Consider the following 55,194-nt stretch of genomic DNA (forward strand, 5'->3'; position numbering starts at 1 on the left):
TTACCGCTAATTAAAATGCCTTTTCCGCTAATTAAAATGCCTCTACCGCTAATTGGAGATGGCTTTACGTTAATAGAATTGCCTTGTGCTAATAAAGAGTTGATCTGCGCTAATTAAGTTGCCATCTCCGCTAATTGGAGGTAGGTTCCTGCTAATAGAAAACCCTGCCACTAATATAAAGGCATTCTATGAGGACAAACCAAGGCAGTATTAGGGAAAAATGTCCAATAGACATTACCCAACTAATCCCTTGTTTACCTAATAAATTTACGCGCTGCTCCAATCTATCATGATATAATTCTAGTAGGATTATTTCATAGAGATTGGGGGATTTAGCATGCGTAAATGGTTTATTACTTTCGTAGTCACCAGCTTGTTCTTATTATCCATGACGACTTCACAAGCATCCACTGATGGAAGAAAGCTTGAGGATTTTCCTATACAATCCCAGTTCTATCAATCTCTTAAAAATAAATCTTCCCAATTAAAGGACATTATCGTTTTACCGAAACAAACATTTGATCAGCAGGAAGCAGCTAAGATGATCAATCGAATCGGTGTATTACCGACTTCGCTTTTAAACAAAATTGATCATCAAGGAATTACTCTGAAGCTTTTTACCGGAAAACTGACCGATAATCCAACCGCACAGCAGCTAGCGGGAAAAATTCCAAGAGGCTATAAATCGAAAATCACCTGGGACGACGTACCTGGCATCGGCGGCGGCAAGGTTGTACTTGTGAAAATCGGCTATAGTGACAAAGGAAAAGGCCACGGTTCAGTCAATTTAGAATTACACGAACTGGCCCATTCCATTGACAAACACGTCTATAATAACATTAGTCAAACAGAGGAATTTAAACAGATAATGGAACAGGAACATGACAAATTGTTTCCAGAAAACAGCTATTTTCTTTATCCAGAAGAATTTTTTGCTGAATCGTTTGCCATGTTTTATTTAAATAAGGATACGAATCAACAATTAAGAGAAAAGGCGCCCAAAACATTTGAAATTATCAAGGGGCTCAAATAAAATTAAAAGATATGGAATTAGAGGAGTGTAAAACTTGAAACAATATTTAGATCTATGTAAGCATGTCCTGGAGACAGGAACGGTGAAGGGTGATCGAACAGGTACCGGAACAATCAGCACCTTTGGGTACCAAATGCGATTTAACCTCGAGGAAGGCTTCCCGCTGTTAACAACGAAAAAACTTCATTTGAAATCAATTATTTATGAGCTGTTATGGTTTTTACAAGGGGATACGAATGTCCGCTATTTACAGGAGCATGGAGTCCGCATTTGGAACGAATGGGCAGACGAAAACGGTGAGCTCGGCCCAGTGTATGGTCACCAATGGCGTTCTTGGACCGGGGCGGACGGTAAAACGGTGGATCAAATCAGCGAATTAATTGAGCAAATTATAACCAACCCAAATTCCCGTAGATTGCTGGTGAATGCTTGGAATGTCGCAGACATTGATCAAATGGCCCTGCCTCCTTGCCACTGTATGTTCCAATTCTATGTAGCTGATGGCAAGCTGTCCTGTCAGCTATACCAGCGTTCTGCTGATGTGTTCCTTGGAGTGCCGTTTAATATAGCATCCTATGCGCTGTTAACGATGATGATTGCTCATGTCACGGGCCTAAAGCCAGGTGAATTTATTCATACCTTTGGAGATACCCATATTTATCAAAATCATTTGGAGCAGGTTAAGCTGCAGCTAACAAGAGAGCCGCGCCCGCTGCCAACTCTTAAAATAAATCCCGACGTTAAAGATATTTTTTCATTCCAATACGAGGATTTTGTGCTAGAAAATTATGATCCACATCCACATATTAAAGGAGTGGTCAGTGTATGATTTCCTTTATAGTTGCTATGGATGAAAACCGGGTGATTGGGAGAAATAATCAATTGCCGTGGCACCTGCCCGAGGACTTGAAGTTTTTTAAAAGGACGACAATGGGGCGCCCAATCGCGATGGGACGGAAAACACATGAATCAATCGGCCGGCCGCTTCCAGGGCGGGAAAACTTGATTATAACCCGTCAAAAGGGGTATCAGGCTGAAGGCTGCAGAGTGTTTGACACAATGGATGATTTTATTTCGTACTGCCGCGAGCAGGATGAGGAGATTTTTGTGATTGGCGGGGCTGAAATTTTTAAAGAAACCTTCGCTTATGTGGACAGGCTGTACATTACTTTGATTCATCATCAATTCGAGGGCGATACATTTTTTCCAGAATTTGATTATCATGAATGGAAGCTCGTCTCATCCGAACCAGGAATTAAAGATGAAAAAAATCCTTATGTTTATGAATTTCAAACTTACGAACGGAAAGTAAGGGAATGATCTAAAACAAAAATAAGCATCAGCCAAGGCTGGTGCTTTTTCTTTACAGTAATTGGATGTTTAGAATTGTAATCCATTAATTTCGTATTCGGCCAATTTAGCCAGCATACCGCGGAATTCGTGTGGATGGCAAAATTCCTCCTCGCGGAAATGTGCTTTCACCCAGGCAATCAGTTCTTTTGGGCTATTAAAATATTCGCCGGTTCGGTCGCTTTTTCGAATGGTGTATCTTCCATTATCGTCATCGATCGTTACTTCCACTGGCAGAGCTCCATCAAAACTGCATAGTGAAAATTCCATCCAACTCACTTCCTATCTAAAATGAATTTTTATTAGTAAATATTACTAATATTTCAATTATATGCGAAATGATGTTCATTGTCAAAATATTTTAAAAATTATGTTAAAAAATTCTGCGTTGACTTTAAAATAGGTTATTGTTAAATTGACTATAGAGCTTTATAGGGGAGAATCCCAATTATCACAATTACGTTTTTATTGATTTTGTGAAATTACTATGAATTATTTTGAAAAATTAACCCAAACTAAATTTTCAATATTATAATCGTAGTAGTAATACTAACAACTAATGAGGAGGTATTTCCATGTTTTCAAATATCGGAGTACCGGGATTAATTTTGATTTTAGTGCTTGCTCTCATCATTTTTGGACCAAAAAAACTGCCTGAAATTGGCCGGGCATTCGGGCAAACATTAAAGGAATTTAAAAAATCAACACGAGAGCTTACTGAAGATGTAATGGAAGACATTAAAGACGAAAAAGAAAAATTGACTAAATAAGGTGTGAGATAATGCGTCTTGCACCTTTTTCTTCTCGAATATAAACTATATTTTGTGTGATAAAGTGATGTAGAGAAATCTGCAGGTCGCATTCACGCTAATTTTCAACCTTCGAAATTGGCAGGGGAAGTAAATGGAAGATAAAGAACTACAGCTTGTTGATCATTTAGAGGAATTACGTAAACGAATTATCATTGTGGCGCTCGCCTTTATAGTTTTCTTTATTCTAGGATTTATCTATGTGGATGACATCTATAAATGGTTTGTTCGAGACCTGGACGTGAAATTAATGGTCCTTGGGCCGAGTGATATAATTTGGATTTATTTTATGCTGGCAACAGTCGTAGCGATCGCCGGAACCATTCCTGTATTAGCGCTGCAAATCTGGCTGTTTGTAAAGCCTGCATTAAAACCGGATGAACAAAGGCTAACCCTGTCCTATATTCCAGCATTGTTTTTATTATTTATTATGGGACTGGCTTTCGGCTATTTTGTTATTTTCCCAATGGTGCTGAAATTCTTAGTAAACATTGGCGCAGGCATGTTTGTCACAAACTTTACCGCTGACAGATATTTTAGCTTTATTATGAATATGACGCTTCCATTCGGTGTATTGTTCGAACTGCCGGTTGTCGTCATGTTCTTGACTTCACTAGGCATTATTAATCCTTTCGTATTAGCAAAGATCCGTAAATATGCTTACTTTGTACTTATCATTATCGCTGTCGTCATCACACCGCCAGACTTCATGTCTGACTTCGTTGTGACATTGCCATTATTGCTGCTGTATGAAGTCAGCATCAACCTATCAAAATTTGTTTACCGGAAAAAATTAAAGAAACAGCAGGAAGAAGAAATCATTGAAGCAACTTAGCTTTAGTAAACAGCCCTCATTCTTTTGGGAGAATGGGGGCTGTTTTTTTGAGTTGTTGTTAATAATAAAGAACATTAATTTCTTAATAAAGAATGAAAAAGTAAGGATACGAAAGAAAACAGGAGAAAACATTACAAAAATGTTCTTTATTAAGAAAATATGCCTATTTTTGAGGTTTTTCATGTGTATTAGGATGTTTTATAATCGGATTGTAGGTTCTTAAAAAAGAACAAAACCCAAAAACCATGCAAATGAACTAGGGCTTTAGAATGATGATGATATATCCATTTGGATGGATTTTTAGGGAGGGATCACTATCAGATTTACTAGGGTTCGAAGATTTAGGAAAAGAAATAAACATCTTTGGATTGTATGGAATATTGGCTTAGTTTGGTATTTATTTATGTTTTCATCAATAAATCTACCTTTTACATCTACCAATGCGGTATTTGTCAGCCAAGCAAAAAATAAATCCACCTTCCAAGCCAGAACTTGGTATGATAACAGCCTTTTGGAATTTACCAATAATGTGGGCGGGGATTGTAAAGAAATCTTTGCTGATATAAAGAACGTGGGCTCAGGAGATATGGGTATCACCTCAACCTATTCTGTTTACTATAGCGAAACAGGGAACCCTGTAGGTCCAAAAGGTGAAACTGGTGAACTTGTATTTTCGAAAGGCGAAATTCCAAAAATAAAAGCTAAGGGTTCAATAAAACTTACATACACTCCTAAAAAACAGGGATTCTACATGTTTGTCACCTTCCAGCATCCTGATAAACCTATTGGAAGTGGAGATATAGTAATTGAAAAAAAAGCAGCAGCTGTAAGCAATAAGATCAATGTGAATAACTGCTCGAAGCAGTAAAAATGGATAAACATTTAAAACAGGGTGGGGAAAGAATGAATTCATTAAAAAAATGGGCTAGTAGAATTACTTCACTACTAATATATGGCTTTTTACTTTGTATGATTGTACTGGTAGTTTCAGCCAAAATATCTGGGGGAACTCCCAAGGTCTTTGGGTATGAATTAATGTCTGTTCTTTCAGGATCAATGGAACCAAGTATTAAAACAGGATCCATTATTGCAGTAAAACCAATTTCAAACGTTTCACAGTTAAAGAAGGGTGATGTCATCACTTTTAAGGCTGCGGATAGTCCTGATACATTGATTACTCATAGAATTATTGAAGTTCAAAAGGTAAAAGACTCTCTCCAATTTGTAACAAAGGGGGATAACAACGATTCAAAAGACTCAAGTGCTGTTACCTCCGACCGAGTTGTAGCAAAGTATTCCGGCTTCACCATTCCATTTCTTGGCCAATTATTTGAATTTATGCAATCAAAAACAGGAGCTATCTGGCTAATGATTGTTCCTGGAGTATTGCTGATTTTATATTCTATTGTAAATATATGGATAACTATTTCTCGATTTGAGAAGGAAAAGGAAAACCAAAAAGTAGCATCTTAATTATCCAGTTTGATTCTCCTAATCATAGGAGTTCAAAATAAATAAACTACCCTTACATAAAATTGGGGAAAATCAAGGAGGAGAAAAGAATGAGTATTAAAAAGAAAATTGGGGGAGCACTTCTAGGAACAGCACTTGGTGCAGCATTAGTCGGTGGGGGAACATTTGCTTTATTCACAAGTTCTGCTACAAATGAAGGAAACACAGCAACGACAGGTACTATGACAATTTCTGATATTACTGGTGGGGATGGAAAAGCAGCATTTACTGTTACAAATATGGCCCCTGGGGATAGTGGGAAAGGAACAGTAACAATTAAAAATAACGGTACATTAGATGCGTGGGTAGCAATTGAATCAGCTACAGATACGGGGGATTTAGCTCCAGCACTTAATGTTACAGCTAATTCAGCTCCTGTTTTAATTCCAGCAAAAGGAACAACAACCTTTGATGTAAACTATGATTTACCAAAGTCAACAGGTAATGCATTTCAGGGAAAATCTGCACAACTTGATGTAGTCTTTAAGGCAGTTCAAGCTAAAAACAATTTAAATGATCCAAATGGTGACGGTGATACATCAGATGCAAACGGTCCAATTTCATGGAATGAGAATGCATCAGTTACACCATAAGATGAATGAGGTGGTGGTAATTCTTACCATCACCTTTTTTGATAGAAGGGAGGTATCACCTTGTTGAACAAAAATAAATTAATGATGTACACATTAACAGGGGTTCTAGGCATCGGGTTATCAATTGGTGGGGCAACGTTCGCTCTTTTCACAAGTAGTGCAACAAATGAAGGTAATTCAGTTACTACCGGAACTATAATTTTAAAAGCCAAAAGAGATCATGGCGATTATGTGCCAGGGCCTATGTTTTATACTGATTATTTAGACCCTGCAGGCAAACACCCATATGATGTCAAAGATGTAAACCCTAGTGGAGAGGCCATCGGCGGTTGGGCACCAGGTGATAAAATTCAACGTACAATGATTTTAACTAATGAAGGAAGCTTAGATGCAAAAATTACAGGTCTTAAGGCATCATTCCGTACTACCTATTCACAAAATGTACCGGTAATCGGAGAAAGGGCCATTTCGGGAGGGCTTACATCCGGGGATATTTATGATGAGTTTATATCAAAAGCAAATGTTAAAGTGTCCATACCAGATGAGGGCATCCTTTTATATGATGGACCTTTAAGTGGACTTATATCTACCGATACAGATAAATATACAAACCTACTAAATAATCCTGTTTTAATGGGAACAGAGCCACCTTTTGAACCTGGACCATTAAATGTTACCTTTGAACTCTCATTAGATAAAACTGCCAGTAATAAATTACAGGGTCAAACCTTTATTTTTGACTTTGGTTTCTTTGCTGAACAAGTCAAATATAATGATTAAAATTTTGTAAAACTGAACCGCGGTTAAAAACCGCGGTTTAGGTATTGCGAGGGACTCTTATGAGAAACCATAAACTGCTTTTTTTCTCTATTATTATTTTTACTTTTATTCTAATAATATCTTTTGTACAGATAAGAGGTACAAAAGCTGATGAAACAGTATATAATGTTGATATTTCCACAACCCCTTCAGAAGGTTTTTTAATCGCTGATAATATGGCACCAGGCGATAAAAAGACCTCAATTTTAAAAGTAAGTAATAATGGCAATCTAGATTTTAATTACTCCGTAAGTTCCCGTCAGGAAACAGGGGATCTTGTTTTATATAATCGTATATTACTTAAAGTATCGGATGTTGAAGGCAATCTTTATGAAGGAACTTTAAATGATTTTCTTAATTTCGCATTAGGAACAATTGCCATTGGCGAAAGTGATACGTTGACATTTACGGCAGAGCTTCCGATTGAGACGGGAAATGAGCTGCAAGGGAAATCTACTAATATAGCCTTTGACTTCTCAGCGGTTGGCCATGAAGAGCAGATTCCGATAGGGGATCAATGCTATGAACCTCCATTTGTGAACCGAAATTTTACGCTGCATCAAAAATCAACGGTACCAATTAAGTTTCATCTGCGTAATGAGTATGGCAACTTAGAAAACGAACTTCTGCAAAATGTAAGGCTGGAGGTAACTGGTCCTTCAGGCGGAGCTGGCACTGTCAACTATGTTTTTACACCGAAAGACGGCACATTAGATTTTCAAAAAGTAAATCCGCCGCACTATCACGCTCGTTTTTCCACCTTTGATTATCCAGTTATGGATGATCAGTGGTATACAGCAACAGTATATGTTGATAACAAAGAGTATTGTGAAAAAACATTCCAAGTACTAAAAAGCGGGAACCGTTCCAATGCAGAATAATAGGATTCTAACCTAAAAGACCTTGAAATTGTTCAGGGTCTAATTTATTGCGGGGATTCTAAGGAAACAATATCATTTAGTAAATTCCCTCTCGTTTTCCTATCGTAAAAAAATAATCATTCCCATCCCCTGTCGAAACTTGTATAATCAAGGGAGTAACGGTAGGGATGTGAATTCATGAGCAAGGTGAAAATTGTAACCGATTCAACGATGGATGTGCCTGAAGAAATTGTTGAGAAACTTGGAATAGAAGTAGTACCTTTGGCGATTACGATAGATGGTGAAACGTTTTTTGACCGGGTAGAATTGGATCCCGTTGATTTTATAAAAAATATGAGCTCCTCAAAAGAACTGCCGAAAAGCTCGCAGCCTTCCGTCGGTGCTTTTCTTGAGGTATATGACCGGCTTGGTAAGGAAGGCTATGAAGTCTTATCCATTCATATGACAGGTAAAATGAGCGGTACTGTTCGTTCAGCGGAAAGTGCGGCCCAGATGACTGAAACAAAAGTGACGGTGATTGATTCCAAATTTATTTCCAAAGCGCTTTCATTTCAGGTGAAAGAAGCGGCACAAATGGCTAACGAGGGGAAAAGCGTGGAAGAAATCCTTGGACGGCTTAATCTAGTAAGAGAACATACTAAATTATATATTATGGTAGATACATTGGAGAATCTAGTAAAAGGCGGGCGAATCGGCAAAGGGAAGGCATTTATCGGCTCCCTCCTGAATATTAAACCGATTGCTTCACTCGAGGGTGCGGAATACACACCAGTTACGAAGGCGCGCAGCTATTCACAGGTGGTTAAGTTTATGACCAAGCAGTTTGCCGAAGACGTAAAGGGCAAAACAATTCGCGGTGTCGGGATTGCTCATGCTGAAGCCTATGAGCTTGCGGTAAAGATTAAGGAGAGCATTTACGAATTAACCGGATTTCAAGATGTGGAGATCGATTATACCAATCCGACTGTCAGTACCCATACTGGTGCTGGGGCACTTGCGTTGATGTATTATTATGATTAGATAATAAAAATAGGATGGAGCCAAACGAGGAGGCCCATCCTATTTTAATTTTACAAGCTCTCGAGATGATTCCGAAACAATGTAACCTAGCCTTACTAAATGCTTGCGAATCCCGCTCCGTTCCCATGTTTTTAACAGGGGATTTTCCAAGGTTCTTTTCGGATAGAAAATTCCGATTTCAGTAAGCTCTTCAAATGTAAGACCATTTCGGACATATTGGTCAATCATTTCATCGCGCTTGTCAATGATGGTGAGGAATTTTTCCATTGCTGCTTTAAATTCCTGCTTCTTGAAAACTCCTTTTTGGTGCCCGGTTATAAACGTATCAGCATCGAGGGTAAGGAGACGCTCCCCAGATGTAATAAAGTCGTCAATATTGCCATCTGTACCGTTATACCACGGACCAAACGTGGTCATGTCATAATCACCAACAAAAGCGATGCCTAAATCAGGAAAGTACGGACAGGAAAAGCCGCTTGTATGCCCCGGCGTATGTAAAAAAATCACTTTCACTTCCCCAAATCGGTACTCTGTTTCATAGTCATATGTTCCGGAAATTCCGCTAAGGTTTTCTATCAACTCAAGCGGCAGAGTCTTTTCCCATTTTTCAACACCATCGGCTCCCCATTCTTGATATATCGCATTGGCCCGGGCGACACCTTCCACTGTACGAGAAGTTTCAAATTCAATTGGATTGATCCATTTGGTTACGTCGGGAAACAGATGGTTATGAGTTGTATGATCCGGGTGATAATGAGTATTAATGATCAGTTCCATTCCTTTTTCCTGTTTAAGATCTAAAAGTGTCTTTGCCTCAGCGCCACTGTCAATTAATACCTTTTCACTGCCATCTAAGAATAAACTACGGGAGTAAGGCACCTTACTGTGATTCGGGCCTTCTAATATGAGAATTGGACCGATTCGTTCCAATACTATCACCTCCGATTTTCTCAATAATCGCATTTAATTTTTATTTTTCGACTGAATGCTCATTCATTATACCACGTATGAAATCATTTTATCATGTTAATTAACGTAATGCGCAGTGATATAAGAAAAAAGTAATGTTTTTCTATAAACCAAAAAGGATTATAAAGTCCTAGTGTCGAAATTTCATATATTATAGACTCGTTTTGAAAGGAACAAGAATATGGCCAATGACAAGGTGAAGGAACTGCCACTTTATCGAAAGGTACTATTATTTTCTTTTATGATTACATTTTTGGTAGTAGTTTCAACAGCTGGTATGGTTTTTTTCTTTCAATCTAACCAAATAGAGGAGCAGCTCATCGAACGGGCAAAAGATATTTCACTTGTTTGGAGTGATTCCATTCCTTCCAGTTTGGTTCAAGATGTAATGAAACAGCATGATGAAAACGCTCCGTCAGCGAGAAAACTAAATGAATTAGTGGCTGAACTATTGGGGAAAAACATCAAGTATTTTGATGGCTACATTGTAGTTGCAAAAAAAATGAACGGAAATGAGGTATCCTTTCTAACCTTGTCAAGAAAAAACGGAAAGGGCAGCTTGGGCAGCTACAGCCATTACTCTGCCGGGAGGGAGTTTCTGGCAGCCTATAACCGTTCTATTAAAGAAAAAGGATTAACAGCAAGCAGGATATACCAAGATAGCTATGGGAGTTGGGTAACCGTATTTGATCCCGTTTTTGATGACCAAGGCAAACTGGTTGCTGTGTTTGTCGTAAATGTTGACGCAACCAAGGTTGAAAGCTATAAGAAAAAAATTGGAACCTATTTGCTCATTGCTTTAATTTTGATCACTGCTTTTGTTTACATTACGATGAAATGGGGTCTTAAACAGGTTTTTGAACCTGTTCAAGAAATTATCTCTGGAATCAATGCAGTTAGCGCCGGTAATTTTGCGATCAAGCTGCAAATTTCTAATGAATCGGATCTTGGGCAAATCGGGGAAAAATTTAACCAAATGACCAGTCAGTTATCGATTCTTTTCGACAGGCTTTCTGATACATATAAAGAGTTTGGCACTCACCCCGCAGATCTTGGTATAAGCCATCCATTTGAAGAAGCCATTGATGAAATGGAGAAGGTTATTGAAAAGACTAGGTTGCAAAAAGAATTACAGCGGGCTGAAAAAATGAATGCGATCGGGCAGCTGGCGGCATCAGTAGCCCATGAAATAAGAAACCCAATGACAGTCGTAAAAGGATTTTTGCAGCTTTTTTATGCAAAGGAACACTTAACGTCGGAGGAAAAGACATATATTCACTTAATGATTGGGGAAATAAACCGTGCCGAAATGATTATTAATGATTATTTATCACTTGCGAAGCCAAATCTAGAGGATATCACTAAAGTCGATGCTGGAAAATTAGCATCAAATGTGATGGACTTAATGAATACCTTTGCATTCATGTCAAAAAACATCAGCTTAGAAAAACAGATTGAAAGTGACATTTTTGTCAAAGGAAATGAGAGTGAATTAAAACAGGTCCTGATTAATATTGTTAAAAACGGTATTGAAGCGATGAGGAGCGGTGGTCTCCTGACGCTTCGAGTTTATAATACGGCACATTATGGAGTTTTTGAAATTATCGATACCGGAATTGGCATGTCGGCCGAGGAAATACAGCGCCTTGGAACAGCGTTTTACTCATTGAAGGAAAAAGGGACAGGAATGGGACTTATGGTCTGCTATCAGCTTGTCGATCGTTTGAAAGGAAAAGTTGAAGTAATTAGTGTAAAAGGGAAAGGGACAACATTTAAAATATCGATTCCTTTATGGTTGGATAGCTGATGCGCATCCATCCTTTTTCTTTCTTCTTTTGCTATTCTTTGATACACTATTCACGGATACATAAGAAGAAATTTGTAGGTGATAAAATGAAGATCAGATTAGCAGCAATATTTTTGACCGTAACGATGCTATTATTGTCAGCCTGCGGGAAAAAGGAGATTGAAAATGCTGTAGACTGGCCTGTGAAAGATTTTACAGCGACTACTCAAGCAAACAAGCCTTATGAATTGAAAGATTTAAAAGGAAAGGTTTGGATCTCAGATTTTATTTTTACAAGCTGCGCGGATGTCTGCCCGCCGATGACTTCGAATATGACCAAGTTGCAAAAAATGGTCAAAGATGAAGGCTTGGAAAATGTGCAATTTGTCTCTTTTAGTGTCGATCCGACAGTGGATTCGCCAGATGTATTAACCCGTTATGCCAAGCAATTTGGAGTTGACTTTACCAATTGGACCTTTTTAACAGGTTATTCTCAAGAGTTCATCGAAAAATTTGCAGCAAAAACGTTTAAAACTTTTGTAAAGAAACCTGAGGAAGGTAATCAAGTCATCCATCAAACGTATATTTATTTGGTTGATCAAGAAGGACATATAAAAAAATCCTATAACGGGTTTAAAGATGTTCCATTTGATGAAATTATTGGCGACATTAAAACATTACAATAGACCATTTAACGGGTCTATTTTTTTTGCCAAGAATAGGATATAGTACAGAATTGTTTTGAATGAAACTTTACGTGTTATAATAAAGTGAAACTTCAATTAATGGGGGTTTTTCTCATCCCCCAATGAATTGTTAGTTGAACCAATCGGGCTTTTACGGGCAGTTGTTCCTTTACGATTGACTTCTCTGAATAAGCAAAGCCTTGAAGTGAAGAAATTTTCTGCCCGTTAAAGCGGGATAAAGATAGTTTAGAAGGCAGGTGAATAATCATGAAAAAAATCTTCACCCCTCTTATTCTCTCAGTGTTAATGCTTGCCTCTTGCAGCGAAACGGATCAATTGGTGCTACATCCAGAAAAGAAGACAGCAGTTCAAGCTTTTGCGCCCATTCCTTCTGATTTTTCGCCACGAAACTTAACCGTGTTATCAGCAGGTGATTCCTTAACACAAGGCGTTGGTGACAGTACAGGCCAAGGCGGATATTTGCCTTATTTAGAAATGATGCTTGAAAAAGATAAAGGAATTAAAGAAGTCGATTTTTATAATTATGGTGTCAAAGGAAACCGAACGACACAGCTGTTAAAACGATTAAAATCCCCGGAATTAAAACCTGTGCTGGACAAAGCTGATTTAGTGATTCTGACGATCGGCGGCAATGATATAATGAAGGTCGTACGAGACCATTTCTCCAATTTGCAGCTTTCGGACTTTATTAAAGAAAAAGAAACGTATCGAGACCACCTAACACAAATTATCCAGACAATTGTTCAGGAAAACCCTAATGCTTCGATTGTGTTAGTAGGAATGTATAATCCCTTCACGAAATGGTTTTCTCATATTAAAGAAATGGATAAAATCGTATCGGAATGGAATAAAACAGGGCAGTCTGTCATAGTTAATTATCCTAACGCCTACTTTGTTGAAATTGACGATTTATTTTTAAACACAAATGAAAACCTCTTTTATACGGATCATTTCCACCCAAACGACAAAGGTTATCAGCTCATTGCCGAAAGACTGAATGAGGCTCTTGGTGAACAAGTCATTCCTGAACTAGAGAAGAAGACATTAATGGTAAGTACAGAGGAGAATTAAAATTTTTATGAAAAACAAATGGAAAATTGGATTCCTGGTGCTGCTGGGGATTAACCTTTTGTTCGCAATTATTATTTATTCGCTTATAACGAAATCATACGAAGATGTGGAGCAAAAGTTTGCCAAACGGCAGGCGGGGGAGCATGTATCGTTTCATGTAAAATCCAACAAGGATGATTTGAATAAACTGATCAATCATTATTTAGAGGAAGAAGCCGCTGATTCCCCGATTCATTATCGTGTGCTACTGGCAGATGAAGTGGAGTTATATGGAAAAATACCTGTTTTTAGTGAAGAATTAAATATGAAATTAACCTTTGAACCGAAGGCATTAAAAAACGGTGACTTGGTTCTAAGGCAAAAGTCGATGTCACTAGGAGACATGCCGCTGCCAATTTCGTATATATTAAGGTTTATCAGTGATAATTATAAGCTGCCTAATGGTGTTATTATCAGACCAAAGGACGAGCTAATTTATATTAACATGCAGCAATTAAAGCTGAAAAGTGATTTGAAAATTAAAGCAGATAGGTTTGATCTAAAAAACGATAACATTGCTTTCACCATTTTAGTACCAGTAAAATAAGTCGGTTGACTCATAGAGGTGCGTGACATCACAAAAAATTGCGGTGTCACGCACCTTGTGCTCTTTTAATCTTCCATACTAATAAACTGAAGTAACGGCTCACCTTTTGTTAATCCGATGAGTGCAATGGTGTAGCTTTTATTTGCGGTAAATTGCAGCTTTGGCATAGATAAGATTACTGTCTTGGTTCCGGTTTCCCTGGTTTCAAGGTCAACTGTCATCGGGGTTAATCCTAAATAGTCGGTTGCCTGCTTATAGGCTATCTTTTGAAAAATTACATCCCGGTTTTTTACGGCAATATCCAGTGCTGGTGTATCCGGCGATAAATGAATAAAGCGAAACTGTGCTTCATTTCTTGGAATCACCGGCTGGTTTTCGAACTGAAGCAAACGCATTTTCTTCATCGAATCAATCGTTGTCAGAGTGTACGATTTGCCTGGTTCTACGATGATTTTTTTATTTAAAACACTGTCCACCATATTACCTGAAGGATATATATCAACATGGTACTTGCCAGGATTTAAAGCAAGAGTGGTACTTACATTCTTAAATGGAAGATCACTTAAAACTCTTTTTCCATTTACATAAAAATCAATATTGGAAGAATCATAGGAGGTATGAAATACACGAATCTTTGCTTCCTCCGGGGTCAATTGAGGCTGGGTGCGAATCATCGTAATGGCTTTATTCATGTAATGCAAGTGCTTTAGGTAAAAATGCATATGATAGGTTGGATTAGTATATTTGTAAAATTGAGCTAATGAATCATACATCGCAGCCTTTTGCAGATAATCACCCTGATTTCTCGTATCGGACATACGACCAACTCCTAAAAAATCTGTTACAACATAAAGTATTCAAGTTTTCATACTAGGTGCCTATAGGAGTAATAATTTGGATATATTTCATTTTTTTGTTTACAAAGAGTCAAAAATTACATATACTATAAATTGTAAAATACATGAAAGCGGGTGATGTGCAATGTTTATTCAAACAACGAACGATAACTTTTATCTGAATATTGTTGGCACAGCCCATAACTTTAATTGTTAGTGATTTCATTTTTCTATGTTCCTTTTATGCAAATGAAACCATGGGCTGTGCATGCCTATGGTTTTTTAATTTATTTTTTAGCATGGAGGAATTTAGAATGAATTTATTTTCAATTGGATTAACTGAGATAATGAAAACAGAGTTTGACAACTTGATGACAGAGGAAAGTTTAATTTTTGGCAGAGTGGCTCTTGAACATAAACGGATGTACCGCGTTTGGACGGAACATCATGAATTGCTTTGTGAAGTATCGGGAAAATTCAGCTTTCAAGCATTCAGCAGAGAGGACTTTCCGGCAGTTGGTGACTGGGTAGCTTTAAAGCCTAGGATAGAAGAAGGAAAAGGTACCATTTTAAAGGTCTTGCCTAGGAAGAGTAAATTTTCAAGGAAGCAGGCGGGGAATACCGCAGAAGAGCAAATTGTCGCGGCTAATGTGGACACTGTTTTTCTTGTTAACTCTTTAAATGAGGATTTAAATGTCCGAAGAATCGAGCGGTATCTCTTGTTAGCATGGGAAAGCGGAGCAAATCCGGTAATTGTGCTAAGTAAAGCGGACCTTTGTTCAAATATTGAAGAGAAAAAGGCTGAAGTAGAATCCGTCTCATTCGGAGGTGTACCCATTATACCAATTAGCGCCGAGACAAATGAAGGTCTAGAAAAATTAGCACCATATTTACAGCCTGGTAAAACCATTGCCTTACTTGGCTCCTCAGGCGTTGGCAAATCTACCTTAACAAATCGATTATTAGGTGAAGAAAAACAATTGGTAAATGATATCAGAATGTCTGATGATAAGGGCAGGCACACAACTACTCACAGAGAGCTGGTGCTGCTGCCAAATGGCTGTATTTTGATTGATACACCGGGGATGCGGGAGCTCCAATTATGGAATAGCTCTGAAGGACTGTCGGAAACCTTTTCGGATATTGAACAGCTGGCTTCTCAATGTAAATTCAAAGATTGTTCTCACCGGAATGAACCTGGCTGTGCCGTCGAGACAGCGATTGAATCAGGCCTGCTAACAGCTGAACGACTTGTCAGTTATCATAAGCTCCAAAAAGAGCTTGCGTTTATTGAAAGAAAAGCTGATAAACGAGCTCAATCTGAAGAAAGAAAAAGGTGGAAAAAAGTTCATAAGCAAAGAAAGAGCTTTTAGGTAATAACGGACCGAATCAGTAAAAAATACTGGTTCGGTTGTTTTTTATATTTTTTCCTGTGGTATTATAGAATAACATTGATTAAATGATGAGGTAAGATTACATGAGTGCGATTCAAAAAATTCAATCGAAATCAAAAGAACTATCGGCATTTCAATTAATCGTTATTTTCTATCTTTCAGCTCTTGTTGTTTCTACACTTTTACTGAAAATACCGCTGGCGCTTCGTCCAAATGTAGAGTTGAGCTTTATTGATGCGATGTTTACCGCCGCAAGTGCTGTAAGTGTCACAGGGTTGAGTGTGGTGACCATTAAAGATACGTTTAATAATTTTGGGATTTTCTTGCTTTGTTTAATACTGCAATTAGGCGGACTCGGCGTCATGTCCCTTAGTACCTTTCTTTGGGTCATGATTGGTAAAAAGGTAGGATTAAAGGAACGGCAATTAATTATGATTGATCAAAATCAATCCAACCTTGCCGGGCTAGTACAGCTGGCAAAACGGATCTTTGTCATTTTTATATCGATTGAGATTCTTGGCGGCATTATTTTAGGGTTTTGCTTTCTTAATGAATACAACAGCGGCTATACTGCTTTTAAACATGGCTTTTTTGCGGCCATCAGTGCGGCAACTAACGCAGGATTCGATATAACAGGAGAGTCACTAATTCCGTTTAAAAATGACTACTTTGTTCAAACAATCGTTATGTTATTAATTGTTTTTGGAGCGATTGGTTTTCCAGTTATTGTCGAGGTTTATGAATTTATTGTTACATATAGGACGAAAAGAAGGTTTCATTTTACCTTATTTACGAAGCTGACCACTTCAACCTTTATTATCATTACGTTTTTAGGAGCCATTTTTATCTATCTGTTGGATAGCCATCACTTTTTTGCTACAACAAGCTGGTATGATTCGATATTTTATTCCTTATTTCATTCGGTCACATCAAAGAGTGCTGGACTTGCTACAACGGACATTAATGAATTTACGCCAAGTAATCAGCTTTTCATGGCGATCCTTATGTTCATTGGCGGCTCACCGAGCAGTGCCAGCGGCGGGATTCGAACGACAACCTTTGCAATTGTGATTCTGGCCATTATCTTTTATGCCCAAGGAAAAGGCTCCATTAAAATTTTTAAACGCGAACTGAACCATGATGATGTATTAAAGTCCTTTATTGTCATGAGTACAGGTGCCTTTTTGTGCTTAATTTCAATCCTTACCCTGTCTATTACCGAACAAGGAACGGTCATCCAAGTGATTTTTGAAGTTTCTTCCGCTTTTGGTACAAATGGTTTATCGCTGGGATTAACTCCGAACCTGTCGTTATTTGGAAAAATCTTAATTATTATCCTCATGTTTATCGGACGGGTTGGTATCGTAACCTGCCTGTTGATGCTAAGAGGAAAAGGCACCAGTGAAAAAATTCATTACCCTAAGGAAAAGGTAATTATTGGTTAGGTAAAAAATGGCTGACTCTTTTATTGAGTCAGCCTGTTTTTTTAAAATTAATAGGCCCAGCTAGCGCCAATGATGATTAACAGAATGAATAACACAACAATTAACGCAAAACCGCCAAAGCCAAATCCGAAACCGCCGCCATAGCCGCAGCCTCCCATTGCCGGATACCCGTAACCGCAGCATCCGTCCATTCCATATCCATATCCACCCATTCCATACATCTGCATTCACTCCTCTAAAGATTTGTGTCTTTTCTCTGCTACTTTATGTAGTAGGTGCTTGACCTGTATGTGTATTCGCCTATATTATTTAATGGACAATCTTAGAAAAAATAGGTGGAATGAATGAAAACAATTTTGAAAAGCTTTATTAACGGGATTTTAACGATTGTCCCGATTATCCTCGTTATTTATGTAATCTACAAAACTTTTATATTTTTAGACAGTTTACTCGGTAATTCTTTAAGACCTTACTTAAGGGAGGATTACATTCCAGGTATCGGCCTGCTTACAACGATTGTTTTGATTACCATTTTAGGATGGCTGTCGACAAAGTATATTACCGGAAAAATCATTAAAGTAATCGATCTTCTTCTTGAAAAAATCCCGATTGTTAAAACGATTTATTCCGTCATTAAAGATACGATTCAATCCTTTTTAGGGGATAAAAAGGCCTTTTCTAAAGTAGCCCTGGTCGTAATTCCAGGAACAGAAATGCGCAGTATCGGGTTTATTACTTCAGAGCAGCTAGAGGATTTCTACAGCCCTTTAAAGGCCCATGTTGCTGTCTATGTACCACAAACCTTTCAGGTTGCCGGTTTCACCTTCCTAGTTCCTAAGGAACAAGTAGAAATCATTGACGTTAAACCAGAGGATGCGATGAAGTTTGTCCTCTCAGGCGGCATGACTTCTATATCTAAACAGAAAGGGAAGAGCTCATAACAAAAAGCCGCTGTCAGCGGCTTTTACTTTTCCTCAAATAATTTAATAAATACTCCGTAACCTTCTTTTTCAAGATCTTCCTTAGGGATAAATCTAAGGGCAGCGGAATTGATGCAATAGCGAAGGCCTGTTGGCGCGGGTCCGTCATTAAAGACGTGTCCTAAGTGTGAATCCGCTGTTTTACTTCTTACCTCTGTGCGTACCATGAAATGGCTGTAGTCCTCTTTTTCTAAGATTTCTTCCTCTTCAATCGGTTTTGTAAAGCTTGGCCAGCCGCAGCCTGCGTCGAATTTATCAAGCGATGTAAATAAAGGCTTGCCGGAAACGATATCGACATAAATTCCGTCTCGCGTTTCATTCCAATATTCATTCCGGAATGGCGGTTCTGTGCCGTTTTGTTGTGTGACAGCATATTGCATTTCCGTTAAATCTTTTTTTAACTGTTCTAGATCTTTTTTGGTCATTTTTTTATATCACTCCAATGCTCTTCAATAAAACCTTTTCTGCCTGATCCAATTTGATATCGCTCATAGTGTGCTGGGTTTTTCTTATAGTAATGTTGATGATATTCTTCCGCGGGATAGAATGGCTCTGCAGGCAAAATTGGTGTCACAACCGGTTTATTAAACCTTCCGCTTGCCTGTAATGCCTGTTTTGATTCCTCTGCTAATTTCTTCTGTTCCACATCATGATAAAAAATAGCCGTTTGGTATGATTGGCCGCGGTCATAGAATTGGCCGCCGGGATCAGTTGGATCGATTTGCTGCCAAAACAATTCTAATAATTTTTCATATGAAAAAACTTCCGGGTCATACGTTATTTGAACTGCCTCATAATGCCCGGTTGTATCGGAACAGACTTGCTGATAGGTTGGATTTTCAACGGTTCCCCATGTATAGCCGGAAACAACTCTTTTAATCCCAGGCAGTTCATCAAACGGCTTGACCATGCACCAGAAACAGCCCCCGGCAAATGTTGCAAATTTGTACTGTTTATCCATTTTCACACCTCGTTTTTTTAGGAATTCCTGTTTACCTTGAGTATACAGAAAATGGGGATGGAAATAAAATTTACTGTTTTCCTTTCATATAATTACATGTCTACATAACCAGACCGGGCTGTGGTTTGTTTTTTTCTGTTGTAATGATGAAAGAAACAAAAGTATGAATCATACAATTTCAATAAGGTCTGACTTATTAAAGAAGGATGTGGGAATCCTGTGAAACGCTCTTTTTTAATCAAACCAGTTTTGGATGAAATGTATCCCGTTATTGATTACGGGAAAGGTGTCTATTTATTTGATATGGATGGGAAAAAGTATTTGGATGCAGCATCTGGAGCGGTAACAGCCAACATCGGCCATGGTGTTCCTGAAATTATGGACGCCATGAATGAGCAGGCGAAAAAGGTTTCCTTCGTGTACCGTTCACAATTTACAAGTGAAGCGGCGGAGAGATTGGCCGAGAAGATTGCCGAACTTACCCCAGGTGATCTGAATTGGAGCTTCTTTGTGAACAGCGGCTCGGAGGCAACTGAGACAGCAATGAAAATGGCGATTCAATATTGGCAGGAAAAGGGGATTCACACGAAAACGAAGGTTTTATCAAGATGGGTCAGTTATCATGGGATTACTCTCGGGGCGCTTTCTATGTCTGGACATACCGGAAGAAGGGCACGCTTTGTTCCTCTCTTGGAGGATTTCCCTGTGATCAATCCTCCATATTGCTATCGCTGTCCGTACAAACTTGAAGCCCCTTCATGCCAGTATGCTTGCGCACGGGAACTGGAAACAGCGATAAACAGAATCGGTGCGGATAAAATTGCGGCATTTATCGCAGAACCTATTATTGGGGCGGCAGGCGGGGCAATTGCGCCACCAGATGAATATTTTAAAGTTATTAAACAAATCTGTGAGGCAAACAATATTTTATTTATTGCAGATGAAGTAATGACTGGATCTTTTCGGACAGGGAAGATGCTTGCCTGTGAACACTGGGACATTACGCCAGATATTGTTACGTTAGGAAAAGGGATGGGAGCGGGATATGCTCCAATTGCCGCTGCAGTTGCAAGTGAAAAGGTGATGAAACCAATATTGGCTGGTACTAAACAAGTAATGAGCGGTCATACACTAAGTGCCAACCCGCAGTCATGTGCCATCGCTTTAGCTGTTCTTGAATTTATCGAAAAAAATAAAATTATGAGCCAGGTAGAATCTAAGGGAAATTACCTAAGAGATCAGCTTGAAAAATTAAAGGAACAATTTTTGTTTATCGGTGATATCCGTGGTAAAGGACTAATGCTTGGCATCGAATTTGTTGCCGACAGCAGCGGGAAAAAACCTTATCCGCGTCAGGCGTTGATTACACAGAAAATGGTATCGCTTGCAAAGGAAAAAGGACTGATTGTGTATCCAGCTGGTTCAGGTATAGATGGGGTGAATGGTGATTCCATCATGATTGCTCCTCCATTAACGATAACGGAAAAGGAGATAGACGAATTGATTGTGTTATTAAATGAAACATTTACTTCCTTTGCAAATGATTCTGGCGTGATAGCAGGTGGTTCTTAAATGAAAAATGTGTTTGGGAAAGTTACGACGTTAGAGACTGTCCTTGCGTTTTTTCATGATGGGATGTCACTGATGTTTGGCGGATTTGGCGGGGTCGGATCCCCTCCGACTATTATTGATGGTATTCTTGAAAAAGGGATTAGAAACATAACTTTAATCGGGAATGATACCGGTTTTCCCCAGATAGGTATAGGCAGGCTGGTTAGTGAGGAACGGGCAGCTAAGGTAATTGCCTCCCATATTGGTTCCAACCCTTTTGCCGGAAAAATGATGCAGGATGGCCGGCTGGAAGTAGAATTTTCTCCGCAAGGCATTTTGGCGGAAAGAATTCGAGCGGGGGGTGTCGGACTTCCGGGGATTCTCTCTGATATCGGTATGGATAATGAAATAGTGGTAACAAACAAACCAAAACTTTCACTGAATGGGAAGGAGTATTTGGTGGAAAGCGCTTTAACAGCAGATGTTTCAATTGTATATGCTAAAAAAGCCGATGAATATGGGAATTTAATTTATGACAAAAGTGCCCGAAATACCAATCCGCTTGTGGCGATGGCAGGGGAAATTACGATTGCCGAAGTAGAGGAGATTGTGCCGCTTGGCAGTCTAGATCCTGAAGAGATTATTACCCCGGGTGTCTTCGTTGATTATGTGATACCGACGAAAGGGGTGAATTGGAAATGGGCATGGGAATAGATATCCGCAATAAATTAGCAAGACGAGCAGCGGAGGAAATCCACCATGGTATGGTTGTTAATTTAGGGATTGGTATCCCTTCACTTGTTCCTAACCATTTGTCAAAAGAGGTAACGGTCATGTTTCATGCTGAAAATGGGATTACTGGAATGGGTCCAAGCCCTAGGAAAGGGGAAGAGGACGAAAATCTTTGTAATGCCGGGGGCTTTCCAGTTACATTAAACACCGGCGGCTCCTATTGTGATAGTACAGTCGCCTTTGCGATGATTCGTAAAGGGAGAGTTGATATTACCATCCTTGGCTCGCTTGAAGTCAGTGAAAAGGGGGATCTTGCCAATTGGATTGTACCGGGAAAAAAGGTGCCCGGGATGGGCGGAGCAATGGAGCTTGCACAAAAGGCAAAAAAGGTCATTGTGCTTATGAATCATTGTGACAAACAGGGGAATCCGAAAATTGTGAAAGAATGTACGCTGCCATTAACCTCTAGCCGATGTGTCGACTTAATCATTACGGAACTGGCGGTGTTTCAAGTTACAGACCAAGGCTTGCTGCTAACAGAACTGTTTCCACCTTATGACATGGAAGAAGTAGTCAAAAAAACCGGTTGTGATTTCGATATTTGTGAGGAGATTCGGAACATAAGCTATTAAATGAAGTTAGGGAGTGGAGCAACTTGAAGAAAGAAGACCATAAAGTCAGGACATGGCTGAGGGAGAATCGGGTGAGAGGGATTAAGCTGCTGCAAAAAATTGTCCAGGAAAACAGTACGAGGGGAAATGAAAGCAGCACCCAAGCCGTGATCATTGAAAAATGCCGTCAGCTTGGTTTAAAGCTTGATATATGGGAAATTGGCGGTAATGAATTGAAAAATCACCCTGCCTTTTTTTGCGACCGCAAGGACTTCGAAGGTAACCCAAACCTTGTTGCAGTTTTAAAGGGAGCAGGCGGCGGGAAATCGCTTATTTTGAACGGTCATATTGATGTGGTACCGGTTGGTGATGAAACAAGCTGGAGACATGATCCATTCAGTGGTCATATTGAGGACGGCAAGATGTATGGAAGAGGGGCAACCGATATGAAGGGCGGGAATGTAGCCCTGTTACTAGCGATTGAATCGATCATTGCCAGTGAAATTAAGCTGAAAGGCGATATTATTTTTCAAAGTGTTATAGAAGAAGAGAGCGGCGGGGCCGGGAGCTTGGCTGCTGTTTTACGAGGCTATCGAGCAGATGGGGCAATTATCCCGGAGCCGACGAATATGAAGCTGTTTCCGAAGCAGCAAGGGTCAATGTGGTTTAGAATCACCGTTCCGGGCAAGGCTGCTCATGGAGGTACCCGCTACGAGGGAACCAGCGCTATTGAAAAGGCGGTCTTAGTCATTCAAAGATTACAACAATTAGAGAATCAAAGAAATGCCAAAATCAAAGATCCGCTGTATAAAGACATTCCAATTCCGGTCCCGATTAATATCGGAAAAATTACAAGCGGCGAATGGCCATCTTCGGTTCCTGACACCGCCATTATCGAAGGCAGGATGGGGGTAGCTCCTGAGGAAACAATGGAATCGGCCCAGCTTGAAATGGAGTCTTGTCTCCAGGAATTGGGCGAACAAGATGGATGGCTGCGGGAAAATCCGCTGAAAATTGAATGGTTTGGTGCTAGGTGGCTTCCTGGAAGCTTGGAAGGTGACCATCCATTGATGACTGAACTCACTAATAGTTTTAAAGAAGTCATGGGGAGAACACCTGTAATCGAAGCGAGTCCATGGGGAACTGATGGCGGAATATTATCAAATGTCGGCGATACTCCGGTTGTTGTATTCGGTCCGGGAGTAACCGAAATGGCTCACGATGCCAATGAATATATTGTATTAGACGATTTGTTTGCTGCTAGTGAAATTATTGCACTGACTATTTTGAACTGGTGCGGGGTGGACGACTGTAACTAAGCTTTTTTGTAAATTAGGAAGGGATTTACAGGGTTCTTGAAGAAGAAGTAAACGAATAAGCGTGGAAATTATTTTGGGAAAATGTCTGGCTTATTCTATAGCCAGGCATTTTTTCGCGACTGCAATATGATTAGGCGTTGAATTCAAATGAAGGGAGAGATCGAGATGAGTCAATTACCGGTTACTATATGTCTGCAGGAACTTACGTTTAATATGGAGGTTTGTCTTGATTCATTCAATAAAAGAATTCGCTGTGATGATTATCGCGGGAACATTCAGTTAATTATAAACAAGCTTGAGGAGCTAGTCCATGAACATCATGCGGAAAAATTGATTATAAAAGGGCGCTCCGAAGATATTCTCGCCTTCTACGAGCAGGGTTTCCAGCCGGAAGCGATTGTGGATCGTTATTTTCATGGGACTGACGCCTGGTTTTTCACAAAGTTTTATACTTCAGATCGTAAAAAAAATGAACACTGGATGACAGAAGATGGAATGATTCACAGTATATATCAATTAGAGGCCCCCTCTCAGAAAATCTTTCCTCCAAAGGAATATACTTTAAAAAAAGCGGAAACAAGCGATGCTGAAAAGCTGTCAGCCCTTTACCGTCAGGTGTTTCAAATCTATCCAACGCCATTAAATAATCCAGAATATGTGAAAAAGACAATGAATGACGGAACAATCTATTATACGTTTTATTATAAAGGAGAAATCGTCAGCGCCGCTTCAGCAGAAATAAATTCCTTCTATAAAAATGCGGAACTAACGGATTGTGCCACACTAACAGAACACAGAAAGTATGGACTGATGAAGCTGCTGTTACAGGAGCTTGAACAAGAGCTTATACGGAATGGAATATTTTGCGCATATTCCATTGCAAGGTCCCTGTCCTTTGGCATGAATGCTGCCCTTTACCAGCTTGGCTACAAATACCGTGGAAGGCTAATGAATAATGTATTTATATATGACAAGCTTGAAAATATGAATATGTGGGTTAAGAATCTGGCAAACTGCTAAAAATTCGGCTTAAGCTGCCCATTATTCGGCACCTCATTAATTTGTAATAAAGGGAAGGTGATAGCGATGGGTCAACTTACCGCCTTAACGCAAGAAGTGCTTGCAGCTATTCTGAAGAGTATTGATGAAGGAATTCATGTCGTAAACACCGAGGGAAAGACCATTTTTTATAATGAGGTGGCAGCCAAGCATGATGGGATGGAGATCAAAGAAGTACTAGGAAAACACTTGCTCGCGGCATTCCCCTCGTTAACCGAGGAATCAAGCACGCTGCTTAAAGTGGTCGAAACCGGGAAGCCGATTTTTAACCAGACACAGGTTTATGTCAATGTCCATGGAACTAGGATTGATACCATAAATACGACATTACCCATCTTTGTAAATAAGGAAATAATTGGGGCGGTTGAAATCGCCAAAGATTATTCCAGGATGAAATTACTCGCTGAACGGCTGCTGGATTTGCAAAAAGGCTTAAAAAAAGGCAGCAGGAAAAGGGTAAAAAAACAGGTGAATTATACACTAAATGATTTAAAAACGGTCAATGCCTCTTTTTTGAACATGAAGGATGAAGCGAGAAAGCTGGCCAAATCAGATTCTCCGATTCTCGTTTATGGAGAATCTGGAACGGGCAAGGAGCTGTTTGTCCAAGGAATTCACCATGAATCGCTAAGGGCAACTGGCCCATTCATTGCCCAGAATTGTGCCGCAATTCCCGAAACACTGCTTGAAAGTATTCTGTTTGGAACGGCAAAAGGCAGTTATACAGGGGCCGTTGAGCGCAAAGGATTATTTGAACTAGCTGATGGGGGTACCCTTTTCTTAGATGAACTCCATGCCATGCCGATTGAATTACAGGCAAAGCTTCTCCGGGTGTTAGAGGATGGCATCATTAGAAGGGTAGGAGGGGCAGAAAATATCGTGGTGAATGTCCGTGTAATTGCTGCGGTCAATATCCATCCAGGCAAGGCATTAAAAGAGCAAAAGCTGCGCTCGGATCTATACTACCGTCTCAACGTATTTACCTTTTCATTAATTCCGTTAAGGGAGCGAAAAGAGGATATCCTTTTCCTAAGCGATTATTTTATTTCACTTTTTAATAAGCAGCTGCAAAAAAACATTCAAGGTATTGAAAAAAACGTTGAGGCCTTTTTTGGTGACTACTATTGGCCGGGGAATGTCCGCGAATTAAAACATACGATTGAATATATGATGAACGTTTGTGAGAAGGAATGGTTAGGAATCGAGGATCTGCCTGTAATGTTAAAACAGCAGTTAGCACCAGTACGTGACAAGCATCAGGAATCGGAAAGTCTCTCGTTAAGAAAAAATATGGAGAAATTAGAAAAAGCACTAATATTGAATGCTATGGAGCAAACGGAAGGAAATATTAATCAAGCAGCGAAACTTCTGGAGATCCCCAGGCAGACGTTACAATACAAATTAAAAAAAATTTCTACGTAAGGTGCTGAATTTTCGGCACTTTTTTTGTTCAGAATCAGATAAAAAGGGCTGTTTCATTATGAAATCCGCTTTTAAAGCCGATTTTTTAATTTGGCACGATTCTTGCATTATTAATTATTGAGGCAAGATAGGAGGAATGTATGATGAAACAGTTTTTATATAAGCCGAAAAGGCATTGGAAGGAAATCGAGCTTTGGAAAGATATAACCGATGAGCAATGGAATGATTGGTTATGGCAATTGACGAATACAATTCGTACATTAGAGGACTTAAAAAAGGTTATCAATCTAACACCCGATGAAGAAGAAGGCGTCAGAATTTCTACTAAGACAATCCCCTTAAATATTACACCATATTACGCTTCCTTAATGAATCCAGACGATCCGCGCTGCCCGATTCGCATGCAATCAGTGCCGATTTCAAAAGAAATTTATAAAACAAAATATGATTTGGAAGATCCGTTGTATGAAGATGAAGATTCACCCACACCTGGGTTAACGCACCGCTACCCGGACCGGGTTCTGTTTCTCGTAACAAATCAATGTTCCATGTATTGTCGGTACTGTACGAGGAGACGTTTTTCCGGTCAAATTGGCATGGGGGTTCCGAAAAAACAGCTGGACGCCGCTATTTCTTATATACGTCAAACCCCGCAGGTGAGAGACGTATTAATTTCCGGGGGAGATGGGCTGCTAATAAATGATAATATTTTAGAGTATATATTAAAGAATTTACGAGAAATTGACCATGTCGAAATTATTCGAATTGGCACAAGAGCACCAGTTGTATTCCCACAAAGAATTACTGAGAACCTGTGTAATATATTAAAAAAATATCATCCAATCTGGTTAAATACTCATTTTAATACATCGATTGAAATTACGGAAGATTCGAAACGTGCCTGTGAAATGCTGGCAAATGCCGGTGTGCCGGTTGGCAACCAGTCTGTTATCCTAGCGGGTATCAATGACAGCGTGCCAATTATGAAAAAACTCATGCATGATCTAGTGAAAATTCGAGTCCGCCCATATTATATTTATCAATGTGACTTATCAGAGGGAATCGGTCATTTCCGTGCACCTGTCTCAAAAGGACTGGAGATTATCGAGGGCTTGAGAGGCCATACAAGCGGCTATGCGGTTCCAACCTTTGTCGTCGATGCTCCAGGGGGCGGAGGGAAAATTGCGCTGCAGCCGAACTACCTTATCTCGCAAAGTCCGGAAAAGATTGTCCTCCGTAATTTTGAAGGGGTTATTACGTCGTATCCAGAGCCAGAAAATTATATTCCTGGACGGGCGGAAGGCTATTTTAAAGAAATTTATCCGGAAATGGATGAGAAAAAATCGCATAACGGGATTGCCGGAATTATGAATGATGAACACTTTAACCTTGTTCCTGATGGCTTAACGCGACTGAATCGAAGGCAATCATACAACCAAGATCCGCAGCATATGACGTTAAAGGATAAACGCGGTAAACGGGATGAATTAAAAGAAAAGAAATATCAAGCCGTAATCAAGAAAGAAACAAAAACCGAATCGACAGCTGATCGAGTAAAGGAATAGGGGGGCTGCATACATGAAAACAATATGCGAATGGTGCAGCAGTGAAAACGTTGAATGTATTGCCAGTTCCGTTTTTTGGGAACTTCCGGACGGCACGAGGGCAATCGAAATTACCGAAACACCAACCTATTCCTGTCCCGATTGCTCCATGATTTACCAAAGCGAAGCAATCGTAAAGGAAATCGAAGATCAATTATTTCTAATCGACTGCAAACAAATTGGAAAAGTAACTACTTTTCAGAAGCTCATGGAGATTCCAAGATTATTAAAACGAAACTATTTCGACTTTTCGTCTTAAATAATTGATGCCTGACACCATTGTGGATAACTCAGTTATCCACAATGGTGTCAGGCACTCTTTTTTCGCGGTATCCTTTATAGTATAATTGTAAAACGAGACTGGAAGAGAAGGGCGTTCGTATATGAGGAAATCTTTTTATCATTTTTTATTGAAGTTTCGACATCCGGCACCTAAGGATGCAATTAGTCGATTTGCTAATGATGCCTATTTGGATCATAGCTTTCCAAAGCATTCTGATGATTATTATGAAATTACAGCTTACCTTGAATTAAACGGACATTATTTAGAGTCGATGTCTATATTTGATGAAGCATGGCAGCAATATGTTAGTTCGGAAAATAATATTTGAAAATATTCTTTATCGCCTTTGACTTTGAGGCGATTTTTTCATTTTATGATAGAAAAAGCGCGTTTGTTTTCCCCCTCGCATATAATAATGTAATCAAAATTTACGGTTATTCATTTGAGGGGATGGGAGGAAATGACACAACGAAAGAAACCAAAGTATAATATCGGTGATACTGTTGTCATTACGATTTACGGTACAGTTGGTAAAATAACAGATGTGAAGTGGCTTGATGGTAATTATGTATATGAAGTAAATAAAAGTCATGGGTTATTTATGGAATCGTCCTTGGAATTGCTTTCAGAATATGAAGGAACTGTCATGGAGCAGGAGCATATAGATATTGAATATAAGTTTTTTATCGGTGATTTGGTTCAGGTAAGCGGCTACGGTGCTGATTTATTTAAAGTGGTCGGTTTTCGAACGGAGATTTGGCGTTATAAAGAGGATGCCTGGGAGGATGTCATATATGAACTCACCCGGATAAGCGATGGGGAATGGCTTGAGGCCGGAGAAGAAGAACTAACTCTTGTTGCTGATGCAGAAAGTGCCGATACGTTCATTCAAAAGCTAGGTCTTCTATACTTAGTAAGTAGGCAAGATAAGATTTTAAAAAATCCATCTTTACAAAATATGTTAAGGAAAGCAGAGCTTGAAGAGATTACAAAGAAAAAAGAGAAAAAGGAGTTAATTGATCATCTTTTAGATATCTATAATGATTATCGGATTTTATACGAATTATTTCATGATGAAGAATATTATCAGGTTATGCGCGTGATACTGAGGAAATTGGAAAATATAGCTAGAGATGATGGGAAAAGCCATGTTTAGCTCACCATCTAGCAATTTCAAACAATAAATAAAGGACAAAAGGTATTCCTGCCCATTTAATCAAAGAAAACATTGTGTCAGTGATTTTTGCAAATAGGCTTAAAGTAATACCATCCTCTTGATTAACATCATTTATCCAAAGCTCCAGCTTTGATTGTAAATTAGACATGTAACCACCCCGGTAATTTTCTTTACAACCATCCTATGCTCGTCCTAATAAAAAATGACTGAAGAACATCAAAAAATCAATGAACCCATAAAATTCCAAGTGATTAACAATCAGCTAAAGTTTCCTTGCATGAAAAGACATTGATGCTCATACATTCTGTAAAAAGGGGGTCGATGGTTTGAGAGAAATCGAAGTATTTATCGATACAGAAGAAATTGCTGAATTCTTCTTCCATGAACTTGTTAAAAGGGGATATGTACCGAGTGAAGAAGAATTGGAAGAAATCGCTGACATTACCTTTGAATATTTAATTGAAAAAAGTATCATCGATGAAGAGGTGGAGGAGGAATAGAAATCATATCTAATAACTGCCAAATTTCCTCATCAAATATAGATTACTTAAAACGAGCATCATACATGCTCGCTTTTTGTTTGCTTTCATTCTATAAGTCTTAAATAAATTTTTAAATAAAACGAAACTATTTATTTAAAAAATCCGTATATACCGATGATGTTAAAAAAGGGGGAGTTATATGTCATTCTTTAATAAGGTCTTTGCTAGTGTTGGAATAGGTGCTGCTGAGGTTGATACCAAGCTTGAAAAAGATACGTATATGCCTGGTGAAACAGTCAACGGTGTCGTCGATATAAGAGGCGGAAAAATAGATCAGCAGATTGATGAAATCTATTTGTCTCTAAATACGACGTATTTACGTGAATCAGATGATCGAAAGTATTCAGTAAACGCAACAATTGAACGGTTTAGGCTTACAACTCCATTTATGATTAGAAAAAATGAACGAAGGGAAATTCCGTTCACTTTTCAGCTTCCATACGACACGCCGCTGTCAATCGGCAGATCAAAAATATGGGTAACAACTGGTCTAGATATTAAAGGCGGTGTAGATCCAAGCGACAAAGATTATATAAAAGTGGTTCCTAATCCACTAATGACTGCTGTCTTTCATGCTGTTGACCATCTCGGCTTTAGAATTAGAGAAGCGGATTGTGAAGAGGTTCCAAGGCGATTAAGAGGGCGTCTGCCATTTGTACAGGAATTTGAGTTTGTACCTGTATCGGGACCGTTTCGTGGAAGATTAGATGAGCTTGAAGTAGTTTTCTTTCCATCTAGTAATGGCGGACTTGAGATTATGTTCCAGGTAGACCGCAAAGCCCGAGGTCTTGCCGGTTTGTTCTCAGAGGCGTTGGGAACAGATGAAACACATGTAAGATTAACGGTTTCCGATTCGGATATTCCATATTTACAGCAAAAAATCCAAACGGTCATTCAACGGTATTCATAACAATAAATATGCTATAAATTGCAAAAAATCAAATAATTCGACAAAAATAGTGTCATTTCTTTGAAGGATTTGACGATGTCCATCTCTAATTAATAGGAAAGACGAATAATTCTATTAATTGGAGGGATATGATGATCAGGGCTATAACGAAAAGAGGCAGCTTGCAATATGACGTGACGATATTTCAAACACCGAAACAGCGTGAGAAAAAGGGTCATCAACAAGTCTATCGGATAAATATCCCGGCTGACAGCCGTGAGCATTGTCTGCAAGAGACCTTTAGCACCTTTAATGTAACTGATAGAATCCCCGCCAATTATAAGGGGCGGTTTGTATCTACAGGCGACATTGTATTAATTGATGAAGGCCGCGGGGGCCAGCACTATTATCAATTAAAACCTGGTGGATGGGTGCCGATTAACCGAATCACATTGCTCTGAAGCGTAAATATAAAACCTAAGGAACATTCCTTAGGTTTATTTATTGTTGAATAACAAAATGAATTATCTTTTGCGACCGCCAGTTGCTTGATGCTCTTTGGCATGTGCTTCATGTTCTGCAACAATCGCTTCAGCAGGAATATGATTATTTTTTTTAGGTGAATTTATTCGTGCACGATGTTTTTTACCCATATCCATTTCCTCCCGTTACATTGTCAAGGGACAATGTTGATGATTGTAAATCATAATTAGCTTTCCACAATTTAAAAATTTCATGTCTTTTCTTGATAAGGTTTTTCATTGAAAAATGTTTATGTTATATTGACTATGGTACAAAATGATTACAAAAAGTTTGGAGGAATATTTTATGAGTATACATATTAATGCAAAAGAAAATGAAATCGCTGAAACGGTTTTACTACCCGGTGATCCGCTTCGAGCAAAATATATTGCTGAAACATTTTTAGATGGGGCAGTTTGTTATAACGAAGTTCGTAATATGTTTGGTTTCACTGGTACATACAAAGGAAAAAGAATTTCCGTTCAAGGAACGGGTATGGGTGTCCCTTCCATTTCTATCTATATCCATGAATTAATGCAAAGCTATAATGCTCAAAAATTAATTCGCGTCGGTACATGCGGCGCCATCCAAAAGGATGTCAAGGTACGTGATGTTATTTTGGCAATGAGCAGCTCATCTGACTCAAATATAAATCGCCTTACCTTTGGGCATGTTGACTATGCTCCTACAGCGAACTTTGATCTTCTAAAGAAGGCTTATGATGCAGGGATTGAAAAAGGTCTTAATTTAAGAGTAGGAAGTGTATTCACAGCTGATTCCTTCTACAATGATAATGAAGATCTAGAAAAATTAGCAAGATACCAAATTCTCGCACTGGAAATGGAGACAACGGCGCTATATACATTAGCTGCAAAATTTGGCCGCAAAGCCCTGTCTGTTCTTACTGTCAGTGACCATATCTTAACAGGCGAGGTAACATCAGCTGAGGAAAGGCAATTAACTTTTAATGATATGATTGAAGTTGCCTTAGAGGCAGCCATTAAGGAATAATTTTAAGCTTACCTCTTCCTTAGGAAGGGGTTTTTGTTTTTTTAGCTTTCATTAACTTTTCTTTGTTATTTTTATAAAAAAGATGTTATTCTAAACATTAAGGGTTCTTTTATGGTACAAACTCATTATCCTTGGAAGTTTTATTTTGATGGTTTATGAAAGTGGTGAAGGCTTTGGAAGAAGAGAAAATGGAAAATGAAAAAGTTGAAGAGCATACTGTTGAAAATAAATCAGGTTATATTCGCCTGAAAAAATTCCACTTTATTATGCTGCTGTTTTTAATTGTTTTTTTATCTGCAGGGATAACGGCAGTAGCCCTTTCATTTGGAGATGAAAAGGTAGTAACTGTTGGAAACGAACGTTCAGAATTTAATAAACTGTATGATACCTTTGATACCTTAAAAGGAAAGTATTATACAAAAACGAATGATCAAAAACTGATTAATGGTGCGATTAACGGTATGGTTGAGGCATTAGATGATCCGTATTCCGATTATATGACGAAGGAAGAGGCAAAGAGTTTTCATAGTACAATATCTTCTTCATTTGAAGGAATTGGAGCAGAAATACAAGAAAAAGATGGACACATTGTAATTGTTTCACCGATTAAAGGTTCTCCTGCAGAAAAGGCAGGTTTAAAGCCTAATGATATTGTTCTTTCTGTCGATGGAAAAAGCCTTCAAGGTAAGAGCTCTACGCAAGCGGTAATGATGATCCGCGGTAAAAAAGGCACTAAGGTGGAATTGTCCATTAAACGGCCTGGTACTGAAAATCCAATAACTGTGCCTATTGTGCGGGATGAGATACCAATTGAAACTGTTTATGGTGAAATGGTTGACGACAAAATCGCTAAAGTTCAAATTACCAGCTTCTCCACAAACACATCGAAGGAACTTGTTACAACTTTAAATGATTTACAGAAAAAAGGAATGAAAGGTCTCGTACTGGATTTAAGGCAGAATCCCGGCGGTTTATTAGATCAAGCTGTCAGCATTTCCAGTATGTTCGTTCCGAAAGGGAAAGTAATTGTAAAAGAAGAAGACCGTGATGGGAAAATTACCGAAATCCCTTCACAAAATGCAGGAAATCCTAACTTGCCTTTAATTGTATTGATTGATAAGGGAAGTGCCAGTGCATCAGAAATTCTGGCTGCTGCCGTTAAAGAATCAGCTGGAATACCGCTGGTGGGGGAAAAGTCATTTGGTAAAGGCACTGTTCAAACGACTACAGATTTTAAAGATGGTTCTAATATTAAATATACAATTGCAAAGTGGCTGACACCGGACGGCAATTGGATTCATAAAAAAGGAATCGAACCAGATGTTTCAGTAGCATTGCCAGATTATGCAACGCTGTCAATAATTGACCCGGAAAAGGCATTATCCAAGTCTACTGCTTCAACTGAGGTTCAGACTGCTCAAAAGATGTTGAAGGCAATTGGCTACAATCCTGGTCGTGTCGATGGGTTCTTTGATGAAAAAACAAAAGAGGCCGTAATTGCTTTCCAAAAAGCGAATAAACTAAAGGCTGACGGAGTGGTCAAGGGTGACACCACAATTAAGCTGATGGGGCTTTTAAGAGAAAAAATTGAAAAAAATGATACCCAGCTCAAAAAGGCTGTTGAAGTATTAAAGGAAAGAATGAAATAACCTTTTGTAAAAAAGAATCGTATTGGCTAAAAGCGGATCATATGCATCCGCTTTTTGTTTTAATCTCATTAAAATAATGAATGATATTTTCTTGTTCAGGCAATTCTTTAAATGTGAGGTTATTAATAAAGGAGGAAGTCGATGAAAAGTACAATAGGCATTTTAATTATTCTTCATTTCCTCCTAGCTGTACCTTTGGAGAAAACAGCTGCAGCTGCCAACATCAGCTATAAAATTGAAATGCCCGACTGGAAAGAAGTTAATCAAATTTTGCCAAAGTATACAAAATTTACAGTATTGGATGTTGAAACAGGAAAGAAATTTAAAGTTCAAAGGAGAGCCGGCAGCCACCATGCTGATGTCCAGCCGCTGACAGCCAAAGATACTAGTATTATGAAAAAGATTTATGGCGGTAAATGGAGCTGGAAAAGAAGAGCAATTATTGTAATACATAAGGATCATTGGATCGCCGCCTCGATGCATGGCATGCCGCACGGAGCCGGGGCATTAAAAAATAATTTTCCAGGACATTTTTGTATCCACTTTTACGGAAGCACAACCCATCGGACGAATTCTATGGATTTATCACATATGCTGATGGTTTTAAAGGCTGGCGGCAAATTAAATGAATATTTAGCAAAAGCAACCCCATATGATATCATTTACGCATATTTTACTGCTTTTAAGCAGCAAGATAAACGAATTGTATCAAAAATTTCTCTTCAAAAAGTAAATTGGAAGCCGATCCTGCCGCAGCTTGAATATATCAATTTATCACGAATGGAATACTTACCCCCAGAAGATTTAACAGAAGAAATCAGCTTGGATGTTCCGGTTGATGTTGAATGGTTTAATAAAACAGGCAGGCATTTTTTTCGGGGAGAGATACATTTAGTTCGATTCTCGCCACAAGATACTTGGAAAGTGGATTCTATTCATTTTTTAACGGAAAATAATCTGTTAAAACAATAAACACCTTTATTAACGAATGGTTGTTAATAAAGGTGTTTTACTTTACATTGGCTGTTCGCCAAATTTTATAAAGGTGCGTTCGTCTTCAATTAATCCACATGTACCGCATTGGATTCGATAGTCAGGACCGTTATAGGGATGGTGAAATGGTTCTAATTCGTGATCATTATATTCTTTAACGACGTCCCCAGTTTGCGGGTCAAGTTTCACTGAGTGGGATACTTGCTGAATCATATTAAAACGGCTTCGATTTGTTTTACAATTAGGACAGCGATAAGGGGTAGACATAAACTTCTCCTTTCAATATTTGATAAAACTATTTTTTGCATTTTAAAAAGTAAATATGTACCTGTCCTGATTTGTATGGAAGGGGCAACACCTGGAACAAAATTACTGTAAGTTATAAAAATAAAAAAGAACAGCTATCTGTCCTTTTTAAATGGTGAAGGGTCTATAATTTTTTTACTAAGTTTTTCATTTAATTTTTTTTGCATATCTTTGGGGAAGTTTCCTTCATAGATTGTTCCAATATTCACTGTTCCCATCAATTCGTTTATCCTTAAACTTCCAAAGTTGTTGGTTGAATCAATGTTGTTAATCATGAGCTTTTCTACACGTAACATGTCAGCCCTCTATTCTGTATTAAATTGATTAAAATTTATAGGGATCGTTTCCATTTCCTCTCGGTTAATTGGCATGAGAATAGATAAAATCCCATTATTAATTTCTGATTTGACTTTGTTAATGATTATTGGATATGGCAGGGTTATTTCTTTTTTAAATGACCGACTCGCCCGCTCTTTCAAAAAATACGTCCGTTGCTGCTTGAATGATTTAAATTCTCCGGTAATTGTCAGCATCTGTTCTTGAATGGAAAGGTTCAAATTTTCTCTCGTAACTCCCGGGAGTTCAATTTCGGCAATTAATTCATTACCAGATTCGAATAGGTCGCATTTTGGAAAAAAATCAGCAGCTTTAAAAGGGTTAACATGTTTAGAGGAATTCTTTTGGGGACTATCGAATATAGTATTCCAAAACGCCTCCGATTGAAATTGTTGTGCAGCGTCCATCCATTTTTTTAATTTATCAAGCTCCATGATATCACTCCTTGCGAAAGAACGGTTATTTCATCATATTAATGGTTTGGAGAAACATGCAAAAATACATTTTACATTATTTCTGTAACATCAATTTGGGAGAATTGCATATCTACATTTTTAGGGATTTTTACTTCAAGGATGCCGTCTTTATAGTTGGCAGCTGCTCCTTTCTTTTTTACAATTGCTGGTAAGGTAATAGTATGTTTATCATCATGTTCCGGTATATGCTCAAGAATTAATTGATTAGATGTGTGATAAAGCCGGAGTTTCTTTAACCATTCTTCATCTTTAATAGGAACCCTGACATACACATAATCATGTGTCTCAAAGGCAGAAGAATTTAAACTGCCTGTTGGTGCTGAGTTTTGAGAGGCGGATGGTTGAAAGGCATTAAACATCTCTTGGGGATTCATCATTCCTCTCATATTATCGGGTAGTGCTTTTCCTATAATATCTTGGACATATTTATCAATTTCGCCTGGCTTCATTTTTTGTAACGACTCCTTCATGTCTTTATTAAAAGGGAATATATTCCAAGGAAACATACATTTTCATCCTTTCACATTTGTCATTAAATTTGATTTAAATTAGGCAAAGAAGGGTTGGCAATTTGATCTAGTTCACTGACATCAAAGTCAATATAATTATTTATATGAGCAGAAGTTGCAGGGGATAAATCTCCAAAAGCCATATTTGTGCCAATTAATTTCGTGTTGGACGTATGGGAGTTTTGTATGATTGGGCCAAAATCGATATTGCCGTTATTATTAATGGCATTAGTTTTAATGTTAAAAATATTTATTTGAAAGGGCATATTCTTTTTCAGTCCTTTTATATGTTATATGGGATTTGAAATAACATTTGATGGATTTGCTATATCTCCCATATCATTAACGTCCGGATCTATAAAGACGTTTTCCATCGCTGAGTTAGGCGGAGCATAATCACCATAAGATGTATTTTCACCTTGTGATTTTGAATTAGCGGTATGAGCATTATGAAGTGCTTCTCCGATGTTGACAGACCCATTATTAGAAACACTGTTAATTTTAAAGCTAAAAATATTGATAACAGTCTGCATGCTGTCACATCCTTTTTAATTTATAACACATCCTATGCAAAGAAATGCCCATTCGTTATTAAATCTTTCTTTAGCCTTGCAGGGTATAAAAATTTGCATATATAAAGGATTCTTTTTAACATTAAATATAGAGAGAAATTTACGAGTAGAGAGGTAATGTTTGTGAATAAGAAAACTGCTTTGATTACGGGAGGAGCATCCGGAATTGGAAAAAAAACCGTGATTCACCTTGCGGAAAAAGGATACCAAATCGCAATTAATTACCGGAAAAGTGAATCAGAAGCTATTTGTTTAGCACAGCACATAAAAGACCGGTATGGAGTTAACTGTATTGTTGTTCAAGGTGATATTGCCCGTAAGGAGGATTGTGTTCGAGTTGTCAACGAGACGCTGTCAGTATATAAAACAATAGATGTTCTCATTCATAATGCTGGTCCTTACATACATGAAAGAAAAAAACTAACTGATTATTCCTTAGAAGAATGGGATTATTTGATAAACGGAAATTTGAATTCCGTGTTTTATTTATCAAAGCTGGTTATTCCAATCATGCGCAAACAAAGCTGGGGAAGAATCATTACCCTCGGCTTTGATCGGGTGGAATCTGCTCCTGGCTGGGTGTATCGCAGTGCATTTGCTGCGGCGAAGACAGGACTTGCTTCCTTGACGAGGACCATTGCCATAGAAGAAGGGGAACACGGGATAACCGCTAATATGGTAACACCAGGCGATATTACGAACGAATGGAAGGAAAAAAGCATTCAAGAATCAAGAACAGCTTTAGAAAGCAATAAAGCCAGCCGAAGAGAAGGTACGGGGGAGGATATTGCCCGCGTAATCGGATTTCTGATAGATGAGAAATCAGACTTCATTACCGGCAGCATCATACCAGTAACAGGAGGTTTTGATGTGTTAGGGAAAATTTTCAAACAGTAAACCTTGGTTTTTACAATTTTTTGAACAATTTGATTTTCTTGTATGAAAAACCTTTTGGTTGTGGATAATAATCATTAATCTACGGCGAAAGGAGCAAAGAAAATGAGTTTTAATCTAAATCGAATTAATCCTAATCAAACACAAATACTCTATCACGATGGCCGCTTTGAAACAGTAACGAATGAGGAATTAGAAGATTTTTTGCTCCAAATGGGTGTGAGTGAATTGGATGAAGCAATCGAACAAAGTGTAATGGAATAAATAATGAAAAAAGCAATCGGTTTTGCCGATTGCTTTTATGCTTCCAATAATCGGGAATCAGTTTGCAGCGAGCCGTTACGCAGCAAATGAAAGGTATATAAATCCTTTGGGATTTCATATATATCGTATACATCCCCATTAGCATTTAATTGGTCATAAATGGATTTTCGCGTTTCATTGGCATTGACTACATAAGGCAGTTTCTCAGCGGCTTTTCTCGAGCGGGCATTGACCTTTCGAATCCGCATAAAAACTGTTTCAATTCCTATTTCGTAGAATAACTCTTGAAAAAAGGCATCTTTAGCGATGTTATTATAGCCTTTCCCATGATATGGCTTACCCAGCCAAGTCCCTAAAAATCCAGCTTGATTTTCGATTTCAAACAAGCTGATCGTGCCGATTGGTGCCCCCCATTCATCAAGAATGGTACGGGAGATTAATTCCCCGCGTTCTTCAGCTTCGATGGTTTGTTTTGTCATAAATAAAAATTCATCGTAAGTTGCTGCCTTTTGACGTACAAAAGGGAAGACATCAGGATGCGTTATTAAATCATACAGTACATGGCAATCGTGAAGATCGCGCTTTTTAAGCATACGTACCCCTCCAATAGGGCATTCCGCACCCATGCAAAGATAGCGGTCCACCCTCGAAATTTTTTATAAAAGTATCGTAAAAAATTTCGGGGTGGGAATCGAACCCACTAGAACCAGTAAACTGGTGGCGCACCATTTGCCTTCCCTATATTATTTTTGTATAACTATATAACTTTGAAAAACCCCCAAATTTGTGGTTCAAAAAGTATCATCAAGAGTATCATACAAAAAAAAAAGCCAAAAGAAAATAGTTTTTTTTGGCGAATTTTATCTAAATTTTTTTCCAATTATCTACAAGGTTCTACGCATCTATATAAATAATTTCACCGCTAATCATCGTCCAGCGAGGTTTAGCTAAATAATGAAATGGATGATGACTCCATAGCACTAAATCAGCCTGTTTTCCAGCCTCGATACTTCCCACAAAATTGTCTATTTTCAAATTTCGAGCAGGAAGTATGGTAATTCCCTCAAGTGCTTTTTGTTCAGAAAGTCCTTCCCTGACGGCTAAACTTGCACAAATATTTAGATATTGAATGGGTGTATAAGGATGGTCTGTGGTAATGGATACTTCAATATCATGATTTGAAAGGACCTGATAAGTTTTCCAGGTTTTATTCTTTAATTCAACTTTGGATCTCCTTGTTAATGTCGGACCGACAGAGACTTTAAGATTCATTCCTGCAAGTTCGCTGGCGATCAAATGACCCTCAGTACAATGTTCAATCCGTAAATCAAGGTTAAACTCTTCCGCTAATCTTAAGGCAGTAATTATATCATCCGCACGGTGGGCATGAATTCTGACAGGAATTTCCCTTTTTAACGCCATGACCAGCGGGCTAATTCTTAGTTCATCAAGATTATCAGCATGTATTGCATTATAAAATGCTTCCCGAAGCATTCCCATGATTCCCATTCTAGTGATAGAGTCATTTTTTCCTTGGCTGTGAATTCTTTTTGGGTTTTCACCTAAAGCAATTTTTAACCCGGCAATTTCTTGAACAATCATTTTTTTAATATTTTTTCCTGTTGTTTTAATGACTGAAGTGGTTCCGCCAATAATATTAGCAGAGCCTGGCATAATGTGAACCGTTGTAACTCCGTTTTTAACGGCATCAGTAAAAGCTGGGTCCAAAGGATATACACCATCCATTGCCCGGATATGCGGAGTCATAGCCTCAGCCGTCTCGTTAGCGTCATCACCAGCCCACCCCGTTCCTTCATCATAAAGGCCGAGATGGGTATGAACATCAATAAAGCCGGGAAACAAATAACTTCCTGTACAATCGATTACTTTATTACCTGATTCAACTGGAATGTTATAACCAACCTTAATAATCTTTTCATTTTCAATCAGAACATCGGCACATTGTAATGGACTAGAGGTAATCGGGTAAATCGTCGCGTTTTTTAGCAGTATTTTTGTCATAATTAAACCTTTCTACATCTCCAAAATAGTGTTTTTTCTATTTTATCAACATTTAACTGTTAGGAGAAGATGGATCATGTATTCAAGTTCGGAAATTCTTGATAAATAGTATGAAACATTTGCCAAAGTAATACGTACATAATAGGGAAGGAATAAAAAAATTCCAATGGGGGAAGGCAAATGGTAAAAAGTGACGAAAGAATGCTTGCTGCATTAATGTATGTCATTAGTTTTTTTGTGCCAATTCTAGGCCCGCTAGTTATTTGGTTAATTAAGCGCGAGGAATCATCGTTTATCGACTATCACGGAAAAGAATATTTTAATTTTTTCATTTCCTATTCCGTTTACCTCTTTATTAGCGGCTTACTAACCATTATTCTAATTGGTTTTGCAGCACTTGCTGTTCTGGGAATCATGTTATTTGTATATACAATCATTGCAGCGATCAAAGCTTATGAAGGGCAGGAGTACCAATTCCCTTTAATTTTTCGGTTAATTAAATAAGCCCTATAAATCATATTCCCGACAACTATTTGTCGGGATATTTTACGTTTTCTCAATTTAAGACAAGGAAAAACTTCTATCATTTTTTAATCCTATTTTAAATAAACTAGTAAAAGAGGATTTAATAAGGAGTTTTCCAAATGAAAATAAATGACTATTACCGAGATGCAGCACATTTGAATTTAAATAGCAGTATTGCAGCTTTATTTCTGATTTCTATACTAGTTGCAGTAAATCTATCATTTTTTCAAAACGAAATAATCTTTACGTTAACAATTCCATTTTTTCTATACAGCTTTTTTTGTTTTCAACTTTATCTTTTACGTAAAAGGCAGGCGATGACGATAAATAGAAATATGGGAGCACGGTGGATCAAAGAAAAAGAGCAGTCATTTTTCTCAGCAAGCCATTTACTAGTGCTGTACGATCAAACACAAGGTCCCAGCCTGCATTTTTATTATCCTGATGGACATTTAGCGGGAAACATTAAGAAATATCATCCCAAAGGGGTTCGTAAGTTAAATTTAACAAAATTTTATATTCTATATAACTCTAATAATAAAGCAATAGCCTGTTTTAGGGTAAAGGGGAAAAAAATAGAAGTTTTCGACAAGGAGAGAATTTATTTAGGATGCTTAAAGAAAACGAAGCTTAAATGGCTGAAATGTACGAGGGAATTATTTGATTCTAAGGGGAATTGTATCGGCAGTGTTGTGGGTTCCAGCATCTTTATGGATGAAAAATTAGTGGATCAGGAAAATATGCAAGTCCTCCGGCTTCGTAGAGGCTGGATGCCAGTGGAATGGAGCCTGTTATTTCCGGAACCCAATACGCCGGTTCTATCTTTTAGCGGAAAATTATCAGTGCAGGATAAGCTTCTTAGAATGTCGTTTTTAATTAATGAATATTTCATGGAGAGGTAGAAGTTCCCCTAAGCAAAATTGTTTGGTATGATATTTGTATATTTTTTTTGCGGGGGTTTTTATAAATGGAAATAAATATCATCAAAGGCCATGGTTCTGGTAATGATTTTCTGTTAATTGATGAAATAACAAATGCTTATTCATTTTCTGAAACGGAGCGGGTAGAAATTGCTAAGCTGCTATGTGACAGGGACACAAATCTTGGTGCTGACGGAATTCTGTTTGTGTTAAAGAGTGACCGGGCAGATGGCAGGATGCGGGTCTTTAATGCGGATGGTTCAGAAGCCTCGATGTGCGGTAATGGACTGCGGCTCGTTGCCCGTTATCTTTGTGAATTGATTGAGAAAAATGAAGCGGTCGTAGAAACAATGAAGGCAGACTTAAAGGTAAGCAAGCAAGCGGAACTTATCTCAGAAGTCCATACGTATCAAGTTGAAATTTCTCCTGTCATGTTCGACTTAAAGGCTTTGCCGTTAAAACTTAATAAACCAACATTATACAATGAAAAAATTCAGGAGCTCTCAGATGAATTAAGGTTTACCGCACTAGCCGTACCTAACCCGCATTTAATCACAATTGTTGATGTCGAGACACTAAGAAGCGATATACAAAAGCTGTTAAGTGAGAAAGTGAATGGCCCAAATGAACTATTTCCAGATGGTGTCAATGTAAGCTTTGTCAAACAGCTTGAAAAAGGATCCATTTATGTAAGGACGTTTGAGCGCGGAGTTGGATTTACAAATGCATGTGGAACCGCAATGTCAGCCTCATCTTTAGTAACCTGTATGCAAGGTCTAAATGACTTTGAAGCAGTGATTGATGTATATAATAATGGCGGTAAGGTTCAGTGTGTCGTTCATCAACTTGAGAGGGATTACAAAATAGATTTAATCGGCAATGCCACCTACTTATACAATGCGGAAGTTAGTGTTAATTTAGCCAAAGGCACCTTTGAATTAACAGCCAAAACGGAATTAACTGAGCAAAACGCATATGAAAAACTTCAGGCAGAGGTTCAGCAATATTTAAATACTAAAATGAAAGGATAAGGCGGCCCCCTTATCCTTTTTTTACGCTGCTTTGTTTTAATACATCAAGAACTGGAGCAAACGGCTGAATGTCTTTTGTTTGAAAATAATTTCTAAAGGGGTCTCCCTTGTTCTTCAGGCGAATTAAAGCATTTTGCAACGTGAAGGTTTTTGGATCAAGTGCTAAGTCAACTTCATCCCAATACAGCGGTGTAGCAGCCCCGCCATGTTCATTTCCTCTTAGGGAATAAGGGGAAATAATCGTTTTACCCTCCCCATGCTGAACATAATCAACATACAGTCTATTGCCGCGCTTTTTCTTCATTCTTTCTATTGTAAAGGAATCCGGATCTTTTGATATCAAATACTCAGCGATAAAACTGGTAAACAGCCTTGTGTCATCGTAAGTAAATTTACCTTCTGCAAGCGGCAGGTAAATCTGTAAGCCCTTATTGCCGGAGGTTTTGATGAAGCCGATTAAATTAAGCTGGTCAAGCACCTCTTTAATCAATAAAGCGGCTTTAACCGCTAAATGGAAATCCTCTTTTGATGGCGGATCCAAATCGAAAACAATTTCACTAGGTCCATTGCTGTTAATCGTTTGAAATGGTACATGAAATTCAATTGCCAGCTGATTCCCCAACCAGATAAGTGTTTTTAGATTATTACAAAGTATATAATTAATTTCATCAGCTTTATGTGTTTCCACAAAGTCCGGGGCATACTCAGGGCAGTTTTTTTGATAAAAGGCTTCACCGAACATACCGTGCGGATAACGGATGACTGTTAAGAGGCGATTTTTTAAAAATGGCAGCAAATAGGGAGACACTTCCCGTAAATAAAGGATATAATCTCCTTTCTGAATATCCAGCTTGTCCCATAGCGGTTTTTCTGGGTGTGTAATTTCTAATTCTTCGGTTACATTTTTTTGTCCAAAGATAAATGTATTAAAGGTACAGTCATGAGGCTGCATATCAAACCGGAAGCGGTTAAAATGCGGCTCACGCAGCTGATTATCATATAGTTCTAAGTATTTAATCTCAAGGCATATGGCTGGCTCAACATAAATAAATTGAGAATCCTCCTGTACCATGTTTTGTTTAATAATCTGCCCGAGTGCCTGTTTTTCTTCTGGTTTAAAGCCGAACAGGACTTGACCAATATTATGAGTTTGACTATCCTTATAAACGGAAACAAAGAAATATCCATTAGTCTTATCGAAGGAAGTAACAAAGCAATTTACGTATTTCCAATTCTTAAATTTTAACCACTGTATGGAACGTTTTCCTTCCTCCCATAAACTTTGCTCATTCTTCGCTACAATACCTTCTCCATCAAAAAGGACGACTTTTTCCCATATTTCATTAAAATTATTGTAAGCTGTTACTGGCTGAAGCAACTGTTCATTTGCTGGGTCTGCATCTGTTTCCAAAGCCAGGGACTGGAATAATTGCAACAGTTTTTCTTTTCTTTTTTTAAAGGGAAGAGAGTAAAGTGATTTCCCCGCTAATTGTAGAAGATCGAAAACCATTAAACGGCACGGGGCATTTTCGGCCTGTTCCAGAATTTTTTTTACAGCCTTTAATCGCCCTCGTACTTGAAGTGCAGAAAAACTCGCCTTATACGGGTTCTCCAATGACACTAGTTCTCCGTCGAATCTTAGTGGCAAAAATGGTTTGAATGCTGTTTCATAGGTCAATAAAAATTCCTTTATTTCTGGAAACTGCGGTAATAACGTTTTACCATTACGGCTTGTTAATTTAATCCCACTTGAATCCCAATCCAATATGGCTCTAAAGCCATCATATTTAACCTCGTAAAGCCAGCCGGGACGTACAGGTTTGTCAAAGGTAAGAGTAGGCAGCATAGGTTTCATTGAAATTTCCCCTTTTTTAGTTTATTTTGCGTACGAAGCAGACATTTCATCCTTTTCCATAAGTTTTTGCGCATGCCATGAACCAAGAATCACACACTATTACTAAAAAGAATGGAGAAATTGTTTATGCATACTATGTGGAAGGGCAGTATCAGCTTTGGTCTTGTCAATATCCCAATTAAGCTTCATACGGCAACAGAGGATAAGGATATCAAGCTTAGAACGCTGCATAACAAATGTCATGCCCCAATAAAATATGATAAGGTTTGTTCAGTTTGCGAAGAAGAAGTAAAGCCTGAGGAGATCGTCAAGGCTTATGAATATACAAAAGGTAAATTTGTTGTTCTGGATCATGAAGAACTTGAAAAGTTAAGAAAAGAAAATGAGGAGAAGGCAGTTGAAATTATCGATTTTGTAAAGATCGAGGAAATAGACCCAATCTATTTCGATCGGAGCTATTATATGTCCCCAAATGAAGGCGGCAGTAAAGCTTATTCATTATTACGAAAGGCGTTGGAGGAAACTGAAAAGGTGGGCCTTGCTAAAATAGTTATCCGGTCAAAAGAGCAGATGGCCGTAATTAGGGTTTACGAAAATACATTGGTAATGGAAACCATTCATTATCCAGATGAAGTTCGAAGAGCAGGCGATGTACCCAACGTTCCAGCGGAGGATAAAGTAACTAAAAAGGAACTCGATACCGCTATTTTGTTGATTGATCAGTTAACAACTGAGTTTGAACCTGAAAAATACACCGATGAATATCGGACGGCGTTGTTGGAATTAATTGAATCTAAACGAAAAGGGAAAGAAACGGTTTCAGCGCAAACATTGGAGCCTGCTGCTTCGAATGTGACCGATTTAATGGCAGCACTGCAGGCTTCAATTGACCGGACAAAACCAAAGACGGCAGCATCAGCACCAGCACCAAAGAAAGCCGTGGCACCAAGAAAAAAGCCGGCTGCAAAAGTAAAGAAAGAAGCATAAGGAATTTGAAAATGGCTTGACGAATCCCCAAATGCGTTATATAATGTAATTACGCTTTAAGTTCGTTAAATATTTTTGGATGAGTAGTCGTAACTGCACGGTCAATGTGGGTGATGTCTATTGCCCAGCGTGTAATTACGGCTTTTTTATTTAAATGTAAGATAAACTTTAAAGTGAACAATATGTTGGGGGTAATTCCATGAAAAACGGTAAAGTAAAATGGTTTAATGCAGAAAAAGGTTTTGGATTCATTGAGGCTGAAGGCGGTCAAGACGTATTCGTTCACTTCTCTGCAATTCAATCAGAAGGTTTCAAAACATTAGAAGAAGGTCAATCAGTTTCTTTCGAAATCGTTGAAGGTGCTCGTGGACCACAAGCTGCTAACGTAAAAGCAGTTTAATCTTTGATAAAATGTTTTTAGTAAGGGGCTCCCTCTAGGAGCCCCTTTATTTTATTTTTAATCTTCCAAATGCTCTTTACAAAACTTTATCACGATTTCTTCCTCATCATCCTCAAGGACAAAATCGAAAACTTCATCGTTTCCTTTTTCAAAAAAATGATAGTTGGCAATTTTAAACTCATTTTGATTAACAACAAAAAGTACCCTCAAACCGACGCCTTTTTCAGAATAAAGTTCATCCTCTTCATCTATATCAAGATCGAGAAAAAATTCATATCGCTCTCCGGAAAGCAGGCCGAAGGGATCTTCTAATTTTTCTACTGTGTAGCCAGTGATGTTCAAGTAAATCATCCTTTACGTTATAATGGTTTCCAAATTATTATACACTTATTTGGTTGTTCAAATAATTATTGAATAAATGTTTCTAATAAGATGAAAAAACGCCAGAAAACTCTGACGCTGCATTTTTATGTATGTGGCGGAGAAGGTGAGATTCGAACTCACGCGACAGTTGCCCGCCCTAACGCATTTCGAGTGCGCCCCCTTATAACCACTTGGGTACTTCTCCGATTGGATGGAGCGGGTGAGGGGAATCGAACCCCCGCCGTCAGCTTGGGAAGCTGAAATTCTACCATTAAACCACACCCGCATTGACTGAATTAAGTCAATAAATATTATAGCATAAAAATTATTTTTTCGGTAGAAAAAATGGGTAAAAATAAAAAAACTGAGTAAATTCACGACGATACTCAGTTTTCTTATATTTACCCTTTAGTTTCCGGCTTTATCGCTAGTAAAGCAATTATTGCAGCCAAAAGACTAAGGGTGCTCATGATGATGAAAATCCAATGATTTGAGTATTTCATTAACAAAGCGATAATTGGTGGACCAGCTGCTACACCGATAAATCGCATGGAAGTATAAAAGGATGTAATGGTACCACGTTCTTGCTTTTCCACCCCATCAGTAATAAGGGAGTCAAGACATGGCAGACCAATCCCAATCCCTACACCGCTTATTAAGAACATCCCAATCATATACCATAATTTAATGGAGAACCATAAAGCTGCAATGGATAGTGCAGCCGCGAGAATACCGCCAAAGGTTAACCATTTCATTAAAACCTTATTTTTCTTAATGATTTTGCCACTAATGAATGAGGATAAGCAAAGCGCCCCAAGCGGCAAAGCTAAAAAGAATCCTTTCTTTATATCCTTAATTCCATATTGCGTTTCAAAAACCTCTGATAGGTAAAATAAAATACCGAAAAGGACGAGCATCAAGATTCCGCCAATAAAAAAAATTGCGTACAGCCAGCGCCCTTTTTCTTTAAAGGTTTTTTTAATCCCAATAAAAAAATTCTTAAAAGGGATTGGCTTTTGAGAACTTTTAGGGGACTTCACAAGAAAAATCATCATTAATACAGATATGACACAAAAAACGGGAAATGCTAAAAATGGTAAAAACCAGATAAACCCTGCAAGAAAGGCTCCAAAAATAGGACTTAAAACTTTGCCAAAGGTATTGGATGTTTCGATAAGCCCTAAGCAGGTACTTACATCATCTTCATTTTTAAACATATCACCCACAAGAGGGAGTACAATCGGGAATGCCCCAGCTGCCCCAACCCCTTGAAGCGCTCGGCCAGCTAAAATAACCCAGTAGGCATTATTAAGGTTCCATGCAGCCCAACCTGAAATTAGACCGCCAATTCCAGCAATAATGAGACTTGGGATAATCACCTTTTTCCTGCCGATATGATCAGATAAATACCCAGCTAAAGGAATTAATAAAATAGCCACAATCGAATAAACAGTAATGATCATACTTGACTGAAACGCCGATATCGATAATTTTTTTTCCATGGACGGCAGTACAGGTATTAACATCGAGTTTCCCAATGTCATGACTAAGGGAATAGAGGATAATGAAAGAATTGCCCACTTCTGGTTTGAAATCTCGCCGGAGCCATTTTTGCGGGCCTTGGATTTCTTCTTTTTTGCCGCCCGCAGGTTCCATAATTGCTCAATATAATCCATTTGTCTTCCTATCCCGCCTTCTAAATGTTGTATCAATTATTATTTGCTTAAGTGTAAAAAAAAACTGTGGTAGAAAAATCCTATTGGGAATCCTAAATTGAATGTTCATTTAGAATTTTCTTAAAAAGGACTTGACATAGTGAAGAGAATTTAATAAGATAAATATCAATTAAATGATTGTTTTGGCGTTGATGAAGAGGAGTAGCTTTTACAAATTCTAAAGAGAGCTGATGGTTGGTGCGAATCAGTGAAAATGTATTGGTGAATGGACTTCTGAGCCTCCAAACCGAACGATTTTTTGAATTTAGTAGGCTTTGGCGAAAATCTCATCGTTATATGAGACAGGTATTAAAAGCTTTTGGCTTTGATACCGGTAGAGTGAGCTGATTTTAGCTAATGAAGGTGGCACCACGGATCTAAGATTCGTCCTCCAGAAACATAACAACTGTTATGTTTCTGGAGGACGAATTTTTTTTTTAGTCCGATTAAGCGTTGTTTTTTAGTTGAGAGGAGCAGAGAAATGAAAATCAAAACAGATTTCTTGGTCAGAGAGATTAGCGGAGATGTCCTTACACCGATTTCAATTTTGCAAAAGATTAGTGGGGACAAGAAATTTTTATTGGAAAGCTCAAATAAATTTAATCACTCAGGGCGCTATTCCTTTATCGGAGCCGATCCTTCTTTTGAGCTGATATCCTATGGTGATGAAAATACAGTCATTAAGCGTAGCGGTGAAAAGAATAAGATAAAAGGAAATCCATTGGATGTGTTAAACGATCTGCTTCCTTCAAGTTTACAGGACAATCTTCCATTCCCGTTCATTGGCGGGGCAGTTGGTTATGTTGGTTATGACATCATCAGACAGTACGAGAAGATTGGCGAGGGGTACCCAAATGGTTTGGAGATGCCCGATGTTCATTTAATGTTTTATGAGGAAGCAATTGTTTATGATCACCTGGAAGAAAAGGTTTATATTTGCGGAATCCCTTTAACCAAAGAAAGCTCTGACGCGGTGGAACAGAGAATGGCCATAAGGGAAGCGGAACTGAAAAAAAATTATGATTTTGATGAAGAAGAAACCTTTTCCTTTGCGGGATTTGATTCCGAAACAACAAGGGAAGCATTTATCAAAAATGTGGAGACTGCCAAAGAGCATATACTCGCTGGGGATATTTTTCAAGTAGTGCTGTCAAGAAGGATGAAATCGAAATTTAATGGTTCCCCATTGACATTATACCGAAAACACCGGTCGCATAATCCAACCCCTTATATGTTTTATATTGAGTTTGATGGTTATACCGCAATTGGTTCATCACCGGAAAGCTTAATTAAAACGAAAGGAAGTACGGTAACTGCCAACCCAATTGCCGGGACGAGAAAAAGGGGAAAAACGAGCGCTGAGGATACAGAACTAGCAATGGATTTGCTGCATGATGAAAAAGAGCTTGCTGAGCATAAAATGCTTGTTGACCTCGGCAGGAACGATCTTGGAAAGGTATGTGAGTTTGGTTCAGTTCAGGTTGATAAGTATATGGCCGTTGAAAAGTTCCGCCACGTAATGCATCTTGTATCTGAGATCAGCGGTTCACTTCGTTCCGATAAAACGGCCCTTGATGCCCTTGCAGCTTGTCTTCCTGCAGGCACTGTTTCAGGCGCACCTAAGGTTCGGGCTATGGAAATTATAAATGATTTAGAAAGATCTAAGCGTGGTTTATATTCAGGTGCAATAGGTTATGTTTCGGCAAATGGAAATATTGATTTTGCCCTTGCAATAAGGACAATGATTTTGAAAGATGGCAATGCATATATTCAAGCTGGCGCAGGAATAGTGTATGACTCTAATCCTGAATTAGAATATGAAGAAACAGCTAATAAATTAAAATCATTTCTGGAGGGGAGGGAAGCAAAATGATTTTACTCATCGACAATTTTGATTCCTTTACCTTTAACTTATATCAATATTTAGGTGAAATTGGTGAAGAGGTGGCAGTCTATCGCAACAATCAATTAAGTATGGATGAGATCAAACAGTTGAACCCCGATGCAATTATTTTATCGCCGGGGCCTGGCAGACCTGAGGATGCAGGAATTTGCATGGAGATAATTCAAACCTTCTACCGAGAAATTCCAATCTTAGGTATTTGTTTAGGGCATCAAGCGATTGGAGCTGCCTTCGGAGGTAAAATCAGAACGGCTCGCTCAATCAAACATGGAAAAACATCGTTGATCAGTCATAACAGCAGCGGCATATTTGCTTACCTTGCGTCCCCTTTAGAAGTAATGCGCTATCATTCATTATCAATTGATCATGACAGCCTTCCGGAAGATCTGGAATGTGTAGCACACTCGATGGATGATAACGAAATTATGGCCATTAAGCATTCGTACTATCCTATTTACGGGCTTCAGTTCCATCCGGAATCAATTGGCACCCCGACAGGAATGCAAATTTTGAAGAACTTTTTAGCAGAGATAGAAAGGATGAGAAGAGATGAAGAGTTATTTACTCCAATTAGCTGAGCGTAGATCTTTTTCAGAAAATGAAATGAAGGAAGCCGTAGATTCTATTTTAGGTGAAGAGGTTTCCGAATCAGAAATTGCAGCCTTTTTAATGGGGTTGAAATCAAAAGGCGAAACAGTAGATGAAATTGTAGGTATTGTTAAAGCTTTACAGGGGAATACGCTGAAATTTAAAAGGAAGTTTCCGAATGTTCTTGATAATTGCGGCACAGGCGGCGATGGTTCCTCGAGCTTTAATGTTAGCACAACATCAGCTTTTGTTCTTGCGGGTGCAGGTATTCAAGTCGCTAAGCATGGAAATAGGAGTATCTCCAGTAAAACAGGAAGTGCCGATGTACTGGAATATTTAGGAGTGAATTTAAACTTAAGTCCCGAGGCAATTGAGGAAATAATTGATGAAATCGGAATTGCCTTTTTATTTGCCCCTCATGTACATCCAAAATTAAAAAAGGTGACAACGGTCAGAAGGGCGCTTAAAATTCCCACCATTTTTAACTTTATCGGTCCGCTGACGAATCCGGTCGAACTTGATTACCAGCTGCTTGGTGTATACCGACGTGATTTATTAACCGTATTCGCAGAGGTACTTAAGCAGCTTGGAAGAAAGAGAGCGATAGTTATAAACGGGGCTGGTTATATGGATGAGGCCTCGTTACAAGGGGAAAACCATCTTGCTATTTTAGAAAACGGAGTCATTACGTATAAAACATTTTCTCCTGAAGATGTTCGACTGCAGCAATATGATAACAGTGCAATTAAAGGCGGCGATGCTAAAGAAAACGCCGAAATTTTAATGGATGTTTTAAGAGGGAAAAAAGGGGCATATCGTGACACAGTATTATTGAATGCCGGCATTGGTATATACACAGCGGCTAAAGTGGATTCGATTGAGGCTGGAATAAAAAAAGCAGAAGAAATTATTGATTCAGGAGCAGCTTATGAAAAATTAACTGCTTTAATTGAGAAATCTAAAGGCATGCAAAGAGAGGCAATATAAAATGGGTACAATTTTAGATCAAATTATTGAACAAAAGAGGAAAGAGGTAAAACTCCTTCGAGAGAATAGAAATGTAATTCCAGAACCCCATTTTAAAAAAAGGTCTTTAATTGAAAAACTAGAAAAAGCAGATGAAATTGCCATTATTGCTGAATTCAAAAGGGCTTCACCATCTAAAGGTACCATTAATAATTCCGTGAAACCCGCTGAACAAGCTGCTATTTATGAAAAAAATGGAGCGAGTGCCATATCTGTCTTAACGGACCAAACTTTTTTCAAAGGATCTTTTTCCGATTTAATAGCGGTTCGGGAGGCTGTCGAGCTCCCGATACTTTGTAAAGATTTTATCATTGACCCTCTTCAAATTGATCAAGCAAGTGGCTGCGGGGCTGATTTGGTGCTTTTAATCGTTGCTGCGTTAAATGAAGAAGAACTGCAAGCTTTATATCAATATGCTAAAAACAATGGTTTAGAAGTTTTAATGGAGGTTCACAATCAAGCTGAGTTGGAAATAGCGCTTAGAACTGGTGCGAAACTAATAGGTGTTAATAACCGGGATTTAAAAACCTTTCATGTTTCATTAGAAGTAACTGAAAAATTAGCAGCGATGGTAAAAAGTTCTGGTGCTTTTTTAATTAGTGAAAGCGGCCTACACCATATACAGGATGTTGAACGGGTCAGGAATTCCGGGGCGAATGGAATTTTGGTCGGTGAAGCTTTTATGAAAAGTTCAAGCCTTGGGAAAACCCTTAATGAGTTCCAGCTGCCATTAGTTAAAGGTGCAAAACAATGAAAGTAAAAATCTGTGGAATTACGGATGTGACAACTGGGATTCAAGCAGCCGAGTATGGAGCGGATGCCATTGGTTTTGTTTTTGCTGAAAGTAAACGAAAGGTCTCGGAGGAGAGAGCGAGAGAAATCGCCTCCCACATTCCTTCAGAAGTTTATAAGGTTGGAGTATTTGTCAATGAAACGCTTCCAGAGATTGAGAGAATCGCTTCAATTGTTGGTCTTACGCATATTCAATTGCACGGAGATGAGACGGCTGAATTTTGTCAATCACTTTCCTATCCTGTAATAAAAGCTGTAAGTTTTCAAGGGAATGAACAGCTAGCAAGCATTGGGACCTATCCAGCAGATTATATTTTGCTGGATAGTCCTAAAGGAGAATACCGCGGCGGGAATGGTAAAGTGTTTGACTGGCATCAAGTTGATAAAAATCTGCTAAACAATAAAAAAGTCATTCTTGCCGGCGGGCTGCATGAAGAGAATGTGGAAAGTGCCATTGAAATCATCAAGCCATTAATGATCGATGTTAGCTCTGGTGTAGAAACAAATGGAGTAAAAGATCTAAATAAAATTAAAGCATTCATAGAGAAGGCAAAAGGAATCGCAATAGGAGGAGAAATTAAATGACCGCTTATACACTCCCTAACGATACAGGCCACTTTGGCAAATTTGGAGGAAGATTTGTACCAGAAACACTAATGAAGGCCATAACAGAATTAACTGATGCATACGAAGCGGCGAAACTGGATCCGGAATTTACCTCGGAAATCGAGCGTCTTTCGAAAGAATATGTCGGCAGAGAAACGCCATTATATTTTGCTGAAAACCTGACGAAATACGCCGGCGGTGCCAATATTTATTTAAAGCGGGAAGATTTAAACCATACTGGCGCCCATAAAATTAATAATGCGATTGGCCAGGCATTGCTGGCACTTCGTATGGGCAAGAGAAAAATTGTAGCAGAAACCGGTGCTGGGCAGCATGGTGTTGCCACCGCAACTGTTTGTGCATTGCTAAATTTAGATTGCATCATTTTTATGGGGGAAGAAGACATCAAAAGACAGGCGCTAAATGTCTTTCGAATGGAATTATTAGGGGCCAAAGTCGTTAGTGTTACCTCCGGAAGCGCGACCTTAAAAGATGCCGTAAATGAAGCTTTAAGATACTGGGTAGCGAATGTCGAAGATACTCATTATTTACTTGGTTCCGTATCTGGTCCGCACCCGTTCCCAATGATCGTCCGAGATTTTCAAAGTGTAATCGGCAAGGAAACAAAGGAACAATTTTTAGAGAGAAACGAATCACTCCCAGATGCCGTCGTAGCATGTATAGGCGGCGGCAGCAATGCGATGGGGATGTTTTATCCTTTTATCGAGGAGGAAGAAGTTGAGCTTTATGGTGTGGAAGCTGCCGGCCAAGGAGTTGATACACCTTTTCATGCAGCGTCCTTAACAAAAGGAAAACCGGGAGTCCTTCACGGGGCATTAATGTTTGTATTGCAAAATGAGGATGGTCAGATACAAGAAGCACATTCAATTTCTGCAGGTCTTGATTATCCTGGAGTAGGTCCAGAACACAGCTATTTAAAAGAAATCGAACGGGCTCATTATCATTCTATTACTGACAAAGAGGCGCTTGATGCGTTTCAGCTATTAACAAAGCTTGAAGGAATCATTCCCGCTCTTGAAAGTTCTCATGCAGTTGCATTTGCAGTTAAACTGGCAGCAGAGTTAGGACCTTCAAAGAATATTGTGGTATGCCTGTCAGGCCGGGGAGATAAGGATGTTGATGCTGTAAGAGCAAGACTAAGAGGGGGAAATAACTGATGAACCGTATCGAAAAAACCTTTCAATTATTAAACAATAATGGTTCAAAGGCATTCGTACCATATATTATGGCAGGAGATGGCGGCTTAGACTCCTTAGTTGAAAGACTGCAGCTGCTTGAGAAATTCGGAGCCTCTGCGATTGAAGTGGGTGTTCCATTTTCTGATCCGGTGGCTGATGGGCCAACAATCCAGCAAGCGGGAATCAGGGCATTAAACAATGGTACGACACTTAAGGGAATAGTGGCTAAACTCGCTGAAGCAAGGGAGTCCATCAATATTCCAATTATTCTTATGACCTACCTTAATCCTATCTATGCATATGGTATAGCAAGCTTTGTACACGATATTCAAAATGCTGGGGTTGATGGATGTATTATTCCGGATATGCCATTGGAAGAAGAGGATATCATTGCACCTAAGCTCGAAGCAGCAGGAATAGAATTAATTCGACTTGTAACACTGACAACGCCAATTGAGCGTATTAAACAGATTGCTACCAAAGGAAACGGATTTTTATATACCGTCACGGTTAAAGGAATAACTGGTGTAAGAAATGAATTTGACGGTGATATACATGCTTATTTACAAGCGGTAAAAGAGGTTAGTCCAATCCCTGTATTAGCAGGCTTTGGGATTTCAAATCAAGAGCAAATGCTAGATCTTACAAAAAACTGTGATGGCGTTGTAGTCGGCAGCCGGATTGTAGATTTATTTGCAAAAAATAATTTGGCAGAAATGGAGCAGTTGATGTCCATTTTTAAACAAAAATCCAATATAGTATAATGTATAGTAGTCTGTTCCTTTAAAGGGGCAGACCTATTTTTATGAAACCAAATCAAGGATGGAAATCTCGTCTTCTTGATAGCTTCCTGAAACTCCTATATAATTATATATATATTCTTAGAAAACTTTTTCTGCAAACCATTTTAAACTTCCGGATAGGAAGTTTTGTTTGTTTTGAACTGAAAAAATA

Annotated in this window: 67 protein-coding genes, 2 tRNA genes and 1 other annotated feature; of the genes, 48 read left to right on the top strand and 21 right to left on the bottom strand. The window is 38.6% G+C overall.

The features are described 5' to 3' along the window. Positions 1 to 337: 337 nt before the first annotated feature. The 3 genes from IE222_RS09155 to IE222_RS09165 are packed head-to-tail and all read left to right on the top strand — an operon-like array spanning position 338 to position 2,353. The gene (locus IE222_RS09155; RefSeq protein WP_191271971.1) at positions 338 to 1,033 is read left to right on the top strand and encodes an anthrax toxin lethal factor-related metalloendopeptidase; all 696 of its coding nucleotides are present in this window, start codon (positions 338 to 340) and stop codon (positions 1,031 to 1,033) included. Between the two features lie 34 nt (positions 1,034 to 1,067). Further along, positions 1,068 to 1,862, top strand: coding sequence for a thymidylate synthase (locus IE222_RS09160; RefSeq protein ID WP_191271973.1), 795 nt, complete (start codon positions 1,068 to 1,070; stop codon positions 1,860 to 1,862). Then, positions 1,859 to 2,353, top strand: coding sequence for a dihydrofolate reductase (locus IE222_RS09165; RefSeq protein ID WP_191271975.1), 495 nt, complete (start codon positions 1,859 to 1,861; stop codon positions 2,351 to 2,353). Before IE222_RS09160 ends, IE222_RS09165 begins: the two co-directional genes overlap by 4 nt. Before the next feature lie 60 nt (positions 2,354 to 2,413). Here the strand turns inward: IE222_RS09165 and IE222_RS09170 are convergent, their stop codons facing one another. Then, on the bottom strand, positions 2,414 to 2,653 hold the full coding sequence (locus IE222_RS09170) for a hypothetical protein (RefSeq protein ID WP_191271977.1): 240 nt from the start codon (positions 2,651 to 2,653) through the stop codon (positions 2,414 to 2,416). Positions 2,654 to 2,958: 305 nt separating this feature from the next. On the opposite strand from IE222_RS09170, the gene tatA reads away from it, so the two are divergent. From tatA to IE222_RS09210, 8 genes are all read left to right on the top strand, one after another. After that, positions 2,959 to 3,153 (top strand): twin-arginine translocase TatA/TatE family subunit, encoded by a 195-nt coding sequence (tatA, locus tag IE222_RS09175; RefSeq protein ID WP_191271979.1) that lies wholly within the window; start codon positions 2,959 to 2,961, stop codon positions 3,151 to 3,153. A gap of 133 nt (positions 3,154 to 3,286) precedes the next feature. Next, positions 3,287 to 4,027 (top strand): twin-arginine translocase subunit TatC, encoded by a 741-nt coding sequence (gene tatC, locus IE222_RS09180; protein ID WP_191271981.1) that lies wholly within the window; start codon positions 3,287 to 3,289, stop codon positions 4,025 to 4,027. 316 nt (positions 4,028 to 4,343) lie between these two features. Further along, positions 4,344 to 4,895: an amyloid fiber anchoring/assembly protein TapA gene (tapA, locus tag IE222_RS09185; RefSeq protein WP_223282635.1), complete on the top strand. Its 552-nt coding sequence runs from the start codon at positions 4,344 to 4,346 to the stop codon at positions 4,893 to 4,895. A gap of 35 nt (positions 4,896 to 4,930) precedes the next feature. Next, entirely contained in the window at positions 4,931 to 5,500 is a 570-nt protein-coding gene (gene sipW / locus IE222_RS09190) for a signal peptidase I SipW (RefSeq protein WP_191271983.1), read from the top strand. Positions 5,501 to 5,589: 89 nt separating this feature from the next. Then, positions 5,590 to 6,132 (top strand): TasA family protein, encoded by a 543-nt coding sequence (locus tag IE222_RS09195; RefSeq protein WP_191271985.1) that lies wholly within the window; start codon positions 5,590 to 5,592, stop codon positions 6,130 to 6,132. Between the two features lie 63 nt (positions 6,133 to 6,195). After that, positions 6,196 to 6,912, top strand: coding sequence for a SipW-dependent-type signal peptide-containing protein (locus IE222_RS09200; RefSeq protein WP_191271987.1), 717 nt, complete (start codon positions 6,196 to 6,198; stop codon positions 6,910 to 6,912). 59 nt (positions 6,913 to 6,971) lie between these two features. Next, complete coding sequence (locus IE222_RS09205) at positions 6,972 to 7,832, top strand: COG1361 family protein (RefSeq protein WP_191271989.1); 861 nt, start codon at positions 6,972 to 6,974, stop codon at positions 7,830 to 7,832. Positions 7,833 to 8,009: 177 nt separating this feature from the next. Continuing rightward, positions 8,010 to 8,852 carry a DegV family protein gene (locus IE222_RS09210; protein WP_191271991.1) on the top strand — a complete coding sequence of 281 codons (843 nt, stop codon included), beginning with the start codon at positions 8,010 to 8,012 and terminating at the stop codon, positions 8,850 to 8,852. A gap of 39 nt (positions 8,853 to 8,891) precedes the next feature. Here the strand turns inward: IE222_RS09210 and IE222_RS09215 are convergent, their stop codons facing one another. Then, a complete protein-coding gene (locus IE222_RS09215; RefSeq protein ID WP_191271993.1) occupies positions 8,892 to 9,782 on the bottom strand; it encodes an MBL fold metallo-hydrolase in 891 nt (296 codons plus the stop codon). Between the two features lie 220 nt (positions 9,783 to 10,002). On the opposite strand from IE222_RS09215, the gene IE222_RS09220 reads away from it, so the two are divergent. The 4 genes from IE222_RS09220 to IE222_RS09235 all read left to right on the top strand — a co-directional run bounded on the left by IE222_RS09220 (position 10,003) and on the right by IE222_RS09235 (position 13,971). Next, entirely contained in the window at positions 10,003 to 11,628 is a 1,626-nt protein-coding gene (locus tag IE222_RS09220; RefSeq protein ID WP_191271995.1) for a sensor histidine kinase, read from the top strand. Positions 11,629 to 11,714: 86 nt separating this feature from the next. After that, positions 11,715 to 12,293: an SCO family protein gene (locus IE222_RS09225; protein WP_191271997.1), complete on the top strand. Its 579-nt coding sequence runs from the start codon at positions 11,715 to 11,717 to the stop codon at positions 12,291 to 12,293. A 267-nt stretch (positions 12,294 to 12,560) separates the two neighbouring features. Further along, positions 12,561 to 13,385 carry an SGNH/GDSL hydrolase family protein gene (locus IE222_RS09230; protein ID WP_191271999.1) on the top strand — a complete coding sequence of 275 codons (825 nt, stop codon included), beginning with the start codon at positions 12,561 to 12,563 and terminating at the stop codon, positions 13,383 to 13,385. A 7-nt stretch (positions 13,386 to 13,392) separates the two neighbouring features. Further along, on the top strand, positions 13,393 to 13,971 hold the full coding sequence (locus tag IE222_RS09235) for a YpmS family protein (RefSeq protein WP_191272001.1): 579 nt from the start codon (positions 13,393 to 13,395) through the stop codon (positions 13,969 to 13,971). A 65-nt stretch (positions 13,972 to 14,036) separates the two neighbouring features. On the opposite strand, the gene IE222_RS09240 is transcribed toward IE222_RS09235, so the two are convergent. After that, entirely contained in the window at positions 14,037 to 14,789 is a 753-nt protein-coding gene (locus IE222_RS09240) for a DUF4397 domain-containing protein (RefSeq protein ID WP_191272003.1), read from the bottom strand. Between the two features lie 332 nt (positions 14,790 to 15,121). Between IE222_RS09240 and rsgA the strand changes: the two genes are divergently transcribed. Beyond that, positions 15,122 to 16,180, top strand: coding sequence for a ribosome small subunit-dependent GTPase A (rsgA, locus tag IE222_RS09245; protein WP_191272005.1), 1,059 nt, complete (start codon positions 15,122 to 15,124; stop codon positions 16,178 to 16,180). Between the two features lie 104 nt (positions 16,181 to 16,284). Beyond that, positions 16,285 to 17,646, top strand: a complete 1,362-nt coding sequence (locus IE222_RS09250) for a TrkH family potassium uptake protein (protein WP_191272007.1) — start codon at positions 16,285 to 16,287, stop codon at positions 17,644 to 17,646. Positions 17,647 to 17,693: 47 nt separating this feature from the next. On the opposite strand, the gene IE222_RS26895 is transcribed toward IE222_RS09250, so the two are convergent. Beyond that, entirely contained in the window at positions 17,694 to 17,867 is a 174-nt protein-coding gene (locus IE222_RS26895; protein ID WP_370465025.1) for a YjcZ family sporulation protein, read from the bottom strand. A 123-nt stretch (positions 17,868 to 17,990) separates the two neighbouring features. Here IE222_RS26895 and IE222_RS09260 point away from each other — a divergent pair, with 123 nt between their 5' ends. Continuing rightward, on the top strand, positions 17,991 to 18,587 hold the full coding sequence (locus IE222_RS09260; protein WP_191272009.1) for a DUF502 domain-containing protein: 597 nt from the start codon (positions 17,991 to 17,993) through the stop codon (positions 18,585 to 18,587). Between the two features lie 23 nt (positions 18,588 to 18,610). Here the strand turns inward: IE222_RS09260 and msrB are convergent, their stop codons facing one another. Both msrB and msrA read right to left on the bottom strand, forming a co-directional pair. Beyond that, positions 18,611 to 19,051, bottom strand: a complete 441-nt coding sequence (gene msrB / locus IE222_RS09265) for a peptide-methionine (R)-S-oxide reductase MsrB (RefSeq protein ID WP_191272011.1) — start codon at positions 19,049 to 19,051, stop codon at positions 18,611 to 18,613. Beyond that, positions 19,048 to 19,587, bottom strand: coding sequence for a peptide-methionine (S)-S-oxide reductase MsrA (gene msrA / locus IE222_RS09270; RefSeq protein WP_191272013.1), 540 nt, complete (start codon positions 19,585 to 19,587; stop codon positions 19,048 to 19,050). Before msrA ends, msrB begins: the two co-directional genes overlap by 4 nt. 219 nt (positions 19,588 to 19,806) lie before the next feature. On the opposite strand from msrA, the gene IE222_RS09275 reads away from it, so the two are divergent. The 10 genes from IE222_RS09275 to yodN all read left to right on the top strand — a co-directional run bounded on the left by IE222_RS09275 (position 19,807) and on the right by yodN (position 29,324). Beyond that, on the top strand, positions 19,807 to 21,159 hold the full coding sequence (locus tag IE222_RS09275; RefSeq protein ID WP_191272015.1) for an aspartate aminotransferase family protein: 1,353 nt from the start codon (positions 19,807 to 19,809) through the stop codon (positions 21,157 to 21,159). Beyond that, positions 21,160 to 21,852, top strand: a complete 693-nt coding sequence (locus IE222_RS09280; protein WP_191272017.1) for a CoA transferase subunit A — start codon at positions 21,160 to 21,162, stop codon at positions 21,850 to 21,852. It begins immediately after the preceding gene. Beyond that, positions 21,837 to 22,502, top strand: a complete 666-nt coding sequence (locus IE222_RS09285) for a 3-oxoacid CoA-transferase subunit B (RefSeq protein ID WP_191272019.1) — start codon at positions 21,837 to 21,839, stop codon at positions 22,500 to 22,502. Before IE222_RS09280 ends, IE222_RS09285 begins: the two co-directional genes overlap by 16 nt. 23 nt (positions 22,503 to 22,525) lie before the next feature. Continuing rightward, positions 22,526 to 23,800 (top strand): peptidase, encoded by a 1,275-nt coding sequence (locus IE222_RS09290; protein ID WP_191272021.1) that lies wholly within the window; start codon positions 22,526 to 22,528, stop codon positions 23,798 to 23,800. A 165-nt stretch (positions 23,801 to 23,965) separates the two neighbouring features. Then, entirely contained in the window at positions 23,966 to 24,820 is an 855-nt protein-coding gene (gene ablB, locus IE222_RS09295) for a putative beta-lysine N-acetyltransferase (protein ID WP_191272023.1), read from the top strand. A 66-nt stretch (positions 24,821 to 24,886) separates the two neighbouring features. Beyond that, a complete protein-coding gene (locus IE222_RS09300) occupies positions 24,887 to 26,281 on the top strand; it encodes a sigma-54 interaction domain-containing protein (protein ID WP_191272025.1) in 1,395 nt (464 codons plus the stop codon). A gap of 143 nt (positions 26,282 to 26,424) precedes the next feature. Continuing rightward, positions 26,425 to 27,846: a lysine 2,3-aminomutase gene (kamA, locus tag IE222_RS09305; protein WP_191272027.1), complete on the top strand. Its 1,422-nt coding sequence runs from the start codon at positions 26,425 to 26,427 to the stop codon at positions 27,844 to 27,846. 13 nt (positions 27,847 to 27,859) lie between these two features. Further along, complete coding sequence (locus IE222_RS09310; protein WP_191272029.1) at positions 27,860 to 28,144, top strand: YokU family protein; 285 nt, start codon at positions 27,860 to 27,862, stop codon at positions 28,142 to 28,144. A 124-nt stretch (positions 28,145 to 28,268) separates the two neighbouring features. Next, the gene (locus IE222_RS09315) at positions 28,269 to 28,496 is read left to right on the top strand and encodes a YozE family protein (protein ID WP_191272031.1); all 228 of its coding nucleotides are present in this window, start codon (positions 28,269 to 28,271) and stop codon (positions 28,494 to 28,496) included. 132 nt (positions 28,497 to 28,628) lie between these two features. Further along, positions 28,629 to 29,324, top strand: a complete 696-nt coding sequence (yodN, locus tag IE222_RS09320; protein WP_191272033.1) for a germination protein YodN — start codon at positions 28,629 to 28,631, stop codon at positions 29,322 to 29,324. A gap of 1 nt (position 29,325) precedes the next feature. Here the strand turns inward: yodN and IE222_RS09325 are convergent, their stop codons facing one another. After that, positions 29,326 to 29,493 (bottom strand): hypothetical protein, encoded by a 168-nt coding sequence (locus IE222_RS09325; RefSeq protein WP_191272035.1) that lies wholly within the window; start codon positions 29,491 to 29,493, stop codon positions 29,326 to 29,328. A gap of 178 nt (positions 29,494 to 29,671) precedes the next feature. Here IE222_RS09325 and IE222_RS09330 point away from each other — a divergent pair, with 178 nt between their 5' ends. The 3 genes from IE222_RS09330 to IE222_RS09340 all read left to right on the top strand — a co-directional run bounded on the left by IE222_RS09330 (position 29,672) and on the right by IE222_RS09340 (position 31,237). After that, complete coding sequence (locus IE222_RS09330; RefSeq protein ID WP_191272037.1) at positions 29,672 to 29,845, top strand: YozD family protein; 174 nt, start codon at positions 29,672 to 29,674, stop codon at positions 29,843 to 29,845. Positions 29,846 to 30,026: 181 nt separating this feature from the next. Beyond that, entirely contained in the window at positions 30,027 to 30,797 is a 771-nt protein-coding gene (locus IE222_RS09335) for a sporulation protein (RefSeq protein WP_191272039.1), read from the top strand. Between the two features lie 131 nt (positions 30,798 to 30,928). Beyond that, positions 30,929 to 31,237: a hypothetical protein gene (locus IE222_RS09340; protein ID WP_191272041.1), complete on the top strand. Its 309-nt coding sequence runs from the start codon at positions 30,929 to 30,931 to the stop codon at positions 31,235 to 31,237. A 63-nt stretch (positions 31,238 to 31,300) separates the two neighbouring features. On the opposite strand, the gene yoyE is transcribed toward IE222_RS09340, so the two are convergent. Continuing rightward, complete coding sequence (yoyE, locus tag IE222_RS26695) at positions 31,301 to 31,429, bottom strand: protein YoyE (RefSeq protein ID WP_269085676.1); 129 nt, start codon at positions 31,427 to 31,429, stop codon at positions 31,301 to 31,303. 175 nt (positions 31,430 to 31,604) lie between these two features. Between yoyE and deoD the strand changes: the two genes are divergently transcribed. The 3 genes from deoD (at position 31,605) to IE222_RS09355 (ending at position 34,930) form a co-directional block, all read left to right on the top strand. Next, positions 31,605 to 32,309 carry a purine-nucleoside phosphorylase gene (gene deoD / locus IE222_RS09345; protein ID WP_191272043.1) on the top strand — a complete coding sequence of 235 codons (705 nt, stop codon included), beginning with the start codon at positions 31,605 to 31,607 and terminating at the stop codon, positions 32,307 to 32,309. 188 nt (positions 32,310 to 32,497) lie between these two features. Further along, the gene (locus IE222_RS09350) at positions 32,498 to 33,958 is read left to right on the top strand and encodes a lmo1851 family serine protease (protein WP_191272184.1); all 1,461 of its coding nucleotides are present in this window, start codon (positions 32,498 to 32,500) and stop codon (positions 33,956 to 33,958) included. Positions 33,959 to 34,099: 141 nt separating this feature from the next. Beyond that, the gene (locus IE222_RS09355; protein WP_191272045.1) at positions 34,100 to 34,930 is read left to right on the top strand and encodes a hypothetical protein; all 831 of its coding nucleotides are present in this window, start codon (positions 34,100 to 34,102) and stop codon (positions 34,928 to 34,930) included. Between the two features lie 42 nt (positions 34,931 to 34,972). Here the strand turns inward: IE222_RS09355 and IE222_RS09360 are convergent, their stop codons facing one another. The 6 genes from IE222_RS09360 to IE222_RS09385 all read right to left on the bottom strand — a co-directional run bounded on the left by IE222_RS09360 (position 34,973) and on the right by IE222_RS09385 (position 37,111). Beyond that, positions 34,973 to 35,218, bottom strand: coding sequence for a DNA alkylation repair protein (locus IE222_RS09360; RefSeq protein ID WP_191272047.1), 246 nt, complete (start codon positions 35,216 to 35,218; stop codon positions 34,973 to 34,975). Positions 35,219 to 35,352: 134 nt separating this feature from the next. Further along, positions 35,353 to 35,553 (bottom strand): hypothetical protein, encoded by a 201-nt coding sequence (locus tag IE222_RS09365; protein WP_191272049.1) that lies wholly within the window; start codon positions 35,551 to 35,553, stop codon positions 35,353 to 35,355. 9 nt (positions 35,554 to 35,562) lie between these two features. Continuing rightward, positions 35,563 to 36,027 (bottom strand): Hsp20/alpha crystallin family protein, encoded by a 465-nt coding sequence (locus tag IE222_RS09370; protein WP_191272051.1) that lies wholly within the window; start codon positions 36,025 to 36,027, stop codon positions 35,563 to 35,565. Positions 36,028 to 36,098: 71 nt separating this feature from the next. Further along, positions 36,099 to 36,575: an Hsp20/alpha crystallin family protein gene (locus tag IE222_RS09375; RefSeq protein ID WP_191272053.1), complete on the bottom strand. Its 477-nt coding sequence runs from the start codon at positions 36,573 to 36,575 to the stop codon at positions 36,099 to 36,101. Positions 36,576 to 36,601: 26 nt separating this feature from the next. Continuing rightward, a complete protein-coding gene (locus tag IE222_RS09380) occupies positions 36,602 to 36,844 on the bottom strand; it encodes a spore germination protein (protein WP_191272055.1) in 243 nt (80 codons plus the stop codon). A 24-nt stretch (positions 36,845 to 36,868) separates the two neighbouring features. Beyond that, complete coding sequence (locus IE222_RS09385) at positions 36,869 to 37,111, bottom strand: spore germination protein (RefSeq protein ID WP_191272057.1); 243 nt, start codon at positions 37,109 to 37,111, stop codon at positions 36,869 to 36,871. Positions 37,112 to 37,273: 162 nt separating this feature from the next. Here IE222_RS09385 and IE222_RS09390 point away from each other — a divergent pair, with 162 nt between their 5' ends. After that, entirely contained in the window at positions 37,274 to 38,047 is a 774-nt protein-coding gene (locus IE222_RS09390) for an SDR family oxidoreductase (RefSeq protein ID WP_191272059.1), read from the top strand. Positions 38,048 to 38,149: 102 nt separating this feature from the next. Continuing rightward, positions 38,150 to 38,308 carry a hypothetical protein gene (locus IE222_RS09395; protein WP_191272061.1) on the top strand — a complete coding sequence of 53 codons (159 nt, stop codon included), beginning with the start codon at positions 38,150 to 38,152 and terminating at the stop codon, positions 38,306 to 38,308. A gap of 35 nt (positions 38,309 to 38,343) precedes the next feature. Here IE222_RS09395 and IE222_RS09400 read toward each other — a convergent pair whose 3' ends face one another. Both IE222_RS09400 and IE222_RS09405 read right to left on the bottom strand, forming a co-directional pair. Beyond that, positions 38,344 to 38,901, bottom strand: coding sequence for a GNAT family N-acetyltransferase (locus IE222_RS09400; protein WP_191272063.1), 558 nt, complete (start codon positions 38,899 to 38,901; stop codon positions 38,344 to 38,346). 301 nt (positions 38,902 to 39,202) lie between these two features. After that, on the bottom strand, positions 39,203 to 40,330 hold the full coding sequence (locus IE222_RS09405) for an amidohydrolase (protein ID WP_191272065.1): 1,128 nt from the start codon (positions 40,328 to 40,330) through the stop codon (positions 39,203 to 39,205). A 180-nt stretch (positions 40,331 to 40,510) separates the two neighbouring features. Here IE222_RS09405 and IE222_RS09410 point away from each other — a divergent pair, with 180 nt between their 5' ends. The 3 genes from IE222_RS09410 to dapF all read left to right on the top strand — a co-directional run bounded on the left by IE222_RS09410 (position 40,511) and on the right by dapF (position 42,806). After that, the gene (locus IE222_RS09410; RefSeq protein ID WP_191272067.1) at positions 40,511 to 40,834 is read left to right on the top strand and encodes a DUF4870 domain-containing protein; all 324 of its coding nucleotides are present in this window, start codon (positions 40,511 to 40,513) and stop codon (positions 40,832 to 40,834) included. A gap of 140 nt (positions 40,835 to 40,974) precedes the next feature. Further along, positions 40,975 to 41,757: a hypothetical protein gene (locus IE222_RS09415; RefSeq protein WP_191272069.1), complete on the top strand. Its 783-nt coding sequence runs from the start codon at positions 40,975 to 40,977 to the stop codon at positions 41,755 to 41,757. A gap of 65 nt (positions 41,758 to 41,822) precedes the next feature. Beyond that, positions 41,823 to 42,806: a diaminopimelate epimerase gene (gene dapF, locus IE222_RS09420; RefSeq protein ID WP_191272071.1), complete on the top strand. Its 984-nt coding sequence runs from the start codon at positions 41,823 to 41,825 to the stop codon at positions 42,804 to 42,806. 10 nt (positions 42,807 to 42,816) lie between these two features. Here dapF and IE222_RS09425 read toward each other — a convergent pair whose 3' ends face one another. After that, positions 42,817 to 44,661 carry a DNA ligase D gene (locus IE222_RS09425; protein WP_191272073.1) on the bottom strand — a complete coding sequence of 615 codons (1,845 nt, stop codon included), beginning with the start codon at positions 44,659 to 44,661 and terminating at the stop codon, positions 42,817 to 42,819. 126 nt (positions 44,662 to 44,787) lie between these two features. On the opposite strand from IE222_RS09425, the gene ku reads away from it, so the two are divergent. Together ku and IE222_RS09435 are read left to right on the top strand one after the other, a co-directional pair. Continuing rightward, positions 44,788 to 45,648 (top strand): non-homologous end joining protein Ku, encoded by an 861-nt coding sequence (gene ku / locus IE222_RS09430; RefSeq protein ID WP_191272074.1) that lies wholly within the window; start codon positions 44,788 to 44,790, stop codon positions 45,646 to 45,648. A gap of 199 nt (positions 45,649 to 45,847) precedes the next feature. Next, positions 45,848 to 46,048 carry a cold-shock protein gene (locus IE222_RS09435; protein ID WP_191272076.1) on the top strand — a complete coding sequence of 67 codons (201 nt, stop codon included), beginning with the start codon at positions 45,848 to 45,850 and terminating at the stop codon, positions 46,046 to 46,048. A 57-nt stretch (positions 46,049 to 46,105) separates the two neighbouring features. Here the strand turns inward: IE222_RS09435 and IE222_RS09440 are convergent, their stop codons facing one another. From IE222_RS09440 to bcbE, 4 genes are all read right to left on the bottom strand, one after another. Beyond that, the gene (locus IE222_RS09440) at positions 46,106 to 46,399 is read right to left on the bottom strand and encodes a DUF6509 family protein (RefSeq protein ID WP_191272078.1); all 294 of its coding nucleotides are present in this window, start codon (positions 46,397 to 46,399) and stop codon (positions 46,106 to 46,108) included. A gap of 125 nt (positions 46,400 to 46,524) precedes the next feature. Beyond that, positions 46,525 to 46,616, bottom strand: a tRNA-Ser gene (locus tag IE222_RS09445). A 7-nt stretch (positions 46,617 to 46,623) separates the two neighbouring features. Continuing rightward, positions 46,624 to 46,697: transfer RNA gene (locus IE222_RS09450), tRNA-Gly, on the bottom strand. A gap of 115 nt (positions 46,698 to 46,812) precedes the next feature. Then, complete coding sequence (gene bcbE, locus IE222_RS09455; RefSeq protein WP_191272186.1) at positions 46,813 to 48,087, bottom strand: bacillibactin exporter BcbE; 1,275 nt, start codon at positions 48,085 to 48,087, stop codon at positions 46,813 to 46,815. 179 nt (positions 48,088 to 48,266) lie between these two features. Continuing rightward, positions 48,267 to 48,521: a binding site (T-box leader), on the top strand. 86 nt (positions 48,522 to 48,607) lie between these two features. Here bcbE and trpE point away from each other — a divergent pair. Genes trpE through trpA form a run of 7 tightly spaced genes read left to right on the top strand, consistent with a single transcriptional unit; the run spans position 48,608 to position 55,004 of the window. Beyond that, a complete protein-coding gene (trpE, locus tag IE222_RS09460; RefSeq protein WP_191272080.1) occupies positions 48,608 to 49,999 on the top strand; it encodes an anthranilate synthase component I in 1,392 nt (463 codons plus the stop codon). Beyond that, positions 49,996 to 50,607, top strand: a complete 612-nt coding sequence (locus IE222_RS09465) for an anthranilate synthase component II (protein WP_191272082.1) — start codon at positions 49,996 to 49,998, stop codon at positions 50,605 to 50,607. Before trpE ends, IE222_RS09465 begins: the two co-directional genes overlap by 4 nt. After that, on the top strand, positions 50,579 to 51,604 hold the full coding sequence (trpD, locus tag IE222_RS09470) for an anthranilate phosphoribosyltransferase (RefSeq protein ID WP_191272084.1): 1,026 nt from the start codon (positions 50,579 to 50,581) through the stop codon (positions 51,602 to 51,604). The genes IE222_RS09465 and trpD overlap by 29 nt, the downstream gene beginning before the upstream one ends. A gap of 1 nt (position 51,605) precedes the next feature. Beyond that, positions 51,606 to 52,397 (top strand): indole-3-glycerol phosphate synthase TrpC, encoded by a 792-nt coding sequence (gene trpC / locus IE222_RS09475; protein WP_191272086.1) that lies wholly within the window; start codon positions 51,606 to 51,608, stop codon positions 52,395 to 52,397. Continuing rightward, positions 52,394 to 53,020, top strand: a complete 627-nt coding sequence (locus tag IE222_RS09480) for a phosphoribosylanthranilate isomerase (protein ID WP_191272088.1) — start codon at positions 52,394 to 52,396, stop codon at positions 53,018 to 53,020. Before trpC ends, IE222_RS09480 begins: the two co-directional genes overlap by 4 nt. Then, entirely contained in the window at positions 53,017 to 54,219 is a 1,203-nt protein-coding gene (gene trpB, locus IE222_RS09485; RefSeq protein WP_191272090.1) for a tryptophan synthase subunit beta, read from the top strand. The genes IE222_RS09480 and trpB overlap by 4 nt, the downstream gene beginning before the upstream one ends. Further along, entirely contained in the window at positions 54,219 to 55,004 is a 786-nt protein-coding gene (gene trpA, locus IE222_RS09490) for a tryptophan synthase subunit alpha (RefSeq protein ID WP_191272092.1), read from the top strand. Before trpB ends, trpA begins: the two co-directional genes overlap by 1 nt. The last annotated feature ends 190 nt before the right edge of the window (positions 55,005 to 55,194 follow it).

It is taken from the genome of Neobacillus kokaensis (assembly GCF_014656545.1).
Taxonomy (GTDB): domain Bacteria; phylum Bacillota; class Bacilli; order Bacillales; family Cytobacillaceae; genus Neobacillus; species Neobacillus kokaensis.

Coding starts and splice junctions, on each gene's coding strand:
- IE222_RS09230 (WP_191271999.1), top strand. CDS start 12,561: ATGAAAAAAATCTTCACCCCTCTTATTCTCTCAGTGTTAATGCTTGCC.
- bcbE (WP_191272186.1), bottom strand. CDS start 48,087: ATGGATTATATTGAGCAATTATGGAACCTGCGGGCGGCAAAAAAGAAG.
- trpC (WP_191272086.1), top strand. CDS start 51,606: ATGGGTACAATTTTAGATCAAATTATTGAACAAAAGAGGAAAGAGGTA.
- IE222_RS26895 (WP_370465025.1), bottom strand. CDS start 17,867: ATGTATGGAATGGGTGGATATGGATATGGAATGGACGGATGCTGCGGT.
- IE222_RS09480 (WP_191272088.1), top strand. CDS start 52,394: ATGAAAGTAAAAATCTGTGGAATTACGGATGTGACAACTGGGATTCAA.
- IE222_RS09375 (WP_191272053.1), bottom strand. CDS start 36,575: ATGTTTCCTTGGAATATATTCCCTTTTAATAAAGACATGAAGGAGTCG.
- IE222_RS09300 (WP_191272025.1), top strand. CDS start 24,887: ATGGGTCAACTTACCGCCTTAACGCAAGAAGTGCTTGCAGCTATTCTG.
- IE222_RS09350 (WP_191272184.1), top strand. CDS start 32,498: ATGGAAAATGAAAAAGTTGAAGAGCATACTGTTGAAAATAAATCAGGT.
- trpE (WP_191272080.1), top strand. CDS start 48,608: ATGAAAATCAAAACAGATTTCTTGGTCAGAGAGATTAGCGGAGATGTC.
- IE222_RS09425 (WP_191272073.1), bottom strand. CDS start 44,661: ATGAAACCTATGCTGCCTACTCTTACCTTTGACAAACCTGTACGTCCC.
- IE222_RS09165 (WP_191271975.1), top strand. CDS start 1,859: ATGATTTCCTTTATAGTTGCTATGGATGAAAACCGGGTGATTGGGAGA.
- msrA (WP_191272013.1), bottom strand. CDS start 19,587: ATGGATAAACAGTACAAATTTGCAACATTTGCCGGGGGCTGTTTCTGG.
- IE222_RS09400 (WP_191272063.1), bottom strand. CDS start 38,901: ATGCTTAAAAAGCGCGATCTTCACGATTGCCATGTACTGTATGATTTA.
- IE222_RS09385 (WP_191272057.1), bottom strand. CDS start 37,111: ATGCAGACTGTTATCAATATTTTTAGCTTTAAAATTAACAGTGTTTCT.
- IE222_RS09360 (WP_191272047.1), bottom strand. CDS start 35,218: ATGTCTACCCCTTATCGCTGTCCTAATTGTAAAACAAATCGAAGCCGT.
- IE222_RS09220 (WP_191271995.1), top strand. CDS start 10,003: ATGGCCAATGACAAGGTGAAGGAACTGCCACTTTATCGAAAGGTACTA.
- IE222_RS09380 (WP_191272055.1), bottom strand. CDS start 36,844: ATGCCCTTTCAAATAAATATTTTTAACATTAAAACTAATGCCATTAAT.
- IE222_RS09405 (WP_191272065.1), bottom strand. CDS start 40,330: ATGACAAAAATACTGCTAAAAAACGCGACGATTTACCCGATTACCTCT.
- IE222_RS09355 (WP_191272045.1), top strand. CDS start 34,100: ATGAAAAGTACAATAGGCATTTTAATTATTCTTCATTTCCTCCTAGCT.
- IE222_RS09440 (WP_191272078.1), bottom strand. CDS start 46,399: ATGATTTACTTGAACATCACTGGCTACACAGTAGAAAAATTAGAAGAT.
- IE222_RS09370 (WP_191272051.1), bottom strand. CDS start 36,027: ATGGAGCTTGATAAATTAAAAAAATGGATGGACGCTGCACAACAATTT.
- IE222_RS09280 (WP_191272017.1), top strand. CDS start 21,160: ATGAAAAATGTGTTTGGGAAAGTTACGACGTTAGAGACTGTCCTTGCG.
- rsgA (WP_191272005.1), top strand. CDS start 15,122: ATGAATTTATTTTCAATTGGATTAACTGAGATAATGAAAACAGAGTTT.
- trpB (WP_191272090.1), top strand. CDS start 53,017: ATGACCGCTTATACACTCCCTAACGATACAGGCCACTTTGGCAAATTT.
- IE222_RS09155 (WP_191271971.1), top strand. CDS start 338: ATGCGTAAATGGTTTATTACTTTCGTAGTCACCAGCTTGTTCTTATTA.
- ablB (WP_191272023.1), top strand. CDS start 23,966: ATGAGTCAATTACCGGTTACTATATGTCTGCAGGAACTTACGTTTAAT.
- IE222_RS09340 (WP_191272041.1), top strand. CDS start 30,929: ATGATCAGGGCTATAACGAAAAGAGGCAGCTTGCAATATGACGTGACG.
- IE222_RS09365 (WP_191272049.1), bottom strand. CDS start 35,553: ATGTTACGTGTAGAAAAGCTCATGATTAACAACATTGATTCAACCAAC.
- IE222_RS09325 (WP_191272035.1), bottom strand. CDS start 29,493: ATGTCTAATTTACAATCAAAGCTGGAGCTTTGGATAAATGATGTTAAT.
- IE222_RS09315 (WP_191272031.1), top strand. CDS start 28,269: ATGAGGAAATCTTTTTATCATTTTTTATTGAAGTTTCGACATCCGGCA.
- IE222_RS09285 (WP_191272019.1), top strand. CDS start 21,837: ATGGGCATGGGAATAGATATCCGCAATAAATTAGCAAGACGAGCAGCG.
- IE222_RS09170 (WP_191271977.1), bottom strand. CDS start 2,653: ATGGAATTTTCACTATGCAGTTTTGATGGAGCTCTGCCAGTGGAAGTA.
- IE222_RS09415 (WP_191272069.1), top strand. CDS start 40,975: ATGAAAATAAATGACTATTACCGAGATGCAGCACATTTGAATTTAAAT.
- trpA (WP_191272092.1), top strand. CDS start 54,219: ATGAACCGTATCGAAAAAACCTTTCAATTATTAAACAATAATGGTTCA.
- IE222_RS09310 (WP_191272029.1), top strand. CDS start 27,860: ATGAAAACAATATGCGAATGGTGCAGCAGTGAAAACGTTGAATGTATT.
- ku (WP_191272074.1), top strand. CDS start 44,788: ATGCATACTATGTGGAAGGGCAGTATCAGCTTTGGTCTTGTCAATATC.
- kamA (WP_191272027.1), top strand. CDS start 26,425: ATGAAACAGTTTTTATATAAGCCGAAAAGGCATTGGAAGGAAATCGAG.
- IE222_RS09240 (WP_191272003.1), bottom strand. CDS start 14,789: ATGTCCGATACGAGAAATCAGGGTGATTATCTGCAAAAGGCTGCGATG.
- IE222_RS09205 (WP_191271989.1), top strand. CDS start 6,972: ATGAGAAACCATAAACTGCTTTTTTTCTCTATTATTATTTTTACTTTT.
- dapF (WP_191272071.1), top strand. CDS start 41,823: ATGGAAATAAATATCATCAAAGGCCATGGTTCTGGTAATGATTTTCTG.
- IE222_RS09235 (WP_191272001.1), top strand. CDS start 13,393: ATGAAAAACAAATGGAAAATTGGATTCCTGGTGCTGCTGGGGATTAAC.
- IE222_RS09395 (WP_191272061.1), top strand. CDS start 38,150: ATGAGTTTTAATCTAAATCGAATTAATCCTAATCAAACACAAATACTC.
- msrB (WP_191272011.1), bottom strand. CDS start 19,051: ATGACCAAAAAAGATCTAGAACAGTTAAAAAAAGATTTAACGGAAATG.
- yoyE (WP_269085676.1), bottom strand. CDS start 31,429: ATGGGTAAAAAACATCGTGCACGAATAAATTCACCTAAAAAAAATAAT.
- deoD (WP_191272043.1), top strand. CDS start 31,605: ATGAGTATACATATTAATGCAAAAGAAAATGAAATCGCTGAAACGGTT.
- IE222_RS09225 (WP_191271997.1), top strand. CDS start 11,715: ATGAAGATCAGATTAGCAGCAATATTTTTGACCGTAACGATGCTATTA.
- tatA (WP_191271979.1), top strand. CDS start 2,959: ATGTTTTCAAATATCGGAGTACCGGGATTAATTTTGATTTTAGTGCTT.
- IE222_RS09335 (WP_191272039.1), top strand. CDS start 30,027: ATGTCATTCTTTAATAAGGTCTTTGCTAGTGTTGGAATAGGTGCTGCT.
- IE222_RS09260 (WP_191272009.1), top strand. CDS start 17,991: ATGAAAACAATTTTGAAAAGCTTTATTAACGGGATTTTAACGATTGTC.
- sipW (WP_191271983.1), top strand. CDS start 4,931: ATGAATTCATTAAAAAAATGGGCTAGTAGAATTACTTCACTACTAATA.
- tatC (WP_191271981.1), top strand. CDS start 3,287: ATGGAAGATAAAGAACTACAGCTTGTTGATCATTTAGAGGAATTACGT.
- yodN (WP_191272033.1), top strand. CDS start 28,629: ATGACACAACGAAAGAAACCAAAGTATAATATCGGTGATACTGTTGTC.
- IE222_RS09410 (WP_191272067.1), top strand. CDS start 40,511: ATGGTAAAAAGTGACGAAAGAATGCTTGCTGCATTAATGTATGTCATT.
- IE222_RS09195 (WP_191271985.1), top strand. CDS start 5,590: ATGAGTATTAAAAAGAAAATTGGGGGAGCACTTCTAGGAACAGCACTT.
- IE222_RS09465 (WP_191272082.1), top strand. CDS start 49,996: ATGATTTTACTCATCGACAATTTTGATTCCTTTACCTTTAACTTATAT.
- IE222_RS09250 (WP_191272007.1), top strand. CDS start 16,285: ATGAGTGCGATTCAAAAAATTCAATCGAAATCAAAAGAACTATCGGCA.
- IE222_RS09435 (WP_191272076.1), top strand. CDS start 45,848: ATGAAAAACGGTAAAGTAAAATGGTTTAATGCAGAAAAAGGTTTTGGA.
- IE222_RS09210 (WP_191271991.1), top strand. CDS start 8,010: ATGAGCAAGGTGAAAATTGTAACCGATTCAACGATGGATGTGCCTGAA.
- trpD (WP_191272084.1), top strand. CDS start 50,579: ATGAAGAGTTATTTACTCCAATTAGCTGAGCGTAGATCTTTTTCAGAA.